45 protein-coding genes, 1 tRNA gene and 1 pseudogene (1 of these 47 running past the window's edge) are annotated in these 57,671 nt (G+C 60.2%); 24 read left to right on the forward strand and 23 right to left on the reverse strand.

Annotated elements, in window-relative coordinates:
* The 3 genes and pseudogenes from H6B30_RS12445 to H6B30_RS12455 form a co-directional block, all read left to right on the forward strand.
* Positions 1-273 (forward strand): annotated as a pseudogene (locus tag H6B30_RS12445) (TonB-dependent receptor); the annotation flags it as partial.
* Positions 274-496: 223 nt separating this feature from the next.
* Complete coding sequence (locus tag H6B30_RS12450) at positions 497-1,258, forward strand: DUF4625 domain-containing protein (protein WP_205111070.1); 762 nt, start codon at positions 497-499, stop codon at positions 1,256-1,258.
* A gap of 57 nt (positions 1,259-1,315) precedes the next feature.
* Entirely contained in the window at positions 1,316-1,798 is a 483-nt protein-coding gene (locus H6B30_RS12455; protein ID WP_205111072.1) for a DUF4625 domain-containing protein, read from the forward strand.
* Between the two features lie 127 nt (positions 1,799-1,925).
* On the opposite strand, the gene H6B30_RS12460 is transcribed toward H6B30_RS12455, so the two are convergent.
* Positions 1,926-1,999: transfer RNA gene (locus tag H6B30_RS12460), tRNA-Arg, on the reverse strand.
* A 1,237-nt stretch (positions 2,000-3,236) separates the two neighbouring features.
* Between H6B30_RS12460 and H6B30_RS12465 the strand changes: the two genes are divergently transcribed.
* The 3 genes from H6B30_RS12465 to H6B30_RS12475 all read left to right on the forward strand — a co-directional run bounded on the left by H6B30_RS12465 (position 3,237) and on the right by H6B30_RS12475 (position 8,317).
* Positions 3,237-4,466 carry a nucleoside recognition domain-containing protein gene (locus tag H6B30_RS12465; protein ID WP_205111074.1) on the forward strand — a complete coding sequence of 410 codons (1,230 nt, stop codon included), beginning with the start codon at positions 3,237-3,239 and terminating at the stop codon, positions 4,464-4,466.
* A gap of 230 nt (positions 4,467-4,696) precedes the next feature.
* Positions 4,697-6,196 carry an oligosaccharide flippase family protein gene (locus tag H6B30_RS12470; RefSeq protein WP_205111076.1) on the forward strand — a complete coding sequence of 500 codons (1,500 nt, stop codon included), beginning with the start codon at positions 4,697-4,699 and terminating at the stop codon, positions 6,194-6,196.
* Positions 6,197-6,202: 6 nt separating this feature from the next.
* On the forward strand, positions 6,203-8,317 hold the full coding sequence (locus H6B30_RS12475) for a S46 family peptidase (RefSeq protein WP_205111078.1): 2,115 nt from the start codon (positions 6,203-6,205) through the stop codon (positions 8,315-8,317).
* Between the two features lie 421 nt (positions 8,318-8,738).
* Here H6B30_RS12475 and H6B30_RS12480 read toward each other — a convergent pair whose 3' ends face one another.
* On the reverse strand, positions 8,739-8,897 hold the full coding sequence (locus H6B30_RS12480; RefSeq protein WP_205111080.1) for a hypothetical protein: 159 nt from the start codon (positions 8,895-8,897) through the stop codon (positions 8,739-8,741).
* Positions 8,898-9,424: 527 nt separating this feature from the next.
* On the opposite strand from H6B30_RS12480, the gene H6B30_RS12485 reads away from it, so the two are divergent.
* Together H6B30_RS12485 and H6B30_RS12490 are read left to right on the forward strand one after the other, a co-directional pair.
* Positions 9,425-10,597: an MFS transporter gene (locus H6B30_RS12485; protein ID WP_205111082.1), complete on the forward strand. Its 1,173-nt coding sequence runs from the start codon at positions 9,425-9,427 to the stop codon at positions 10,595-10,597.
* A gap of 576 nt (positions 10,598-11,173) precedes the next feature.
* On the forward strand, positions 11,174-11,773 hold the full coding sequence (locus tag H6B30_RS12490) for a hypothetical protein (RefSeq protein ID WP_205111084.1): 600 nt from the start codon (positions 11,174-11,176) through the stop codon (positions 11,771-11,773).
* An 86-nt stretch (positions 11,774-11,859) separates the two neighbouring features.
* Here H6B30_RS12490 and H6B30_RS12495 read toward each other — a convergent pair whose 3' ends face one another.
* From H6B30_RS12495 to H6B30_RS12555, 13 genes are all read right to left on the reverse strand, one after another.
* Positions 11,860-13,065 carry a helix-turn-helix domain-containing protein gene (locus H6B30_RS12495; RefSeq protein ID WP_205111086.1) on the reverse strand — a complete coding sequence of 402 codons (1,206 nt, stop codon included), beginning with the start codon at positions 13,063-13,065 and terminating at the stop codon, positions 11,860-11,862.
* A gap of 319 nt (positions 13,066-13,384) precedes the next feature.
* Complete coding sequence (locus tag H6B30_RS12500; protein ID WP_205111088.1) at positions 13,385-13,894, reverse strand: DUF4252 domain-containing protein; 510 nt, start codon at positions 13,892-13,894, stop codon at positions 13,385-13,387.
* Positions 13,891-14,418, reverse strand: coding sequence for a PG0215 family putative anti-sigma factor (locus tag H6B30_RS12505; protein ID WP_205111090.1), 528 nt, complete (start codon positions 14,416-14,418; stop codon positions 13,891-13,893). The genes H6B30_RS12500 and H6B30_RS12505 overlap by 4 nt, the downstream gene beginning before the upstream one ends.
* Positions 14,408-14,929: a GFO_1088 family ECF-type sigma factor gene (locus H6B30_RS12510; protein WP_205111092.1), complete on the reverse strand. Its 522-nt coding sequence runs from the start codon at positions 14,927-14,929 to the stop codon at positions 14,408-14,410. The genes H6B30_RS12505 and H6B30_RS12510 overlap by 11 nt, the downstream gene beginning before the upstream one ends.
* 710 nt (positions 14,930-15,639) lie before the next feature.
* Entirely contained in the window at positions 15,640-16,413 is a 774-nt protein-coding gene (argB, locus tag H6B30_RS12515) for an acetylglutamate kinase (protein WP_205111093.1), read from the reverse strand.
* A gap of 74 nt (positions 16,414-16,487) precedes the next feature.
* Complete coding sequence (speA, locus tag H6B30_RS12520) at positions 16,488-18,380, reverse strand: biosynthetic arginine decarboxylase (protein WP_205111095.1); 1,893 nt, start codon at positions 18,378-18,380, stop codon at positions 16,488-16,490.
* A gap of 84 nt (positions 18,381-18,464) precedes the next feature.
* Positions 18,465-18,992, reverse strand: coding sequence for a shikimate kinase (locus H6B30_RS12525; protein WP_205111097.1), 528 nt, complete (start codon positions 18,990-18,992; stop codon positions 18,465-18,467).
* Positions 18,993-19,027: 35 nt separating this feature from the next.
* Positions 19,028-21,376: a type I DNA topoisomerase gene (gene topA / locus H6B30_RS12530; RefSeq protein WP_205111099.1), complete on the reverse strand. Its 2,349-nt coding sequence runs from the start codon at positions 21,374-21,376 to the stop codon at positions 19,028-19,030.
* Between the two features lie 264 nt (positions 21,377-21,640).
* Complete coding sequence (locus H6B30_RS12535) at positions 21,641-22,165, reverse strand: NUDIX hydrolase (RefSeq protein ID WP_205111101.1); 525 nt, start codon at positions 22,163-22,165, stop codon at positions 21,641-21,643.
* A 170-nt stretch (positions 22,166-22,335) separates the two neighbouring features.
* On the reverse strand, positions 22,336-23,346 hold the full coding sequence (gene dusB, locus H6B30_RS12540; protein WP_205111103.1) for a tRNA dihydrouridine synthase DusB: 1,011 nt from the start codon (positions 23,344-23,346) through the stop codon (positions 22,336-22,338).
* Between the two features lie 27 nt (positions 23,347-23,373).
* Positions 23,374-24,501, reverse strand: coding sequence for a DNA-processing protein DprA (gene dprA / locus H6B30_RS12545; RefSeq protein ID WP_205111114.1), 1,128 nt, complete (start codon positions 24,499-24,501; stop codon positions 23,374-23,376).
* 3 nt (positions 24,502-24,504) lie between these two features.
* Positions 24,505-24,903 (reverse strand): acyl-CoA thioesterase, encoded by a 399-nt coding sequence (locus tag H6B30_RS12550; RefSeq protein ID WP_205111116.1) that lies wholly within the window; start codon positions 24,901-24,903, stop codon positions 24,505-24,507.
* A 421-nt stretch (positions 24,904-25,324) separates the two neighbouring features.
* Positions 25,325-26,632: a DUF2851 family protein gene (locus tag H6B30_RS12555; RefSeq protein WP_205111118.1), complete on the reverse strand. Its 1,308-nt coding sequence runs from the start codon at positions 26,630-26,632 to the stop codon at positions 25,325-25,327.
* A gap of 753 nt (positions 26,633-27,385) precedes the next feature.
* Between H6B30_RS12555 and H6B30_RS16690 the strand changes: the two genes are divergently transcribed.
* Genes H6B30_RS16690 through H6B30_RS12580 form a run of 5 tightly spaced genes read left to right on the forward strand, consistent with a single transcriptional unit; the run spans position 27,386 to position 31,195 of the window.
* On the forward strand, positions 27,386-27,664 hold the full coding sequence (locus H6B30_RS16690; RefSeq protein WP_338088992.1) for a hypothetical protein: 279 nt from the start codon (positions 27,386-27,388) through the stop codon (positions 27,662-27,664).
* A 26-nt stretch (positions 27,665-27,690) separates the two neighbouring features.
* Positions 27,691-28,446, forward strand: coding sequence for a 4-hydroxy-tetrahydrodipicolinate reductase (gene dapB, locus H6B30_RS12565; protein ID WP_205111120.1), 756 nt, complete (start codon positions 27,691-27,693; stop codon positions 28,444-28,446).
* A 32-nt stretch (positions 28,447-28,478) separates the two neighbouring features.
* Positions 28,479-29,909 carry a signal peptidase I gene (lepB, locus tag H6B30_RS12570; RefSeq protein ID WP_239484000.1) on the forward strand — a complete coding sequence of 477 codons (1,431 nt, stop codon included), beginning with the start codon at positions 28,479-28,481 and terminating at the stop codon, positions 29,907-29,909.
* 33 nt (positions 29,910-29,942) lie between these two features.
* Positions 29,943-30,491, forward strand: a complete 549-nt coding sequence (gene lepB / locus H6B30_RS12575) for a signal peptidase I (RefSeq protein WP_205111122.1) — start codon at positions 29,943-29,945, stop codon at positions 30,489-30,491.
* Between the two features lie 26 nt (positions 30,492-30,517).
* Positions 30,518-31,195 (forward strand): WbqC family protein, encoded by a 678-nt coding sequence (locus H6B30_RS12580; protein ID WP_205111124.1) that lies wholly within the window; start codon positions 30,518-30,520, stop codon positions 31,193-31,195.
* A gap of 189 nt (positions 31,196-31,384) precedes the next feature.
* Here the strand turns inward: H6B30_RS12580 and H6B30_RS12585 are convergent, their stop codons facing one another.
* The 5 genes from H6B30_RS12585 to H6B30_RS12605 all read right to left on the reverse strand — a co-directional run bounded on the left by H6B30_RS12585 (position 31,385) and on the right by H6B30_RS12605 (position 36,870).
* A complete protein-coding gene (locus H6B30_RS12585) occupies positions 31,385-32,080 on the reverse strand; it encodes a lipocalin family protein (protein WP_205111126.1) in 696 nt (231 codons plus the stop codon).
* Between the two features lie 78 nt (positions 32,081-32,158).
* Positions 32,159-32,920: an outer membrane beta-barrel protein gene (locus tag H6B30_RS12590; protein WP_205111128.1), complete on the reverse strand. Its 762-nt coding sequence runs from the start codon at positions 32,918-32,920 to the stop codon at positions 32,159-32,161.
* A gap of 8 nt (positions 32,921-32,928) precedes the next feature.
* Positions 32,929-33,948 carry a hypothetical protein gene (locus tag H6B30_RS12595; protein WP_239484002.1) on the reverse strand — a complete coding sequence of 340 codons (1,020 nt, stop codon included), beginning with the start codon at positions 33,946-33,948 and terminating at the stop codon, positions 32,929-32,931.
* A 277-nt stretch (positions 33,949-34,225) separates the two neighbouring features.
* Positions 34,226-34,450: an XRE family transcriptional regulator gene (locus H6B30_RS12600; RefSeq protein ID WP_205111130.1), complete on the reverse strand. Its 225-nt coding sequence runs from the start codon at positions 34,448-34,450 to the stop codon at positions 34,226-34,228.
* 404 nt (positions 34,451-34,854) lie between these two features.
* Positions 34,855-36,870: a glycoside hydrolase family 127 protein gene (locus H6B30_RS12605; RefSeq protein WP_205111132.1), complete on the reverse strand. Its 2,016-nt coding sequence runs from the start codon at positions 36,868-36,870 to the stop codon at positions 34,855-34,857.
* Between the two features lie 456 nt (positions 36,871-37,326).
* On the opposite strand from H6B30_RS12605, the gene nhaA reads away from it, so the two are divergent.
* Positions 37,327-38,691 carry a Na+/H+ antiporter NhaA gene (gene nhaA / locus H6B30_RS12610; RefSeq protein WP_239484012.1) on the forward strand — a complete coding sequence of 455 codons (1,365 nt, stop codon included), beginning with the start codon at positions 37,327-37,329 and terminating at the stop codon, positions 38,689-38,691.
* A 535-nt stretch (positions 38,692-39,226) separates the two neighbouring features.
* Here the strand turns inward: nhaA and H6B30_RS12615 are convergent.
* Positions 39,227-39,772: a DUF3332 domain-containing protein gene (locus H6B30_RS12615; protein ID WP_205111134.1), complete on the reverse strand. Its 546-nt coding sequence runs from the start codon at positions 39,770-39,772 to the stop codon at positions 39,227-39,229.
* 578 nt (positions 39,773-40,350) lie between these two features.
* On the opposite strand from H6B30_RS12615, the gene H6B30_RS12620 reads away from it, so the two are divergent.
* Both H6B30_RS12620 and H6B30_RS12625 read left to right on the forward strand, forming a co-directional pair.
* The gene (locus H6B30_RS12620) at positions 40,351-41,628 is read left to right on the forward strand and encodes an OmpA family protein (RefSeq protein WP_205111136.1); all 1,278 of its coding nucleotides are present in this window, start codon (positions 40,351-40,353) and stop codon (positions 41,626-41,628) included.
* A gap of 18 nt (positions 41,629-41,646) precedes the next feature.
* A complete protein-coding gene (locus H6B30_RS12625; protein ID WP_205111138.1) occupies positions 41,647-42,801 on the forward strand; it encodes a vWA domain-containing protein in 1,155 nt (384 codons plus the stop codon).
* A gap of 444 nt (positions 42,802-43,245) precedes the next feature.
* On the opposite strand, the gene H6B30_RS12630 is transcribed toward H6B30_RS12625, so the two are convergent.
* Positions 43,246-44,394 carry a TlpA disulfide reductase family protein gene (locus tag H6B30_RS12630; protein ID WP_205111140.1) on the reverse strand — a complete coding sequence of 383 codons (1,149 nt, stop codon included), beginning with the start codon at positions 44,392-44,394 and terminating at the stop codon, positions 43,246-43,248.
* Positions 44,395-44,997: 603 nt separating this feature from the next.
* Between H6B30_RS12630 and H6B30_RS12635 the strand changes: the two genes are divergently transcribed.
* From H6B30_RS12635 to pnp, 8 genes are all read left to right on the forward strand, one after another.
* Positions 44,998-45,561 carry a hypothetical protein gene (locus H6B30_RS12635; protein ID WP_205111142.1) on the forward strand — a complete coding sequence of 188 codons (564 nt, stop codon included), beginning with the start codon at positions 44,998-45,000 and terminating at the stop codon, positions 45,559-45,561.
* Positions 45,562-45,570: 9 nt separating this feature from the next.
* Positions 45,571-46,722: a caspase family protein gene (locus H6B30_RS12640; RefSeq protein WP_205111144.1), complete on the forward strand. Its 1,152-nt coding sequence runs from the start codon at positions 45,571-45,573 to the stop codon at positions 46,720-46,722.
* The gene (locus H6B30_RS12645) at positions 46,715-47,350 is read left to right on the forward strand and encodes a hypothetical protein (protein WP_205111146.1); all 636 of its coding nucleotides are present in this window, start codon (positions 46,715-46,717) and stop codon (positions 47,348-47,350) included. Before H6B30_RS12640 ends, H6B30_RS12645 begins: the two co-directional genes overlap by 8 nt.
* Positions 47,351-47,360: 10 nt before the next feature.
* Positions 47,361-48,143, forward strand: a complete 783-nt coding sequence (locus H6B30_RS12650; RefSeq protein WP_205111148.1) for a hypothetical protein — start codon at positions 47,361-47,363, stop codon at positions 48,141-48,143.
* 45 nt (positions 48,144-48,188) lie between these two features.
* Positions 48,189-50,747 carry a tetratricopeptide repeat protein gene (locus H6B30_RS12655; protein WP_205111150.1) on the forward strand — a complete coding sequence of 853 codons (2,559 nt, stop codon included), beginning with the start codon at positions 48,189-48,191 and terminating at the stop codon, positions 50,745-50,747.
* Between the two features lie 424 nt (positions 50,748-51,171).
* Entirely contained in the window at positions 51,172-54,540 is a 3,369-nt protein-coding gene (locus tag H6B30_RS12660; protein WP_205111152.1) for a leucine-rich repeat protein, read from the forward strand.
* 203 nt (positions 54,541-54,743) lie between these two features.
* Complete coding sequence (locus H6B30_RS12665) at positions 54,744-54,926, forward strand: hypothetical protein (protein WP_205111154.1); 183 nt, start codon at positions 54,744-54,746, stop codon at positions 54,924-54,926.
* A gap of 6 nt (positions 54,927-54,932) precedes the next feature.
* Entirely contained in the window at positions 54,933-57,221 is a 2,289-nt protein-coding gene (gene pnp / locus H6B30_RS12670; protein ID WP_205111156.1) for a polyribonucleotide nucleotidyltransferase, read from the forward strand.
* A 124-nt stretch (positions 57,222-57,345) separates the two neighbouring features.
* On the opposite strand, the gene H6B30_RS12675 is transcribed toward pnp, so the two are convergent.
* On the reverse strand, positions 57,346-57,671 hold the 3' portion of the coding sequence (locus H6B30_RS12675) for a DUF4251 domain-containing protein (protein WP_205111158.1). 154 nt of this gene lie beyond the right edge of the window; only the last 326 of its 480 coding nucleotides appear in the window; its start codon lies beyond the right edge, outside the window; its stop codon occupies positions 57,346-57,348.

Consider the following 57,671-nt stretch of genomic DNA (forward strand, 5'->3'; position numbering starts at 1 on the left):
CGCCGGGCGGGCGGGGGCCATGCCTCGGCCGAGTTTGTGGCCGTGGGCGCCCAGCGCCGGGTGGTGCCGCCCGAGGAGCCCACCGCCGGCCATTGCCTGGTCAACGTGGCCGTGGGCCAGGCTGTGGCGGTGGCGGGCCACAGCCTGCACATCACGCTGCGCTGCGACAACCTGCTGGGCAGCCGCTACTACGACCACACCAGCTACTACCGCCTGATTGGCGTGCCCGAGCCGGGGCGCAGTTTTGCGCTCATGGCCTCGTGGGCGCTGTGAGCCGCGCAAGTGGCTCGGCCACAGCCGTTTGCAAAACGGCCCCCGCGGCCTTGCCTAACGGCCCGCGCTGCACGGCCGCCGAGCCCGTTTGGCGGTGCGAAACGGCACGCCGGGAGCGGCCGGGGGCGGGCGTTGTCCGCCGCCGGGGCTGCAACGAATGCAAAAACCCTAATCAACCATAGTTATTAACCGGATGGATTGCATCCACAAAAAAAGAAAAGAGATGAAGAAAAGTTTAGTTTTCGCAGCGTCAATGCTGCTGAGCGTGTTAGTGTTTGGCCTGGCCTCGTGTGACAACGACGACGACGCAGCCAAGGTGAAAAAGCCTGTGGTGGAGCTCACCGAAGTGGGGGCGGGCAACAGCGGCGAGGTGACGGCCGGCTCCGACCTGCACCTCGAGGCCGAGGCCGAAGCCGAGGGGGGCATAGCCCGCATAGACATGACCCTGACCCCCGAGGGCGGCAAGGCGCCACGGCTGGCCGCGGCCTGGGCCGAGGGCAAGTATGTGGGTGTGCGCAACGCCGACTTCCACGAGCATGTGGACATACCGGTCGACATGCCCGCGGGCCGCTACAGGCTTGTGCTGACCGTTACCGACAAGGCAGGGCAGTCGGCTTCGGCCACGGCCGTGCTCACCGTCAGGGAACCGTCGGCAGGCAAGCTGTCGGCAAGCATAGTCGAGGTGGGCAAGGACAACTCGATGAAGGCGGTGGCCGGCGGCGAGTTGCACCTTGAGGCCGAGGTGAACGCGCCAAGCGGGATAGCGGCCATAGAGGTGGAACTGCACAACGGCGCCGCCGGATACGAAAAGACGTTTGAGTTTGCCGGCAAGTATGTGGGCAAGACAAGCGCCATGTTCCACGAGCACATTGCCGTGCCGGCCGACGCCCCGGCGGGCGAATACCACCTGCACTTCACCGTCACCGACGCTGAAGGCAACTCTGTGACCGAAGAGGCCGAGGGGCTTGTAGTGACAAGGAAATGAACCGCGGCCGGCCCGCGCCGCTGCTGGCGCGGGCCGGCGGCACAACAACAAAACGTTATGAAAACCAGGAATATATGTCGTTTAGTATGCGCTGCGCTGATGGCGGCGGCATGCTCTGCCGCCGACGAGGCCGGGGCCGACCTCGAGAAACCCGTGATTGCCAGTGGGGCGGTGGCCTCGCCGGCCGACTGCCAGGTGTACCACAGGGGCGAGACGGTGGCCGTGCGCTATGTGTTTTCCGACAATGTGGAGCTCGGCAACTACAACATCGAGGTGCACAACAACTTTGACCATCATTCGCACTCTACATCGGCGGGCGACTGCGACTTCGACCCAAAGAAGCAACCCGTGAGGCCATGGGTATACAACCGGTCGTTCGCCATACCCGACGGAAGCCGCCGCTATGAGGCGAAGGTAGACATCGACATACCCGCCGACATCGACACGGGCGACTACCACTTCATGGTGCGCGTTACCGACAAGGCCGGCTGGCAGCAGCTTAAGGCCGTGAGCATAAAGATTACAGACGGTGCCTACTGACCAGCGGGCGGCCTTTCCGGCCATGCTGCCACCAGGGCGGCGCGCCGGAGGGCCGACCCGCGCAGGCCCGTTGGGCGGAATGAAAAAAAGGAGACGCATCCTTGTGGATGCGTCTCCTTGCTTGTTGTGACTCCGATGGGATTCAAACCCGTAACCTTCTGATCCGTAGTCAGATGCTCTATTCAGTTGAGCTACGGAGCCAACGCTTTGTTTGCGCCTCATTTCTGAATTGCGGTGCAAAGGTACGCAGTTTTTTTTGAATGGCCAAACATTTTCGCAAAAAAAATGCCGCGGCACTCAAAAAAAGTGCGTTTTAGCCTGTTTTTTGCCCTCTGTGCCCGGTTTTGCATGGCTTCGTGCCTCTTTTTCCATGGCTTCGTGCTTCATTGTTTTATGTCTCCGTGCTTCATTGCTCATGGCTATGTGCCACCCTTTGCGTATTTCTTTGCTGCCGTGTGCCCGCCTCTGCGGCCTTGGTCATGATGCTTTGTGCCTACGGCCGGATTGGCCGGTGGCGCCCGGCCCGTTGTGCACCCGCATACTCTGGTGAACGCAAACAGCGTTGCAGCCCGCCTCTTGACCGTGGGCAGATTCCGTTTTTTTTGCGCCTCAGGTCAAGTCTGTGTCCATTTTTTTTGCCGTTTAGTCTTTTTGGGCTATCTTTGCAAGACGTATAAAAGTAAAAAAGTGAAAAGATAATAAATAAAAAAGGTAAAAGTGAAAATGGGCTGCGCCATGCCGCAAGTTGCCGTTGGCAATGGCTGATGCTGCCCCAGGCTAAGGGTTAAGTATTAAGAATAAAGGATTTAAGGATTAAGAAAGGGTTGCGCGGTAACAACAGAATGCCGTAGAAAGGGCAAATGTCTGCGCATCCAAGTTATTAAGAATAAAGGATTAAGGATTAAGAAAGGACTGCGCGGTGTGAGCGTAAGGCGACGGAAAAGGCAAATGTCTGCACTCCCGTACTCCGGTACTCCTGCATACAGATGCTGATGTCTGCGCCTCGGCACTCCAGCATACTGTTGCAAATGTCTGCACTCCAGTACTCCTGCACTCCTGCATGCAGTTGCAAATGTCTGCACTCCAGTACTCCTGCACTCCTGCATGCAGTTGCAAATGTCTGCACTCCAGTACTCCTGCACTCCTGCATGCAGTTGCAAATGTCTGCACTCCAGTACTCCTGCACTCCTGCATGCAGTTGCAAATGTCTGCACTCCAGTACTCCTGCACTCCTGCATACCGATGCAAATGTCTGCACTCCCGTACTCCTGCACTCCAGCATACTGTTGCAAATGTCTGCACTCCAGTACTCCTGCACTCCTGCATACTGTTGCAAATGTCTGAACTCCTGTACTCCTGAACTCCTGCATACTGTTGCAAATGTCTGAACTCCTGTACTCCTGAACTCCTGAACTCCTAATAAAAAAAGAATAGAGCAATGGTTTTAAACTATATCTGGATATCGTTCTTCGTCATAGCCTTCGCCATCGGCGTGGTGAAACTGGTTCTGATGGGCGACACCGGCGTGTTTCCCGCCATGATCGACTCCACGTTCGCCTCGTCGAAGACAGCCTTCGAGATATCTCTCGGGCTCACGGGCGTGCTCTCGCTCTGGCTCGGCATCATGAAGATAGGCGAGCGTGGCGGAGTGGTTGACGCGCTGTCGCGGTTGCTCAGCCCTGTGTTCACGCGCCTGTTTCCCGACATACCCAAGGGCCACCCGGCCACCGGCAGCATCTTCATGAACATTGCCGCCAACATGCTTGGCCTCGACAACGCCGCCACACCGCTGGGCCTGAGGGCCATGGAGCAGCTGCAGGGGCTCAACCCGCGCAAGGACACGGCCACCAACCCCATGATAATGTTCCTCGTGCTCAACACGAGCGGGCTCACCATCATACCCGTGAGCATACTCGTCTACCGCGCGCAGATGGGTGCCGGGCAGCCCACCGACGTGTTCATACCCATACTCCTGGCCACGTTCTTCTCAACCCTGGCGGGCATTGTGGCCACCAGCATCTACCAGCGCATCAACCTGCTCAACCGCACGCTGCTGCTCACGCTTGGCGGCATGTGCGTGGCCGTGGCCGCGGTGATATGGGGTTTCGGCCAGATGGACAAAGACCGGATGAACCTTGTGAGCACAAGCGTGGCCAACATACTGCTGATGACCATCATCGTGGCGTTCATACTGGCCGGCATGCGTAGGCGGGTCAACGTCTACGACGCCTTCATCGAGGGAGCCAAGGAGGGCTTTACCACCGCCGTGCGCATCATTCCCTACCTCGTGGCCATACTCGTGGGCATCGGCGTGTTCCGTGCCTCGGGGGCCATGGACATGATTGTGGGCGGCGTGAGATGGGCCGTCGAGGCCTGCGGAGGCAACAGCGACTTTGTGGGGGCACTGCCCACGGCGCTCATGAAACCCCTGTCGGGCAGCGGGGCGCGGGGCATGATGGTTGACGCCATGGCCACCTACGGCCCCGACTCGTTTGTGGGCAGGCTGAGCTGCATATTCCAGGGCTCTACCGACACCACGTTTTACATCCTCGCCGTTTACTTCGGCAGCGTTGGCATACGCTACACCCGCCATGCCGTGGCGTGCGGGCTGCTGGCCGACCTGGCCGGTGTCGTAGCCGCCATAGGTGTGTGCTACATGTTCTTTTAGAATTAAGGATTGAATTAAGTATTAAGTATTAAGAATTAAGGATTAAGAAAGGGCTGCGCGGTGTCAACAGAAGGTTGTGGGAAAGACTAATGTCTGCACTCCCGCACTCCAGGCCCCTGCATTCCGATGCAAATGTCTGCACTCCCGTACTCCTGCACTCCTGCATTCCGATGCAAATGTCTGCACTCCCGTGCTCCTGACTCCTGCATTCTCAAGAATATAGAAAAAGTATGGCAAACTTAAAGTCATTGGCCAAGGATACGGCCATCTACGGACTGTCGAGCATAGTTGGTAGGTTTCTCAACTACCTGCTCGTGCCACTCTACACAGCCAAGCTGTCGGCCGAGAGCGGCGGTTACGGTGTGATAACCAACATGTATGCCTACACGGCCCTGTTGCTTGTCATACTCACCTACGGCATGGAGACCACCTTCTTCCGCTTTGCCAACAAAGAGGGCGAAGACCCACAGCGCGTCTACTCCACCATCCTCATAAGCGTGGGAGCCACCTCGGCCGCCTTCGTGGCGCTGGTGCTGGCCTTCATCGGGCCGCTGTCGGCCTTCATGGGCTACGCCGACCATCCGTCGTACGTGTGGGTGATGGCCATGACCGTGGCCATCGACGCCTTCCAGTGCATACCGTTCGCCTACCTCAGGTACATGAAGCGCCCCGTAAAGTTTGCGGCCCTCAAGCTGCTCTTCATCGTGGTTAACATAGCCCTCAACCTGTTTTGCTTCATCGCCCTGCCCCACATCACGGGCAGGCCCACCGACGTTGGCTACGCCTTCTACATCAACCTGGCCTGCACGGCCAGCATAACGCTGTGCTTCCGCCGCGAGCTCACCGGCTTCGGCTATGTGTTCGACCGCCGCCTGATGGGCCGCATGCTGTCCTACGGATGGCCGGTGCTCGTGCTGGGCATTGCCGGCATACTCAACCAGACGGCCGACAAGATACTCTTCCCATACATCTACGACGCCCCCGACGCCCACCAGCAGCTGGGCATCTACGGCGCCGCGTCGAAGGTGGCCATGGTCATGGCCATGATAACCCAGGCCTTCCGCTATGCCTACGAGCCCTTCGTGTTCGGCAAGTCGCGCGACAGCGACAACCGCGACACCTACGCCCGGGCCATGAAGTTCTTCGTGATATTCACGCTGATGGCCTTCCTCGTGGTCGTGGGATACATAGGGCTGCTCAAGTTCATCATAGCCCGCGACTACTGGGGCGGGCTGCGCGTGGTGCCCATAGTGATGGCTGCCGAGATAATGATGGGCATTTACTTCAACCTGTCGTTCTGGTACAAGCTCACCGACCGCACCGTGTGGGGGGCCTGGTTCTCGGGGGCGGGCTGCGTGGTGCTCATCGCCGTCAACGTGGTCTTCGTGCCGCGCTACGGCTACATGGCCTGCGCGTGGGCCGGGGTGGCGGGCTACGCCACGGCCATGCTGCTCAGTTTCTTCGTAGGCCAGCGCTATTACCCCATCAGCTATCCCCTGGGCCGCATCTTCTCATACGTGGCCCTGGCGGCCGTGCTCTACGCCGGCATGGCCCAGGCCAACGCCCGGCTGCCCCTGGCGGCAGCCCTGGCGGTGAACACGGCGCTCATAGCCGTGTTCGTGGCCTACACCATTTGGCGCGACCTGCCCCTCGGGGCGCTGCCCGTGGTGGGCCGGAGGCTTGCCCGCGGCAAGGAAACCGACAACGACAATACCCAAGACAATAAATAAACAATCATGAAAAAGTCAACATTGCTTATCGCTGCGGTGCTTTCGGCCGCGGCCGTCCATGCCGACGAAGGCATGTGGACGCTCTACGACCTGCCACAGGCTGTCTACAACCAGATGCAGGGCTACGGCTTCTCCGTGCCCTACGACGGCCTCTACGCGGGCCCCGACGCCATCAAGAACGTGGTGCTCAACTTCGGGGGCTTCTGCTCCGGCGTGGTCGTATCGCCCGACGGGCTTGTGTTCACCAACCACCACTGCGGCTTCGGGGCCATCAACGCCCACTCCACAGTGGAGCACGACTACATGAAAAACGGATTCTTCGCCAAGACGTATGCCGACGAGCTGCCCAACGAAGACCTCTTCGTGAGCTTCATGGTCGAGCAGAAAGACGTCACCGACAGGCTCAGCCAGATGGGCATCTACGACATGAAGCCGTCGAGGCAGGCCGACTTTGTCGACTCGCTCGAGAACGCATGGTCGAAGGAGGTGAAGCAGAAAGACTCTACGCTGCGCCTCGAGATAAAGCCGTTCTACGAGGGCAACAAGTACTACGCCACCACATACCGCGACTTCCGCGACGTGCGCCTGGTGTTCACCGTGCCTAAGTCGATGGGCAAGTTTGGCGGAGAGACCGACAACTGGATGTGGCCCAGGCAGACGTGCGACTTCTCCGTGTTCCGCATATATGCCGACCCGAAGACCAACGGCCCCGCCGAATACAGCAAGGACAACGTGCCCTACCACCCGGCATCGTGGGCGCCGGTGTCGCTCGACGGCTACAAGGAGGGCGACTTCTCCATGACCATAGGCTACCCGGGCTCTACCAGCCGCTACCTCTCGTCGTACGGCATACGCGAGCGGCGCGATGCGCGCAACGCACCGAGGGCACAGGTGAGGGGCGTGAAGCAGGAAGTGATGATGCGCCACATGAGGCAGAGCGACGCCGTGCGCATAAAGTATGAGACGGCATACGCCTCGAGCTCCAACTACTGGAAAAACTCACTGGGCATGAACAAGTGCATCGACAGCATAGGGCTGATTGCGCAGAAGGCCGCCTTCGAGCGCAAGGTGCGCGCCTACGTCGACTCAACGGGCTACCTCAAGGGCAAGCTCGACTTCGACGAGCTGAAGCGCATCTACGACGGGTGCTTCGACCTGGTGAAGTCGCGCACGTTCTTCGGCGAGACTTTCTACGGCACGAGCGAGCTGGCGGCCCGGGCCATACGCGTGCACAACGGCATGGAGGTGAAGGGCCCGAAGAAGAGCAAGAAGAAACAGTACGTTGAGTTTGAAGACAACAGCGAGCACTGGGACGAGGCCACCGACAAGGAGATGTTTGCCGTGCTGCTCGACAACTACCGCAAGCAGGTGCCGGCCAAGTACCTGCCCGACTTCTACAAGACCATCGACGCCGACTATGCCGGCGACTGCCGCAAGTATGTGGACTACGTGTGGGCCAACTCCGTGCTGATGAAGCCCGGGCAGAAGATTTACATCAACAAGAAGTCGTTCATGAAAGATCCCGGCGTGAAGATGGGCCTCGACATAACGGCCGTGATGGGCGACCTCACCGCCCCGTTGCAAGCCATCATGGACTCCATCGACGAGCAGGAGCGCTACCTCTGCGCGGCCAAGCTGCGCATGGAGCAAGACATGCCCAACTACAGCGACGCCAACTTCACGATGCGGCTTAGCTACGGCCAGGTGGGCGGGTTCACGCTCGGAGGCAAGCCCTCGGGCTACTACACCACGGCCGAGAGCATAGTCGAGAAGATGAAGAAGAGCGCCGTGCAGCCCGACTACTTTGCCGAGCCGGTGATGCAGCAGCTCATGTCGGCCTCCGACTTCGGCCGCTACACCGACAAGGCCACGGGCAAGATGCAGCTCTGCTTCCTCACCAACAACGACATAACGGGCGGCAACAGCGGCTCGCCGATGTTCGACGGCAAGGGCCGACTCATCGGACTGGCCTTCGACGGCAACTGGGACAGCCTGTCGAGCGACATTTTCTTCGACTCCCGCCTGGCCCGCTGCATTGGCGTAGACATACGCTATGTCATCTACATGATGGACAAGTGGGGCCACGCCGACCGCCTGCTTGAGGAGATGTTCCGCAAGTGACGCGCCGACGCTGCCTATGTGTAAACATGCGGGGAGGGCCTGATGGCTCTCCCCGCTTGCGTTTCCTCCGGGCCGTTGGCAGCCCGGCGTGGCACCGAGGCCGCGGCGGCGGCTCTTGGCGGGCAAGGCTTTGGCGCCTGGCCAAGCGTCAATAGGCATGGCGGAGGCTCGCCCCCAAAGGCTGTTGCCGTGGCAAGGCGCGGCTGCAAAAGCGGCCACATGGCCAACGGTGCTGGTTTTACCTATTCTTTTTCTTTGTTTACATAATTCAATGCCATTATCGTAAGTATGGAAAATGCAAAGCTCTGCAAGGTCACTATGTCCTTGAGGCTGAGTTAATGCGGGGGTGTCAGCAGGCATTCGGCGGCATTGAACACCCAGCAGATAATCAACAAGAGCATTGTGTTTATCAAAAACTTCTTCATCGCACATCATTTTTTTTGTTATACTTAATGTCTGCGGCCTTCAGTAGGCTTGTCGCGCCGCTGCTGTGGTTGCTTGGCTTGTGCCTTGCTCCGTCGGCATCGTTTTCGCTCCTGTGCCATTCCGAGCCATGAAACAGGCCGTATTTCACTGCCATACGGCCTGTTTCATAAGCCAATACGGCACGTTTCATCGACAGGTGCATCAACCTTTCAATTTCAACATCTGCCCGGTTCGATTTGAAGATTGTCTCTTCGCAAATATACACTTTTTATAATGACAACGGAAGCGGCCGGCGGGGGAAAACGACAACGGCCCGGCGTGCCGGCCAATGAGCCGCATTACGGCACATGTAGGCAGCCTTCTGTTCGGCGACATGCCGCCCTGCGGGCAGCAGTGGCAGGCGGTTTTCACACCGATAAAATGTAATAGGTGGTGGTTGTGATGCCCCGTTTGGGATAAATGTCGTAACTTTGCAGGCCGTAACTGCCCGTGGCGGCAGCCCCGCGCCTGCCTCGTCGGGCTGTCACGGCAAAGACAATGCAAGCGAGAGCAATGCAAGTTTGCTTGCGAATTGCCGAGCGCCGCTTGTTTTATGAAAAGACAATGCAAGCCAGAGCAATGCAAGTTTGCTTGCGAATTGCCGAGCGCCGCTTATATGATGAAAAGAAAACATAACGCTACATGATAGAACTGCAGCCAGACAAAGGCATCCCCCGACGCCTTTTGTTCATGATGGCAGCCATGGCGGGGCTCACCGTGGCCAACCTGTACTACAACCAGCCGCTGCTCGAGCTGATGCGTGCCGACATTGGCATGGGCGAGGTAGAGGCCAACATGGTCACCGTGGTAACCCAGGCAGGCTATGCCATGGGCCTGTGCCTCATCATCCCGCTGGGCGACCTGTGGTCGCGGCGGCGCATCATAGTGACGTGCATGGTGGGGGCGGCGCTGATGACGGCCGCCATTGCCACCGCCACCGAGGCATGGGTGCTGTGGGCGGCGTCGCTCGTGATGGGCGCCTGCTCGGTGGTGCCGCAGCTGTTCATGCCCATGGCTGGCCAGTATTCGCGCCCGGCCGACAAGGCCCGCAACATAGGGTGCGTGCTCAGCGGACTGCTGTGCGGCATTCTGGCCTCGCGGGTGGTCAGCGGCATGGTGGGCCAATGGCTCGGGTGGCGCACCATGTTTGCCGTGGCTTCGGTGGCCATGGTGGCCTCGCTTGCGGTCATACTGGCCATGATGCCCGCCATGAAGCCCAACTTCAGCGGCTCGTGGGCCCAGCTCATGGCCAGCGTGGGGCGCATGGTGGCCGGTAGCGGGCGCATACGCGTGTGCTCGGTGCGGGCCGCCCTGGGCTTCGGGTCGATGCTGTCGGTGTGGTCGTGCATGGCTTTCAGGCTGGCGGCCGAGCCATTCTGCGCCGGTGCCGACGCCGTGGGGGCCCTCGGCCTGTGCGGCGTGGCAGGCGCCATGGTTGCCGGCGGCATGGGGCGGTTGGTAGGCCGCTTCGGCGTTCGCCGCTTCAGCGTGGCCGGGGCGGTGGTCTTGATGGGGGCGTGGGCTGTGGCCTGGGGCTTCGACGGCACCTATGCGGGCCTTGTGGTGGCCATCATTCTTATAGACATCGGGCTGCAGTGCCTGCAACTGTCAAACCAGAGCGCGTGCATGATAGAGGTGCCCGACGCGGCAAACCGCGCCAACACCATCTTCATGACCACCTATTTCGTGGGCGGGGCCATGGGCACCATGCTGTCGGCATTGGGCTGGAACATGGCCGGATGGGACGGTGTGTGTGCCGTCGGCGCCCTGCTGGCTGCTGCCTCGCTCGTGGTAACGCTCTGTTCGCGCTACTGACGGCGTGCCGATGGAATGGGGCTTTTTTGCGCCTCATGCCCCGTTTTTTACTAATTGACCTCTTCTTTTTATCCATTGACTTGTGCGCCGGGCCTCAGGGTTCGGCTTTTTCCGCATTTTGGCTTATCTTTGCATAAGTCAAGCTGCACTCGGCAATCAGTGAGCGAGCTCACAATGCCGGCTCACCAGATAAATCCAGGAGGCTTATTAGGAGTTCAGGAGTACAGGAGTTCAGGAGTTCAGACATTTGCTACAGTATGCAGGAGTGCAGGAGTACAGGAGTACAGACAATAGTTTAGGGTATATTTAGGTGGCGGTAGACAGCAGGCAGGGGTACAGACAATAGCTATGGAAACATTGGAGCTCTGGGAGCATGGGGAAAGTGTTGCGGTAAGACAGTCGAATACTATTGTCTTAACTCCTTTACTCCCTAACTCCTTAACTCCTAAAAGCCCACTATGTTTATCGGGTGTTCCACAATGCTCTCGTTTGCATTGCCTTTGCATAAGTCAAGCTGCCCATAGGGAAATGATAACTACATATTATTGAGTACGCAACCGTAAAAAGAAGAGGAAAATGAAAAGCAGGATGAAGACGCTCGCCGTGTGTGCGGCGATGGCGCTGGCCGGCAGCCAGCCGGCCTGCGCCCAGCTTGGCGACATACTGAAGAAGGCCAAGCAGGGTATTGAGGCAGTAGACAAGGTGGTGGGGCAGTTTACCGGCCAGGAGGCCGCCGAGGGCCGCGAGGTGCCCGTTGCGTCGGGCGGCACCATGATCAACCCGCTCGCTTCGGTGATGGACGTAGAGCTTGTGGGTGCCTACGGCAGAAGCACGTCTGAGAATTACGGCACGGTCTACCTTGTGTTCAAGATCAAGATGTTGGCCAACAAGGCCTCTGTGGGGCTCGGCGGGGCTGTAGACAACGTGAAGTCGATGGCCGTAGACCAAGACGGCAACCAGTATCTGACGGGCACTGACGGCCAGTTTCGCAAGCCGCTGACCGAGGGTGTGGCTGTCAGGGTGGCCCTCGACGATGCCGACGCCCACTACCGCGACGTGCCGAGGTCGGTCAGGCAGATGCAGATTATCAAGGTCGGGGCGTTCATCGACCAGCAGGCCAAGGGCATGATAACGTTCAAGAATGTGCCCGTGGTATGGGATGCCGAGCCGCAATGACGGCCGCCCCGGCTGCCGTCGGGCCCTGTGCGGCACGCCCGCGGGGGTGTGCCGCCGCCGGCAAAACCGTATGTTTGGGGCGCATTTCAGCCGTTTTCGGCCCGTTCCATCGGCGCGGCGCCACTGTCGCCGTTGTCTGTTGCCGGGCTTTCGGGGGGCGCATAGCAGCCAGGCGTGGTGCCGGTGTACTTGCGGAAGGCCCTCCTGAAGGTTGACAGCGAGTTGAAGCCGCTTTGCTGCGCCACGTAATCCAGGGTGTACTCCGGGTGCTCTTGCATCAGGGGTACGCTTTTCTTGTTTATGCGCATGGCGTTGATGTAGTCGTAAAACGTCACCCCCTTCACCTCGTTGAAGTATTGGCTGAGGTAAGTGCGGTTGGTGCCGAGCCTCTCGGCCAGTTGTCCGAGCGACAGTTTCGGGTCGAGATACAGCCTGTCGTTTTCCACCATGCTCTCCATCCGGCCTGCAAAGGTGAAGTCGCGAGGGTTTGGGGCGGCCTTGATGTCGGCCCCGTCGTCGTAGGGTTCGGGCGCCACGGGCCTCAGCCTGTCGCAGAAGTGTATGGTGAGCTGCCAGAAGGCTATGCCCGCCAGGTATATCAGCGAGTCGGCGGCGGGGTGCCTCACCACCGACACCACCACCCAGAGAAGCATGTAGGCGAAGCCCGCCACATACAGTTTCCTGAGCCACGATATGTCCATGTTGTCTATGTCAGAGAAGTTGGTGTAGAGATAGGCCGTGTAAATCTCGGCCCTTGCGTAGCCAATCCTTAGCACCGTGGCCCCGAACAGGGCCAGGAAAGCCATGTAGACGGTGGCCATGGTGTGCGACGGCATGGCCGTATAGAGGGCCGTCAGCAGGGCGAAGGGCAGTGCCGTGAGCGCCACCCTTCGGGCGTTGACCCATCCCGGCGTGGTCAGCTCGAACAGCAGGCAGGCAAAGGTGATGGCGCTCCACCCGTCGGCCACCTGTATTGCGTCGAGCATGCGCGGCGTATAGGCGTATGGCAGCAGCGCCGCCAGGTCTTTGGCCGTGGTCAGTGCCCAGTAGGCGCAGATGGCTCCGAGCAGCGTCTGCAGGCGCGTGCGCTGCCGCCTGGCCAGCAGTTGGCAGGCGTTTATTGCGAAATAGGCCGTCGACACGCCGTTGAAGAATGCGGTCAGGCTCAGTTGTGGCATGTGCTTCTGTGTTGTCTTAGGTTTGTTTCCGCCCCCGCGGCCCTTGCCTTCGGTGCTTGTGGCCCTGCGGCGCGTGGCGCGGCGTTGGGCCGTGGTTGGGGCTTTTGCCTGCAAATGTAGCCATTTTTATCCGCATTTATTGCGTCGGCTGCCTGTGTTTTTGCATTGCGCATCCATTTTTCTTGTCTCCGGCGCCATTTTGCGGGCCTGTGGCCGGCTTTCGCCGGTGGCGTGGCGCATGGGCTGTCCGGCCGCCCCCGAGGCCCGTGGCGGCGCCACAACAGACCGGGGCCGCCTTGGGATGGTTCCCAGGCGGCCCCGCGTCAACGTTAGTATGTTTGAAAAATTTGAGAGAATCGAAACTTCACAGTTTCTTTTTTTGTTTTAACTAAACATGATTATTATATGAGAAAGCATAGAAATGTCTTGTTTGTCAGGCCCGTGCCGTTCGCCCGGCGATGCTCTTTGTCAGGCTTCTTATGAAGTCGCGGTCTATGTCGCCCGTCAGGTTGACTATGACCATGCTGCCGGCCTTGGTGTCTGTGTGTATCATCACCAGCTCTACGGTGTCGCCGCTGGTTGTCTGCCTCACGTAGAACGTGCCGTAGGCGTGGGCGCTGCGGTAGTCTTGGGCGTGGCGGAAGCGCTGCGGGTTGTCCTTGAGCAGGCTCTCGGCCCTCTTGTAGTAGTCGGCCCCGTGTACGCTTGCCGTTATTATGCGTGCGCTCTTGAGCTTCTCTATGGCCTCGGCCATGGCCTCGTCGCGCGCTGCCCCGGGCTGCTTGGTGAGCTGCTCCATCATCGATGGGCTTATCGTCACGCAGTGTACGGCCGTGTCCTCGGTGCAGAGCTGCATGAACTTCGATGCGAAGTCGAGGCTGGTCTGCGCCGCTGCCGCCACTGTGGCGACCATTGCGGCTATGTAGCATAGCAGGCGTCTCATCGCTTCAGTGTTGAGTCGGCCCCGGCTGCCGGCGCGGCTTTGCTTGCGGTGTCGGCTGCCGCAGCGCTGCTGATGCCCTCGGAGACAAGCTGCAGGGCGTTTTCCATCTCGTCGTAGGCCACGGCGGGGTCGGTGTATGTGTCTTTGTAGCCGGCATAGTTGATGTCGTCCTTGGCGGCGTCGTGCCCGGCGGAGAAGCGCGCCGCGTTGCCTATGGTGACTATGATGGCCACCACGGCGGCAGCCTTGAACAGGGGCATGAGCCTGCTGCGCATGGTCACGGTGCGGGCCCTGACGGGTGCGGGCCTGTCTTCGGTCATGGCCAGAATCCTGGAGTCAAAGTCGTCGCCGGGCAACTGCTCTTGGCTGGCCGCGCGGCTGTAGGCGAACAGCGGCGCGTAGCGGCGGAGGTTCTCCGGCACTTGCTCTTGGCTGAAGAAGGCGCGCAGTATCTGCTCCTCTTCAAGAGAGGTCTGGCATTGCCAGTAGCGCTCTATCAACTGTTCGATGTACTTATAGTCCATATCTTTCTGTTTCGTTGAATCGTTGTCTTATCGCCTGCCGTGCGCGGAAGAGCGTCACCTTCACGCGGTCTTCGCTGATGCCAAGCACGGTGGCTATTTCCTTGTAGCTCTTGCCCTCTATGTCGCGTAGCTGCATCACGCTGCGCTGCGCTTCGGGCAGGCTGTCTATCAGGCGCCTCACCAGGCTCACGCTGTCGGTGAGCATGGCCTTGCGCTCGGGGTTCGAGGCGGTGGAGTCGTCGGTGGGCTCTGCGCCCGGGGTGTCGTCCATGCTGCGGCCCTGGCTTGCCATCTTCTTGTTCTTGTCGAGGGCCAGGTTGCGGCAAACGGTGAGGCAGAAGGCTTCCATCGACTCTATGGCGTGCCATTCGTCGCGGCGGTTCCACACTTTTATCATCGTTTCTTGCACAACGTCTTCTGCCTCCGCGTTATTGAGAGTAATGCGGAGAGCGAGCCGGAAGAGTTCGTTCTTCAGCGGCAAGACGTCGTTCCGAAAACTTATTTCTTTCATCCTCTCTATACTGTAGACGATTGTGCGGGGGAAATGTTACACGCCGGGGCAATTTTTTTTTATGTTGTCTTTTTGCGCGGTGTATATTTTGTTTGGGAGTTAAGGAGTTAGGAAGTAAAGGAGTTAAGACAATGGTTTTTGTGTAGAATGGAGTTAGAGGGAGGTAGAAGGAGTTATGGGGAGTTAGAGGACAATGGCGTTTGCTTGATGGAGGGTGGGAGGAAGTTAAGGAGTTAGGAAGTAAAGGAGTTAAGACGATGGTTTTGTGTACAATGGAGTTAGAGGGAGGTAGAAGGAGTTATGGGGAGTTAGAAGACAATGGCGTTTGCTTGATGGAGGGTGGGAGGGAGTTAAGGAGTTAGGAAGTAAAGGAGTTAAGGCAATGGTTTTGGAAACATGGGAGCTCTGGGAGCATGGGGAAAGTGTTGCAGGAAGAGATAGTCAAACGCCATTGTCTTCTAACTCCCCATAACTCCTTCTACCTCCCTCTAACTCCATTCTACACAAAAACTATTGTCTGTACTCCTGAACCCCTGTACTCCTGCACTCCAAAAATTACCCCCTAAAAAGCCCCCGGGTTTATCCGGTGAGCCGCCGTGGGCCTCATGGCGTTGCAAGGAGGGCTGTCTTGCAATGCGAAACGGCCCGTATCAGCGGGTGATACGGGCCGTATTGCTGTTTGGCTCGGGGCGTGGCATGGCTGTGTGCCGTCAGTGCACCACGGTGCCGGCATCTGTGCCTATGGCCGATGCCTGGGTGATGACCACCCGGCTCACGCCGGCCTCCACGGCCGCGAGGGCGTTTTCTATTTTCGGTATCATGCCGCCGGCCACGGTGCCGTCGGCCGTGAGCCGCTCGAAGTCGGCCCGGGTGATCGACGGTATCACCGACGTGGGGTCGTCGGCGTCGGCCATCACGCCGGGTTTCTCGAAGCTGTAGACGAGCGTCACGTCGTATGCCTGGGCCAGGGCCTTGGCGGCCTCCGAGGCTATGGTGTCGGCGTTGGTGTTGAGCAGCTGGCCGTTGCCGTCGTGGGTGAGCGGTGCCAGCACCGGCACGGCTCCGCCCTCGATGAGCGCCGAGAGCCGCTTGGCGTCGGCGCGGTCGACGTCGCCCACGAAGCCGAAGTCGATGCCGTCTCTCACCGGGCGGCGGTGTGAGCGCATCACGTCCATGTCGGCACCGGTGAGGCCTATGGCGCTCACGCCGCGCGAGGCCAGGGCGGCCACTATGCCCTTGTTGACAAGGCCGCCGTAGACCATGGTCACCACCTCGAGCATGGCCTCGTCGGTGATGCGGCGCCCGCCCACCATGCGGCTCTCTATGCCGAGGCGCGATGCCACCTGGGTGGCGCGGCGCCCGCCCCCGTGGACAAGGGCCTTGCGCCCGCCGATGCGGCAGAAGCCGTCGAGCAGGGCGCCGAGCTGCGCCGGGTCTTCCACCACGGCGCCGCCAACCTTGACTATTGTCAGTTTTTCTTTCATCTCAATGTATGCTGTTTGGGTGTCGGGGGCTCTGGTCGGCGCGTGGCGGCCGCAGCCCCGTGCCCTGCTGTCGTTCACTCAAGGTAAGTGTAGCCATAGAGCCCGGAGCGGTAGTTGCTCAGGAACTCCTTGCCCTCGTCGAGGGTGATGCGCCCTTCCTTCACGCTCTTGGTCACCCACATCTCCAGCTGGCGCACCAGCTTGCGCGGGTTGTACTGCACGTAGTCGAGCACCTCGGCCACCGTCTCGCCGTCTATCACCTGGTCTATGTGGTAGTGGCTGTCTCTCACGCTGATGTGCACGGCCGTGGTGTCGCCGAACAGGTTGTGCATGTCGCCCAGAATCTCCTGGTATGCCCCCACGAGGAACACCCCGAGGTAGTAGGGCTCGTTTTTCTTGAGCGCGTGCACGGGCAGTATGTGCGAGTTGTTGCGGTTGGTCACGAAGTTGGTTATCTTGCCGTCGCTGTCGCACGTTATGTCTTGCAGCGTGGCGCTGCGCGTGGGCCGCTCGTCGAGCCGCTGTATGGGCACTATCGGGAAGAGCTGGTCGATGGCCCAGGCGTCGGGCAGCGACTGGAAGAGCGAGAAGTTGCAGAAATACTTGTCGGCCAGCAGCTTGTCGAGGTTCACCAGCTCCTCGGGCGTGTGCTTGAGCTGCTTGGCCAGTATGTTGATTTCCCTGCATACGCTCCAGTACATGCTTTCAATCTCGGCGCGTGTGCGCAGGTCTACTATGCCGTGGCTGAACAGGTCGAGCGACTCCTCGCGTATCTGCTCCGCGTCGTGCCAGTCTTCGAGCATGGTGCGCGGGTTCAGGTTGTCCCAGATGTCGTACAGGTCGCGCACGAGCTGGTGGCTGTCGGCCGTGGGCTCGTATTCCTCGGGCATCTCGGGCAGCGACGCCGTCTCGAGCACGTCTATTACGAGCACCGAGTGGTGTGCCGTGAGCGAGCGGCCGCTCTCGGTTATGATGTTGGGGTGGGGCAGGCCGTTCTTGTTGGCTGCCTCGACGAAGGTGTAGATGCAGTCGTTGACATACTCCTGTATGGAGTAGTTCACGGAGCTCTCGCTGCTGGGCGAGCGTGTGCCGTCGTAGTCTACGCCGAGCCCTCCGCCGCAGTCAACGAAGTCGACGTTGTATCCCATCTTGTGCAACTGTATGTAGAACTGCGACGCTTCGCGCAGGGCGGCCTGTATGCGGCGTATCTTCGTTATCTGGCTGCCTATGTGGAAGTGTATCAGCCTGAGGCATTCGCGCATGTTCTTCTTGTCGAGCAGCTCGAGCGCCTCGAGCAGCTCGCTGCTCGTCAGTCCGAACTTGCTGGCGTCGCCGCCGCTGTCTTCCCACTTGCCGCTGCCCGACGAGGCCAGCTTTATGCGTATGCCCAGGTTGGGCTTCACGTCGAGCTTCTTGGCCACGCGGGCTATGATGTCGAGCTCGTTGAGCTTCTCGACCACTATGAATATGCGCTTGCCCATCTTCTGGGCGAGCAGGGCAAGCTCTATGTAGCTCTGGTCCTTGTATCCGTTGCAGATGATGAGCGAGTCGCTCTGGCACTGCACGGCGATGACGGCGTGGAGTTCGGGCTTGGAGCCGGCCTCGAGCCCGAGGTTGAACTTGCGCCCGTGGCTTATTATCTCCTCTACCACGGGCTGCATCTGGTTCACCTTTATGGGGTAGATTATGAAGTTCTCGCCTTTGTAGTCGTACTCCTGGGCCGCTTTCCTGAAGCAGCTGCTGGTCTTCTCGATGCGGTTGTCGAGGATGTCGGGGAAGCGGAGCAGCACCGGGGGAGTGACATCCCGCAGCGCGAGCTCGTCCATCACGTCGCGCAGGTCTATCTGCGTCTCGTCCTTGCATGGCGTGACGTAGGCGTGGCCTCGGTCGTTGACGCCGAAGTACGACGTGCCCCACCCGTTGATGTTGTACAGCTCCTTGGAGTCTTCAATGGTCCACTTTTTCATTTTCTCTCTGTGTCGTTGGGTTTCTATGATGTGTATGGTTTAGCCTTGCGCCGGCCGTGCGGGCGTTGCCGCCGGCCGCGTCGGTCAGACGCCGAGCATCTTCCTGATGCCCGCCACGGCCTGTCCCACCTTGCCGTGGCTGTCGAGCAGGTTGACGTCGTAGGTGTAGCGGGCCTTGGCGTAGTAGGGCTCGCGCTCGCCCAGCTGCCTGGCTATGAAGCCGGTGAGCTCGTCGCCCGTCTTGCCCTTGATGAGCGGGCGCTCCGTCTTGCCCATCATCAGGTGGCTGTGCAGCACCTCGGGCGTGGCCTTGAGGTAGACCACGGGCCCCCGGCTGTTCATGTAGTCGATGTTGTCGAAGAAGCACGGCGTGCCGCCGCCGCAGCTCAGCACCACGTCTTCGAACTCGGCGGCCTCGTGGAGCATGGCCCTCTCCACCTGGCGGAAGCCCTGCTCGCCCCGCTCGGCGAAGAGTTGGGGCACCGTCTTGTGCATCCGGGCCTCGATGTACCAGTCGAGGTCGTAGAACTGCAGGCCCAGCTCCCTGGCCAGCGCCTTGCCCACGGTGGTCTTGCCGGCCCCCATGTAGCCTATGATGATTATCCGGGTCATTGCTTGCGTGGTGTTGTCGCCCTGTCGGGGCGGTGTCATTTCTTCTTCTGCTCGCTCTTTTGCTCGGCGGCGTCTATCACCTCCACGCACTCCTCGAGCGTCAGGTCGGCTGCCCGGGCGTGCATGGCCTTTGGCAGGCGGTAGTTCTTGCCGCCGAAGGTGAGGTAGGGGCCGTAGCGCCCGTTGAGCACCTCTATGGGGTTGTCGCCGTTGAATGTCTTTATGTGGCGCTGCTGCTCGAGCAGCCTTTTCTTCTCTATCAGCGCCACGGCCTTGCCGAGCGTGACGGTGAGCGGGTCGTCTTCCTTGGGCAGCGACACGTATTTCTTGTTGTGCAGTATGTAGGGCCCGAACCTGCCGGCGCCCACCGTGACCTTGTGGCCCTCAAACTCGCCCAGCTCCCTGGGCAGCTTGAACAGCTCGAGGGCCTCGTCCAGCGTGATGGTCTCCATGCCCTTGTCCGACGGCAGCTGCGCGAAGCGGGGCTTGTCGTTGTCGTCGGCGGCACCTATCTGCACCACGGGGCCGTAGCGGCCTATCTTCACGAACACCGGCTTGCCCGTGGCCGGGTCGGTGCCCAGCTCGCGCTCGCCGGCCTTGTGCTCCGAGCGGGTGTTGAGGGTCTTCTCAACCACGGGCTCGAAGTCGCGGTAGAAGTCTTTCATCATGTCGGTCCACTTCTCGCTCCCCTCGGCTATCTCGTCGAACTTCTGCTCCACCTTGGCCGTGAAGTTGTAGTCCATTATCACCGGGAAGTATTTCATCAGGAAGTCGTTCACCACGATGCCTATGTCGGTGGGCAGCAGCTTGCCCTTGTCGCTGCCAGCCATCTCGGTGCGGGTCTTCTGCGTCACCACCTTGCCCTTGAGCGTGTCGACGGTGTACTGGCGCTCCTCGCCCTTGTGGTCGCCCTTGTGCACGTAGTCGCGCTGCTGTATGGTGCTTATCGTGGGGGCGTAGGTCGACGGGCGGCCTATGCCCAGCTCCTCGAGCTTGTGCACCAGGCTGGCCTCGGTGTAGCGCACGGGGCCCTGGCTGAAGCGCTCGGTGGCGGTCACCTCGCGGCGCTGCAGCTCCTGCCCCTCGGCCATGGGCGGCAGCAGGCGCGAGCCTTCGTCGGCGCCCTGGTCGTCGTCGTCGGACGACTCGCGGTACACTTTCAGGAAGCCGTCGAACTTGACCACCTCGCCGGTGGCCGTGAACTGCGGCGCGCCGGCCGCGGCCTTGCCCCCTGCGGGCTCTATGGCTATGGTCACGGTGGTCTTCTCTATCTCGGCGTCGGCCATCTGGCTGGCGGCCGTGCGCTTCCATATCAGGTCGTAGAGCCTCTTTTCCTGTGCCGTGCCGTCGATGGTGGTGGCGTCCATGTATGTGGGGCGTATGGCCTCGTGGGCCTCCTGCGCCCCCTTGGCGTGGGTGTGGTACTGGCGCGTCTTGCTGTATCTCTCGCCCCAGAGCCTCACTATCTCGTCGCGGCTGGCGGCCAGGCAGAGCGTCGACAGGTTGACCGAGTCGGTACGCATGTATGTTATCCGCCCGCTCTCATAGAGCCTCTGGGCTATCATCATCGTCTGCGACACGGTGAAGCCGAGCTTGCGCGCGGCCTCCTGCTGCAGCGTCGAGGTGGTGAACGGCGGCGCGGGCATGCGGCGCAGCGGCTTCTTCGCCACCGAGCTCACGCGGAAGGTGGCGTCCTTGCAGCTCTCGAGGAAGGCCTCGACCTCGCTGTGCGCCTTGAACCGGGTGTCGAGCTCGGCCTTCACCTCGGTGGCCGAGCCGTCGGCGGCGGTCAGGGCGAACACGGCCGCCACGCGGTAGTAGGGCTCGCTCTTGAACGCCTGTATCTCGCGCTCGCGCTCTACTATGAGCCTCACGGCCACGCTCTGCACGCGCCCGGCCGACAGGGCGGGCTTCACCTTGCGCCACAGCACGGGCGAGAGCTTGAAGCCCACGAGGCGGTCGAGCACCCGGCGCGCCTGCTGGGCGTTGACCAGGTTCATGTCGATGTGGCGCGGGTGCTTTATGGCTTCGAGTATGGCTGGCTTCGTTATCTCGTGGAACACTATGCGGTTGGTGTTCTTCTCGTCGAGCCCGAGCACCTCGCACAGGTGCCAGGATATGGCCTCTCCCTCGCGGTCTTCATCGGAGGCGAGCCATACCTGGCTTGCCTGCCCGGCGCATTGGCGCAGCTCCTTGACGAGCTTCTGCTTCTCGTCGGGCACCTCGTAGTGGGGTTCGAGCGTCTCGGTGTCTATGCTCAGCTCCTTTTTCTTGAGGTCGCGTATGTGGCCGTAGCTAGACATGACCTTGTAGTCACTGCCCAGAAACTTCTCTATCGTTTTCGCCTTGGCCGGCGACTCTACTATGACTAAATTCTTAAGCATACTCGGTATGATGGTTTGTTTGGGGTGCAAAAGTAAGCAAAAACTTCGCTACCACATTATATATAAGCCCTTTTTTCTACTTTTTTAATTGTTTTCCAGGCGGCCCGTACGCTGGCGGCCCTTGCCGCGGGGGCCGTCTGGCGTGGCGGCGGGGGCCGTTTGGCAAGCCAAGACGTGCCGTCCCGCAACCCGGGACGGCACGTCTTGCCTGCTCCCCGCCGCCGCGCGCCGCCGCCGCGTGGCCCGGGCCCGCCCCGGCGGGGCTCACAGCCCGTGCTCCTTGAGGAACATGTAGAGGGCCTGGCGTATGGAGCGAAGCCCGAACTGCTCGGTGTGTATCTCGCCCAGCGGCAGCCAGAAGCACTCGGCGGCGTCGTCGGCGGCAGCCGGGGCGGCGCCTTCGTCGACGGTGCACCTGAAGAACATGTCGAGCGTGTGGATGGTGATGCCCGAGTAGAGGTAGATGTTGGGCAGGCTGAACATATACTTGGCCGAGGTCACGGTGAGGCCCGTCTCTTCGAGTATCTCGCGCGCCACGCCTTCCTCGGCCGTCTCGTCGTTGTCGATGAAGCCCCCGGGCAGGTCGAGCGTGCCCTTGGCCGGCTCCTTGCCCCTGCGCTCCACGAGCAGCTCGCCGCGCCCGTTGGTGATGAAGGCCGCCGTGGCGGCGCTGGGGTTCATGTAGTAAGTGAAGCCGCAGTTCTCGCACTGCTTGCTCTTCGCGTTGTGTTCGGCGAAGTGTTTGCTGCCGCATACCGGGCAGTAGGTGAATTTTTCTAATGGGTGCATAGCCTATTTTGTTGAAATCTTCTGCAATATTACGAAAAAAATATCAAGCAGTGTAATGTCCCGGCTTGTTTTTTTTCGCCCGGCCGCCGGATGCCACGGCCAACACCGGCCTTGCCGCTGCCATGATGCAACAGGCCGTGATGGTGGCTATGGCGGCTGGGCGTTTCATGTCATTGCGGTGCCTGGGTGTTGTCGCGTCGGGCCAGCATTTGCCTGGCCTGCTCTATTATGGCGGTAAGCCCGGCCGTGGTCTCGGCCCGCAGCATGGCTATGCGGGTGGGCCTGAAGTCGGCTATGCCCTTGAACACGGGCGTGGCGGCCAGGTGGCGGCGTGTGTGCAGTATGCCCCGGTATTCGTCGATGCGCTCCACGTTGATGCGCAGCTGCTCCAGCAGCACGTCTATCTTCTCGTCGTTGGTCAGCGGCGGCGGAGCCCCGGGGCCGAGGTCGAGGCAGTCGCGTATCTCCTTGAATATCCACGGGCGTCCGAACGTGGCCCTGCCCACCATCACGGCGTCGACGCCGTAGAGCTCGAAGGCCCGCCGCGCCTGCTCGGGGGTGGTGATGTCGCCGTTGCCTATTATCGGTATTTTGATGCGCGGGTTGCGCCTGACGTCGGCTATGGGGCCCCAGTCGGCCTCGCCGGTGTACATCTGCGCCCTTGTGCGGCCGTGTATGGTCAGGGCGCTTATGCCGCAGTCTTGCAGCTGTTCGGCCAGTTCGGGTATGATGATGTGCGACGCGTCCCACCCGAGCCTGGTCTTCACCGTCACGGGCAGGCTCACGGCCTTTACCACCTCGCGCGTTATCTCGAGCATCAGGGGTATGTTCTGTAGCATGCCCGCCCCGGCGCCCTTGCCGGCCACCTTCTTCACGGGGCACCCGAAGTTGAGGTCGATGAGGTCGGGGCGTGCCTGTTCGACAATGCGCGCGGCCTCTACCATGGCGTCGACGGAGCGGCCGTATATCTGTATTCCCACGGGCCTCTCGTCGTCGCTGATGGCAAGTTTGCGCTCTGTGGCCTTCACCGAGCGCACCAGTGCCTCGGCGCTGACGAACTCTGTGTATACCATTGATGCCCCGAAGCGCTTGCACAGCAGCCTGAATCCAATGTCGGTGACGTCTTCCATCGGTGCGAGCAGCACCGGCCGGGGTCCTAAGTCGATGTTTGCTATTTTCATTTTCTGTAGTCGCTAAAGTCTTGTTTGTCAGTCAATCCAGTGGTAGGCCCCTCCGGCGAGCGGCCTTACGAGCCCTTTCATCTCCATCTGGAAGAGCAGGGCGGCGAGCCGTGCCACGGGCATTCGCGTCTGCGCGGCCATGGTGTTGAGCTGCATGTCGTTGGATTGTTGCAGCAGCCGGGCCACGGCCTGTTCCTCGTCGGTCAGTTCGGGGAAGAGCTGCCTAGCTATGCCGGCGCGGCGTGCGGCCTCGGCGTGGGCCTGCGTGGCCCATCCGAGCGTCTCGGCCACGTCGGCGGCCGAGGTGACGAGCACGGCGGCGTTGTCGCGTATGAGCCTGTTGCACCCTTCGGAGTAGGGCGCCCCCACGGCCCCGGGGTATGCCAGCACCTCGCGGTTGTAGCTGCGCGCTATGCCGGCTGTTATCAGTCCGCCGCCCCGGGCTGCGCTCTCCACGAGCACTGTGGCGTCGGCCATGCCTGCCACTATGCGGTTGCGCATCACGAAGTTGGCCTTGTCGGCGTTGGTGCCGCTCATGAACTCGGTGAGCAGTCCGCCCTGCTCGAGCATGGCCTTGGCCGTGTCGCGGTGGCTCGGGGGGTAGATGCGGTCGAGCCCGTGGGCCATCACGGCCACTGTGTCGAAGCCTTCGGCCAGTGCCTGCCTGTGGGCGCAGATGTCGACGCCGTAGGCCAGTCCGCTCACCACGAGCACGTCGTCGAACATGCCGCGCAGCCCTGCCATGAGCTCTTGCGCCATGTCGCGGCCGTAGGCCGTGCAGTGGCGCGTGCCTACCACGCTTATCACCCTGGCGCTGTTGAGGTTGGCCGTGCCGCGGTAGTAGAGGGCAAGTGGCGCGTCGGGGCATTCGTCGAGGCGGCGGGGGTAGTCGGGGTCGGCGGGGGTGAGCACTCTGACGGAGTGCCTGGCGGCAAACTCCATCTCGGCCTCGGCCCGCCGTAGGGCCGTGTCCCAGTTGCCGAGCTCCTTGAGCATCCTCGTGGGGCAGCCGCCGGCCAGGCGGGCTATGTCGGCGCGGTTGTCGTAGGCGGCCGTGGCGCTGCCCATGGCGCGGTAGATGGCCTGTGCCGCCGCGAAGTTGAAGCGGCAGATGCGCGCCAGGGCCATGGCGTACAGTCTTTCTTGCTCGCCCATCGGTCAGATGTATTTGGCCAGGGCGCGGTCGTAGTCGGGGCTGTTGGCCAGCCTGCCGCCCACGAGGCACACCACCTCGACGGTGCTCCTGAAGCAGAGCCTGTCGTCGGTGGCCCGGTAGATGTCGTGGTAGAAGATGTAACGCAGGCCCTCTTTCCTGAGGGCGAGGCGCGATACGAACTCGTCGTCGCACCTTAGCGGCACCTTGTATTGCAGGTTCATCCTTGCCACCACGGCGTCGGTACCGCGGCGGTGCATCTCGGCGAAGCTCAGGCCGCACTGCTTTAGGAACAGATGGCGGGTGTGCTCGGTGTAGTGCAGGTAGTTGGCGTTGTTCACTATGCCTTCGATGTCGCACTCGTAGTCGCGGACTAGCATTTTTGTCTCAAAGATATATTCCATTGGCTTTTGCTTTTGGGAGCTCTGGGAGAGCTGGGGTGGGAGAGCTGGGGATTTTTTGGGAGCTCTGGGAGGAATGGGAGAACTGGGAGGACTGACCATTCGGCCGAGGCAGACAGGATGGTTTGCCTTTTCGCCCGGTGCAGCTTGGCTTTTTGGCCGGGGTTGCTTGGGCTTTCGGCCGGTGCGGCTAGGCCTTTCGGCTTGGGCGGCTTTGCCTTTCGGCCTGTGCGGCTTGGCTTTTTGGCTTGGGCGGCTTGGCCTTTCGCCCTGTGCAGCTTGGCCTTTCGCCCTGTGCAGCTTGGCCTTTCGCCCTGTGCAGCTTGGCTTTTCGGCCGGTGTTGCTTGGGCTTTTGGCTTGTGCGGCTTGGCCTTTTGGCCGGTGCAGCTTGGGCTTTCGGCCGGGGTGGGGTTGGGCAGCGGCTTAGGTGTGGGCCTTGGCCTTTTTCAGGTATTCGTAGCCGAAGCGGCAGCGCAGGCAGTCGCGGCGGTCGCAGTATGCGTGCTTGAGCTGTATGAGGGCTTGGCTGTCGGCGGCTGTCCTGGCGTTGATTCCACACTCGCGCCATGTGCGTATGATGGCGTTGTTTTCGGGCTTCAGGCTGTCGAGCAGCTCGAAGGCCCGCTCGCACAGCGACTCGTCCATGGTGTGGCGGCCGTAGGCGAAGAGCATGGGTATGGCTGTGTTGATGGCCAGCAGGCTGAGCGACTGCCCCGACAGGCGCTTTGGGTTGCGCGCACTCTCGGCCCCGAACGTGTAGTGCGTCTCCCAGTATGGCGACACGCGGGTAGCCAGCAGCTGCCTCACGTCGTCGGCGCTGCGGCATTCGAGCAGCTGGCTGAGGCCCGTGCGGCCCTCGTGGTAGAGGGTGGCCATCTGCGATATGCGTATGTGCGGGAAGTTCTGCGGCCTGAGCCTCATGAATCGCCACAGCGTGCGGTCGATGGGCCTGAGCGAGAACTTGCGGGCCAGGTAGGCGTATTCGGCCTGCAGGCGGGCCAGGTATGCGTCGGCGGCAGTCCCCTTGTCGCGCCCCCGTCCGTCGGTTCCGTCGCCGAGCAGGCCCGCCTGCCCCATGAACAGGGCCTCCACCTGGAACGGGTCGTCGCGGTGGTGGGCTGCCGCCTGCAAGGGCACGTTCATGGCCCAGGCCTCGAAGGCGTCGCCGTTGATGCCGAAGCCGTAGTTGCGGGCCAGCGTCACGAAGTAAGCCTCTTCCCACGAGCCCGCCCTCATGGCTGCCCTGCGGCTGATGGCCCCGGTCTTCTGCTCCAGCCGCTCGGCCTGCAGCGCGGCCAGCCACGAGGTGACCGTCATCGGCGGCAGTGTCGGTATGATGCGGTAGCAGGGCGGGTAGGTGTCGGTGGCAAGCAGTTCGCGGTAGTTGTCGGCCACGTATGGCGGCACGCCCATCACCATCTGCGCCACCCGGCGCCCCCGGCTGTCGGCCGTGGCGGCGTCGGCGCAGGCCACCACGTGCAGCACCACGCTGTCGTAGGCGGCGTCGGTGTGGTGGCCGTGGGCCGTCCAGTCTGACGCCCTGTCGTGAATCTCGACGTTGCCCACCCACAGCGTGCCCCCAATCTTCACCTTGGCGTTGAAGAAGTCGGGCCCCGCGTCGGTGTTGTGCAGCCCCGGATCGATGACCTCGACCTCGCGCCCGTCGGTGGTCGAGAGCCCCGCGCCGTCATACAGCCGGTGCTTCCATACGTAGTGCAGCAGTTGTTCCATGCTTGGCTAACCGTTATTACTTGTTTGAGGCCGGCGCCCCGTTGCCTGCGTGCGGCCTGTTGCCGCCGGTGGGCGGGGCGCTTGTCTTATTGTAAAGATAATGCAAGCAAGGGCAATTTGAACTTGTTCACATTTTGCCGAGCGCAGCTTATCTTATGCAAAGATAATGCAAACGAGCGAAGACAGAGCTTGCTCTGAATCTTCCGAATGCAGCTTATCTTATGCAAAGATAATGCAAACGAGCGAAGACAGAGCTTGCCCTGAATCTTCCGAATGCAGCTTATCTTATGCAAAGATAATGCAAATAGCCGACATTATGCCCGCCCGGGGCAAGAATATGCACTGAGGAGGCAAGAAAAAGAGGCGGGGCGGGGTGGCGGCGCAGCCGGATGGCCGTGGTGCCGCCGTGGCGTTTTCGCCAGAAAATGCGCCATTGTAGCGCAAAACGGGCCGTTTCATCGGGCGGCGGAGGCCGTTTGGCGAGCCCGTCAGGCACGTTTTGCAAGCCGCGGCGCAACCATGGCCGCACGCATGGTGCATGGCGGTGCGTGGGGCTGCGCGCGCGGCTTCCGCGAAAGGGGCTGCGAAAAAAACTGCGCCGCGGGTGTAGCAAAACGGGCCCGGCGCGCGCCTAAGGAATAAAGCGGCATTTGAAAACAATACAATTGCGAAAATACGAGACCAAAAGAAAGCGAGAAAGAATTTGAGCGGCTCGTCACCGAGCACCGCGCCACGACATACACCGTGTGCTGCATGTTCTCGAAGGATGCCGACGAGGCGGCCAACCTCTTCCAGGAGGTGCCCGTCAACTTGTGGCGGGGCATGGGCGGCTTCGGGGGGCGCAGCGACGTGCGCACGTGGATTTACCGCGTGAGCCTTAAAAAACACCTGCGTGAGCCACGACCGCAAGCGGCCCCGGGCCACGGCATCGCCCGCCTGTGCCTGCCAATGCGCCCCCAAAATAGCCATGTTAGCGCCCCGACATGGCGATTTTTTGCTGAAAATCAGCATTGTATGGGCAAAATTCACTAACTTTGCAACGTTTAATACGAAATAATATGAAAATAGCATTGATCGGCTACGGCAAGATGGGCAAGATGATAGAGCAGATAGCCTTGGGCCGCGGCCACCAGATTGTAAGCATCATCGACGTGGACAACCAGCAGGACTTCGACTCGCCGGAGTTCGCATCGGCCGACGTGGCCATAGAATTCACCAACCCCACTGCCGCCTACGGCAACTACCTCAAGGCCTTTGCCAAGGGGGTGAAGGTGGTGAGCGGCTCCACCGGCTGGCTCAAAGACCACAAGGCCGACGTGGAGCGCATGTGCACCGAGGGAGGGCAGACGCTGTTCTGGGCGTCGAACTTCTCGGTAGGCGTGGCCATCTTCTCGGCCGTCAACCGATACCTGGCCACCATCATGAACTCGTTTCCCGAGTATGACGTGGCCATGGAGGAGACCCACCACGTGCACAAGCTCGACGCGCCCAGCGGCACGGCCATCACCCTGGCCGAAGAGATAGTAGACCGCCTCGACCGCAAGCAGCGCTGGGTGAAGGGCACCGTGCAGGCCGCCGACGGCACCGTAAGCGGCACCGAGGCATGCGCCCCCGGCGAGCTGCGCATCGACGCCGTGCGCCGCGGCGAGGTGCCCGGCATACACACGGTGAAGTATGACAGCCCGGCCGACAGCATCACCATAACCCACGACGCCCACTCGCGCCAGGGGTTCGCCCTGGGGGCGGTGCTCGCCGCCGAATACACCGCCGGCCACACCGGGCTGCTCACCATCGGCGACATGTTCAAGTTCTGACATCACACAACCAACAGTAAAGCGCAACCGAAATGGCTATCGAAAAAAAGAGAAACATGCGCCGCCAGTGGATCAAGTGCGGCGTGGTCATGGCCCTCTACCTGCTGTTCCTGATATGGGTGAAGAGCTGGTGGGGGCTCATAGTGGTGCCCTTCATCTACGACGTGTACATCACCAAGAAGATACGCTGGCAGTGGTGGAAAGACTCCGAGCCGCCCGTGAGGTTCGTGATGTCGTGGGTCGACGCCATCGTCTTCGCCCTCGTGGCAGTGTATTTCATCAACCTGTTCTTCTTCCAGAACTACGTCATACCGTCGTCGTCGCTCGAGAAGTCGCTCCTCACCGGCGACTACCTCTTCGTGAGCAAGGTGAGCTACGGCCCGCGAATACCCCAGACGCCGCTCACCATGCCGCTCACGCAGCACACGCTGCCCGTGGTTGAGTGCAAGTCGTACATAGAGTGGCCCCACTGGGACTACCGCCGCGTAAAGGGCCTCGGCCACGTTGAGCTCAACGACATAGTGGTGTTCAACTACCCCTCGGGCGACACGCTGTGCTCCGCGCCGCAGTACCAGGCCATGGACTTCTACTCGCTGTGCTACGCGCTGGGCTACCAGATAACGGGCCAGGGCCCCGCCCCCGACTCGCTCACGGCCGAGCAGCGCATGGGATACTACAACGCCGTGTACAGCGCAGGCCGGAAGTACATAGCCGACAACCCCGGCGAGTATGGCGAGGTGATAACGCGCCCGGCCGACCGCCGCGAGAACTACGTCAAGCGGTGCGTGGGACTGCCCGGCCAGACGCTGCAGATAAAGAATCGCATAGTGTACCTTGACGGCAAGCCAAACAAGGAGCCCGACAACGTGCAGTACACATACTACGTCAAGCTGCGCCAGTCGCTGCCCGAAGACATAGTGCGCGAGCTCGGCATTTCCAACGAAGACATCATGAGCCTGAACACCATGGGCTACATGCCGCTCACAAAGCGGGCCGTGGCCGTGCTCTCGCAGCGCCGCGACCTGGTGGAGAGCATAGAGCTGAACACCGACGCCACCGACATGGACATCTACCCCCTCGACGGCAACAAGCACTGGACGCGCGACAACTACGGCCCCGTGTGGATACCGGCCAAGGGCAAGAGCATCGACCTCACGCTCGACAACCTGCCCGTCTACGAGCGCCCCATACGCACATACGAGGGCAACGACCTGCAGGTGCGCAACGGCAAGATATACATCAACGGCCGCGAGGCCAGCTCGTACACCTTCAAGATGGACTACTACTGGATGATGGGCGACAACCGCCACAACTCGGCCGACTCGCGCTACTGGGGATTCGTGCCCGAAGACCACATAGTGGGCAAGCCCATCTTCATCTGGTGGTCGAGCGACCCCGACCGCAAAGGCCTGGCAGGCGTGCGCTGGAACAGGCTGTTCAAGTTTGTCGACAACATCAAGTGACGCCCCACGGGGCACCAACACACCGACCGGCAGATGAGGGCATGGCTGAAAACCATATTGGCACTGGCAGCCGCGGCACTGGCCGTGGCTCTGTTCCGTGCTCTCTTCTTCACCCTCTACACCGTGGGCGGCGACCGCTTTGAGCCAGTGTTCAAGGCGGGCGACCGCGTGCTGGTGAACCGGTGGAGCTACGGGCTGCGCACAGGCGGCATGAACGGCCTGTTTGGCTACGGCCGCGTCTTCGCCGACAGCGTCGGCGTGGGCGACATAGTGGCCTTCGACAGCCCTGCGCCCGGCGGCGAGGGGGTGTATGTGTGCCGCTGCGCCGCGCTGCCCGGCGACACCGTGGCCACGCCCGAGGGCACCATCGTAGTGCCGGGCCGGGCAGCCACCTGCGCCCCCGAAGACTACTACTGGATGCAGGCCCTGGGCGAGGCCGACACCATAGACAGCCGACTGTTCGGCCCCGTGCCCGAGAGCCTCATACTGGGCCGCGTCTGCCTCATAGTCTACAGCCACGACGACAGCCGCCCCTTCTACACCGGCTACCGCCGCGGGCGAACGCTGCTCATGCCTTACTGAGCCGCACGCCAACCACAACCAACGATATGCAAGCACTACTCTCCACAACCTACTTCGGCCCCGTGCAGTGGTACCAGAAGCTGTGCCGCTACGACAGCGTGCTCATAGAGCGCTGCGACACCTACCGCAAGCAGACCTACCGCAACCGATGCGTCATAGCCACGGCCAACGGCCTGCAGGCGCTGACGGTGCCTGTGGAGCGCACCGACGACGGGCGGCGCCTGCTCACGCGCGACGTGCGCATCAGCGACCACGGCAACTGGCGCCACCTGCACTGGCACGCCCTGATGTCGGCCTACAGCGAGTCGCCCTTCTTCGAGTATTATGCCGACGACCTGCGCCCCTTCTTCGAGCGCCGCTGGCAATACCTGTGCGACTTCAACCAGGCCATCTGCGAAACGGTGTGCGGCCTGCTCGACATACACCCCGCCATCGGCCACACCTCGGCCTACAGCCCCGCCGTGACGCCATGCGCGGCCCCGGTCGACGGCGCCGCGCCCCCGCTGCCCCGTGCCGAGGCCGGCGGCGCGATGGCCGACGACTACCGCGACGCCATCGACCCCAAGCACCCGCTGCCCGACCCGGCCTTCGAGCCGCGACCCTACTACCAGGTCTTTGCCCGCCGCCATGGCTTCAGGCCCAACCTCAGCGTGCTCGACCTGCTGTTCAACATGGGCCCCGAGGCCATCTTCTGGCTCGTCTGACCGCACCGGGTGAGGCCGCGTCGCGGCCGGGGCGCCACCGGTGGCCGCGGCAGATGGATGGAGCAATACGCATCGAGGCGCGCCATGTGGCGCGCCTCGATGCTTGTCGTTTGTTTGTTGTGACGGCCCGTAGGAGCCCCCGGGGCGGCCACGGCAGCGGCGTCGGGCCGGCTTGCCGTGAGCCTGCGGTCATTGCCTTGTCATGGCCATTGTGTCTCCGTAGTCGCCATCGTTGAGGTCGCGCAGGCAAAGCCTGTTCTTGGTTATCTCCGTCACCTCATACCGTTCGGTCTCGTCGCCGATGTAGATTGTTATCAGTCTTGTTTCGCTGTCGATTGCGTAGCTGAAGTATTCTGTGTCGTGCCTGCTGCCGTCTGCCCGGTCATACTCCGTCCATGAACCGTGCCCGTCGGGCTCAAACTCAATCTGTATGTACCCGGTGCTGAATGTATGCCGCCACGTGCCGCATATCAGCGAGCCCAGCCCGTCGTCCTGTCCGTCGCCCTGCCCCTGGCCGGGCCTTTTGCGGCTGAATGTGCCCAGCCCTTCAATCTCGAACCGTCCGCCGTCCAGCCATGCGTAGCAGTCGTAGGCCCCGTTGTCGGTGTAGAATGTTATCGTCTCGCCATCGCTGTCGTAGCGGTACACACCCTCTTCAATTGTTGTCGTTTGGCCTTCATAGTGGTAGCCGACCTCATATTGGCCGTCGGCCGTGAGCCTCAGCACCATGTAGATGCCGTATTCATCGGCCTCGCCATACCAAGTGCCGGTGATGCCTTTGCCGTTGTCGCCATCTCCGTCGTCGTCCGACGAGCATCCCGCCGTGGCCAGTGCCATGGCCAGTGCCATCAGCAGCGTGGCCAGGTGCATAGTCTTTGCCTTCATGTTGCTTCCTTTGGTTGTTTGTGGCGGAAGGGCAGCCTGGCGCCCGTGGCCGTGCCCGCCCGCCGCCGTGTCATGTTGTCAGAAACTGTAGCCGAGCGTTATCGACGTGGTTTTCATCTTTGTTTTCTTGCATAGCTCGGTGAAGTCGGTGCCGTATGCCACGCCTATCATCAGCCCCTTGTTGAACCGTGCGTTGAGGCCCACGTGCCATCCCATCTGGAATCTCTTCCATGTGAGGTCCTTGTCGCCCATGTCGTCCTTGTCGAACAGGTTCTGGTCGGCCGGCATTTCGTACAAGTCCTCGTATTCCTCCTTCTCGTCTCCGTCGAACTCGCTGCCCAGTTCAAACTGCTTTTTCAGCTTGCCCACGAGGTTTATGCGGAAGTCTACGCCCACGAATGGTATCAGGTCGACGCTGCTGTTGGGCAGGCTCCAGCAGTAGGCCAGGCTCACGGGCACCTTGGCCGAGAGCATGCTGTACTTGTCGCCGCTCACCTGCCAGTCGTAGTCGCCCACCTCGTCTAGGTCTTCATACGGCTCCTCGTTGGTCTTGAACATGTACGACAGCCCTATGCCGGCCTCGACGAAGAGCGGGGTGCCCTTTGCAATGCCGAAAGCCTTGTTGTATCCGATGGTGAACGCGTTGGCCGAGATGTCGTCTTCGCCTTTCTTGTCGACGGCTATGGTCACGGGGTTCCACTGCACGTAGACCGTTCCCCATCCCTGCACCTGGGTCTGCGTAGCCTTGGCGGCAGTGGCTGTGGTGTTTGTGAACTGCGCCTTTGCGGCGGTGCTTGCAGCGAGCAAGGCCACTGCAACGATTAGCTTGTTTTTTCTCATGACTTTGTTTATCTGTTGTTTATGATGTTGCCTTCGCCCTTCCACAGCGTGAATGCCATGCGCCACACGTTGGCCGTGGCCGTGGCGCTCCCGCGCTGCGATATGAAGTAGATGTGCCTGCCGTCGCGGCCCCACGCCGGGCTCAGGTCGTCGGCGGCGTGGTATGTCAGCTGTGTCAGCTGCGTTCCATCGGTGCGGCACACGAATATGTCGGTGTTTGCATAGCGTTGCGCCCCGTTCATGAGCACACTGCTGCCCACGGCGAGTATCCACTGGCCGTCGGGCGACACCGACGGCGTGGTGAAGCTGTGTGCGGGGTCGGCCATGAGGCATTCCTCCACGCCCGTCTCGTAGTCAACCCTCCATATCTCGCTGCGCCCCGAGGCGTCGGTGCGTGCGCAGAGCAGCGCCTTCCGCCCCTTGATTGGGCACGGGTTCATGCCCCGCGTGTAGTTGGCCAGGAAGTTGTTGGCCACGTTGTAGCTCCACACGCTCACGCCGGTGTTCTCCTGGCGGGCGAACACGATGTCTTTCATGTCGTCCGTGTATACGGGCGAGTAGTCGGTGTTGCCCGATGTTATCTGCCGGCACACATAGCTGCCCTCGGCTGCCGTCTGGAATATCTGGTTGCAGTCGCCGCTCCGTTCGGAGAAGCACAGGTATCGCCCGTCGTGCGAATAGGAGAAGTCGATTACTGCCCGTCGGTTGGTGCGCTGCACTGAGCTTCCCTGCCGTGCAACGTCTTTTATGAATATGTTGGTGGTGTTGTTGCGTGCCGAGAGGTAGGCCAGCCTCTGCCCGTCGGTGGATATGTCGATGATGCGGTTTGAGAGCCAGTTGAGGTTGCCCGCGTTGCGCCTCACCTCGGGCATGCACACATAGTCGTTGTCTTGGGTGATGCGCGTCAGTTCGAGCCCGGTTTCCTCGTTGACGGCCACCACAGAGTAGTCTACCTGTGCCCAAGCTGCCTCCGTGGCAGCCGCCAGTGCGAGCGTCAGGACAGCCTTCGCCATGATTTTGTTTGCCATTTGTCGCCTTTTTCTTGTGTTTCCTTCAGTCGGCAGCCGTGCCGGTTCCGTGCCGCTTTTGCGGTTTCTTTACGTGAGTGCGTGGTTGCCGGCTGCAAAGGTATGGCTTTTTGGCAAACGTACTTTGCAAAGCGTGTATCTCAAAGGTGTTGGAAGTGTTTCTCAAACAAGACAGAAGTGTATCGAAGGCGATACATCCATTGGGCTGGCCCGGCATTCGTGGCCCGTTCGCCGTTGGTCTTTGCGGGCCGCGTCACAGGGCTGTTGTGTTGTCGTTTCAGGCTCGTTTGTTTAGCCTCATGCCCATTTCGTCTGACAGTTCGATGAAGAAGTTGCGTTCGAGCACTATCGATATCCGTGAAAGCATGGCCGTGTCGATGCTGTTTTTGCCCATTATGCGGTATACCACGGCGCGTGTGCATCCCAGTTTCTTGGCGAGCCAGCTCACCGTGCGTTCCTGTCGTGCAAGTTCTTCCTTGATGTTTTGTCCGATATTTATCATTTATAGGTGTTTGTTGCCTTTGTGCGTGGCGTTGTTTGCCTTGCTGCCTGCCGTCGTGCGGGCAGCGGTGCGTGGTGTCGGCAAGCGCCCTTTTTGCCCCGCCCAGCCTGTCGCTACGGTGTCTGCTTGTTTTGCGGGGTGCCCTGTTGTGTGTCGATGATAATGCAAGCGAGTGCAATGTGAGCTTGCTCACAGATTGCCGAGTGCAGCTTATCTTATGCAAAGATAATGCAAGCGAGTGCAATGTGGGGTTGCTCACAGATTGCCGAGCGCAGCTTATCTTATGCAAAGATACAAAAAAATGAGGAACAAACGCCTCAATTTGCATGTTTTTGTCATTTTCCCATCATATCCGGCCCTCTCGCCATGCCGTGGGGCACGGTGAGAGGGACGGCTGGTGAGCCCTACTTCCGCTCGTCCATCACCTCGGGGCCAGCGGCCATCCACACCTGCATGCGGCCCGGTCCGCGGTGGCACCAGGCGTAGTAGGGTATGAGGGTGATGCGCGTGGGCGTGGCCGTGAGCTTGCCGTCGGCGGCCGTGGCGAGCACGGTGCCCGTGGCGGTGAGCTTCTTCACGCCTCCGGCCAGCGTGGGTGCGTCGGCGATGGCGAATTTGGGGTTGCGGTCGATGACAAAGTGGAACACGTCGAACGAGTTGTCGGCCCACTCGGCGCAGTACACCAGCGGTCCGCGCTCAACGGCCAGCCTCCCCCGGTCGGCAGCCACTCGCCCGTCGGCCTTGACGAGCCTCGGCGTCATGTCCATGTGCAGGCTCACGGCGTCGCCCTTCTTCCACTCGCGGGTGATGGCCATGTAGCCCTTTTGCAGGGGCGCGTCGATGCGCTCGCCGTTGACGGTGACCCAGTAGTCCTGGCGTGCCGAGTCGGCATACTGGTAGAGGCCGCCGGGCGTCACCTCGCCGCGCACCCATCCCGGCACGCGCACCATCATGGTGAAGCGGCCGCCCTTGGCCGACTCCACCTTCAGCTCCACGTTGCCGTTCCATGGGTATTGCGTCAGCTGGCTCAGCGTCACGCTGCGCCCGCCCACGTCGACGGTGGCCCTGCCTGCCGCGAACAGGTTGACATAGAGGCTGTCGCCGCGCGTGGCGTAGACGTAGCCGGGCACCGAGGGTATGAACCGGCACAGGTTGCTCGGGCAGCACGCGCAGCCGAACCACGGCTGCCGCTCGCGCGAGCCGTCGTGGTTGAAGCCGTAGCTGCCGTCGGCTGCCAGCGGGTTGGGGTAGAAGAAGCGCCCGCCGTCGGCGCTCATGCCGCTGATTACGCCGTTGTAGAGCGTGCGCTCCAGGCAGTCGATGTACTTGGCGTCGCCGTGCAGCAGGAACATGCGCTGGTTGAGGTACACCATCGAGATGGCGGCGCACGTCTCGTTGTATGCCGTGAGGTTGGGCAGCTCATAGTTTGCTCCGAAGGCCTCGCCCGCGTGGCGTGCGCCCACGCCCCCGGTGAGGTAGTATTTCTTCTCGGTGATGTTGCGCCAGATGGCGTCGATGGCCCTGATGTATGCCGAGTCGCCGGTGAGGGCGGCCACGTCGGCCATGCCCGCATACATGTATCCGGCCCTCACGGCGTGGCCCACGGCCTCGTCTTGCTCGGTGACGGGCTTGTGGCTCTGGCTGTATTCGCGCTTGGTGGCTGTCTTGCCGCGGTAGTCGAGGAAGAACTTGGCCTCGTCGAGGTATTTCCTCTCGCCCGTGAGCACGTAGAGGCGTGCCAGCGCCATCTCGGCTATCTGGTGTCCGGGCACCACGCACGCCTGCCCCTTGTCGGGCCCCACCTCGCGCACCACGCAGTCGGCGTAGCGGCGGGCGATGTCGAGGAACTTGCGCGAGCCGGTGGCCTGGTAGTGGGCGCAGGCCGCGTCGACCATGTGTCCCAGGTTGTAGAGCTCGTGGCTCAGGTTCTCCTCGCTCGTCCAGCGCTGCTTGCCGGCCCAGCGGTGGGGCTTGTCGGGGTTGATGGTGCGCGCGGTGTATAGGTAGCCGTCTGCCTCCTGTGCGGCTGCCACTATGTCGAGCACGCTGTCGATGTATGCCTCGAGGCGCTTGTCGGGATAGGTCTGCAGCACGTAGCTCGCCCCCTCTATGGTCTTGTATACGTCGGTGTCGTCGAACGAGTAGCCCATGAACGACGTCACGTCGTAGTCGGCCGACGGGTGGGCGGCCTTGACGAAGTTGTCGTAGCGGCCCTCCGACTGGCACTTGCTGAAGGCCAGGGGTATCGTGACGTTGCGTGCGGCCTTGATGCGCTGCCCCCAGAACGTGCCCTCGGCTATCTTGACCGAGGTGAAAGGCACTTGCGTGATGGGGTAGCCGGCCGTGGGCTGGTGTTTCTTTGCTGTGGCCCCCGTGGCTGTGAGCGCGGCAAGGGCCAGAGTGATGATGGTTGTTTTCATTGTAAGCAGGTTGTGGTTGAATTCAGTTATTGATGTTGCCTGGTAGTGGTTGCTACGGCTGCCGCCGGGGGCAGCGGTTGTAAAGTTACCCTTTTTATGTGTGCCCGTTACACTACAACGGGCCATTTTAACCTCGGTTACGAACGTTTTGCATTGCTTAACGCCTTCGGGTGCCTCCGGCCCTTTGCCGCCTTTGCCGCCGAGGGTGTGGGGCCGCCGGGCCGCCGGGTCGGTTTTGCCCTGCCGGACGGGCCGTTTGGGGTTGCCGCAGGGCCCGTTTCGGCCCCCGGCGGCGGCGCCTCGCCTTTGTTCGCAGGCTGCGGGACGGGGCGGCAGCGGCCCGCGCGGTTGTTCCGGGCGCCATTTGTTTTGTTCTGCCGCGCACGTTTGATGGCCCCCTTCCTTTGCCGTGTGCGCCAAAAAGGCTACCTTTGCAGTCAAATAACATATAAAAGGATGCAAAAGGATATTACAGAAGAGAAAGGCATGCAAGCCGAGAGCCGCCGCATAGACCGCATTGTGGCTCCGCTGCACCAGTTCATGGGCCGCGAGCGCTCGGCCGGCATAGTGCTCGGGGTGAGCATAGTGGTGGCCATGGCGCTGGCCAACTCGCCGCTGGCGGCCGACTATTTCCGCCTGTTCGGGCTCAAGGTGGGCTTCGTGTTCGACGGCGAGCCCTACCTGTACCACTCGCTGCACCACTGGATAAACGACGGGCTGATGTCGCTGTTCTTCTTTGTGGTGGGCCTGGAGCTCAAGCGCGAGTTCATCGGCGGCGAGCTGTCGCACGTGCGCAACGTGCTGCTGCCGGCCGGTGCTGCCGTGGGCGGCATGGTGGTGCCGGCGCTGGTATACCTGGCCCTCAACGGCGGCAGCGGCTCGGCCCACGGCTGGGGCATACCCATGGCCACCGACATAGCCTTCTCGCTGGCCATACTCTACGCTCTGGGCAACCGTGTGCCGCTGGCGGCCAAGGTGTTCCTTACCACGCTGGCCATCGTCGACGACCTCGGGGCGGTGGTGGTGATAGCCCTGTTCTACACGTCGGAGATATCTATTGAGAGCGTGGGCGTGGGCGTGGCCTTCCTCGGCCTGATGGTGGCGGCCAACCGCATGGGCGTGAAAAACGTGGCCTTCTATTCCATCGTGGCCGTGGCTGGCGTGTGGACGGCCTTCCTCATGTCGGGCATCCACGCCACCATAGCCGCCGTGCTGGCCGCCTTTGCCATCCCGTCCGACGCGCTGCTGCCCGAGACGGCCTATGTGAGGCGTGCCGCCGTCCACCTGATACACTTCCGCCACCTGCCGCCCAACGGCGTGGCCACGCTCACCGGCGAGCAGCTCGACGCCGTGACGGCCATGCGCTCCGACGCGCGCGACGCCATGCCCCCGCTGCAGCGGCTGGAGCACTCCATGCATCCCTTCGTGTCGTTTGTGGTCATGCCGGTGTTCGCGCTGGCCAACGCCGGCGTGTCGTTTGCCGGCCTGCAGCCGTCGGACGTGTTCTCCACGGCCGTGGCCCCTGGCGTTTTCCTGGGCCTGCTCTTGGGCAAGCCGCTGGGCGTTTGCCTGTCTGTTTGGCTGATGGTGCGCCTGCGCGTGGCCTCGCTGCCCCGCGGCGTGGGCATGGGCGGCATGGTTGGGCTGGGCTTCCTGGCCTCGATAGGCTTCACCATGTCGATGTTCATATCCACGCTCGCCTTTTCCGACGATACTATGCTCATGCAGGCCAAGCTCGGCATCTTTGCCGCGTCGCTGGCGGGCGGGGCCATCGGCTACGTGATGCTGCGCCGCTGCTACAGCCCCGGGGCCGGAGAGTGAGCCCGGGGGCTGGCCTTTGGGCCTGTTGCGCCATTGCCGCATACGGCAGCCTGCTGTATGCGGCAATGGCGTTTGTCGTTGTTTGGTGTTGCCGATGCCATGCCCGCGGCCGTTGGCCGTGGCCGTGCTGCCCGTGGGCCGGTAGGCCCGGCCCGCCCGTTGGCAGCCGCCGGTTGCGGCCATGAGGGCCGCTGCGGCCGCCGGCAGCAGCATTGTTGTCAGTTTGCTCAGAAGCTGTTTTGAATTTATAGTGCGATGATTTGGGATGAGTCTTTGGGGCAGTTTTGCTTCCGTGATGAGGAAGATGGCGGGCTATCTGACGAAGCACAGAAGCGGAAATGGCAAAAAATCACCCAAGGTACGCACGAAAACGGACACACAAAGCCAAGAAAAACTTTTTGTAGAAATTCAAAACAGCTTCTCATGTTGATGTAGTCGTCAGTCTGGTTGTGTGGCACGGCATGGCCCGGGCCGCCCGCGGGCAGTGGCGCCCTGCCCCTGCCCCGGCGGCCCTTGGCGGACGGCGGCGCCTGCCTCAGCGCGCAGCGAAGAACAGGCCGTCGCCCATGGCCAGGCGCAGCGAGCCTATGCCCTCGTCGGACAGTGCCACGTTTTTCTTCTCGCCGCTGGGCAGCGTGGCCTCAACGGTGCCGTCGCCGTTGAAGCGGAAGAGCTCGCGCTCCTGCCCCTCGGCCTGCATCGACCAGCTGCGGTGCTTCACGTCGTAGGTGAAGAGCACCTTCTCGCCCGTGGGCTTGGTCACCTCGTAGCCGTCCTTGAGCGTCTTGACGGCATACTGGCGGCCGTCGCTGCCCCATACGTTCTCTACATGGCCCACCTTGGCCACGGGGTTGGAGCCGCTCCAGAACTCCACGGTGTTGAGCACGAGCAGGTCGACCACGCCGCAGACGGCATAGGCCGGCGATATGAGTATGAACACCACTTCGTTGACAAACTTGTTGCTGATGCCCTTGTTCCAGTCGAGCACCTTGTTGAACAGCCCGAACGAGCCTATGCACGAGCTGAACGCCACTGTGGCTGCCATGAGGCAGGCAGCTGCCTTGATTGTTGCTTTCTTCATCTTGATATGTTTTTAGTGGTTAGCCGGCAACACCCGCGCGGCCCGTGCCGGCCCCGGGGCTGCCGTGGCCCGCGGGTTGCTGCATTGCAAATATACATAAAACCTGCGAACGGGCAAAGCCGCGGCCCGCTTTTTTGCCTTTGTCGGCCCCCGGCGGGCGCTTTTTTGCCGCCGGCGGGTGGCGTGGCGCCGGGCGGGTGGCTGCCTGGGGCGTGCCTCAGGGGCGTGGCCCTTGGCGTCTCCGCAGCTGCTCTGTGTAAGGAAAAGCGCCCTTGGCGTAGGCCGGGCAAGGCCACTTTTGGCGGCGCCTCGCCGGTTTTTAAGCTGCCAAACGGCTGCTGCCGTCGGCCAAACGGCTGTCGGGGCCAGATATTTTTTGCCGGATGGTCACGATTTTTGTCAGCTTGCTCACGCCGCGGCAACGTTTGCTCCCGCTCCGCCCGGCGGCCGCCCTGCGGGTGTCATAGTTTTTTGTAACTTTGCAAGGCGTGGGTCACGTGGCGCAAGCCGCCGCGGCCGCGCGGCCGATGCCGTGACACAGGGTTTTGCACATTACTAATTAAAATACAAGTGGAAATATGGAGAAAAGGAAAATGAAATCAATCATCGCCACGATGGCCCTGGCGGCCCTGCCCCTTGCGGGGGCGTGGGCGCAGGACGCGCCCCGGGGCAAGTGGTATTTCGGGCTTGGCGGCGCCTACCGTTCGTCGCACATGAGCTTCTCTGACATCGACGAGGAGCTCTTCCCCGAGAGCAAGAACCGCGGCAGCGGCGTCTTCTCGGTGTTCGCCCAGGGCGAGTTTGGCCGCGAGGGCCGCTTTGCCGTGCGCCCGCAGCTGTCGCTGCTCACGCGCGGGGGCAAGCTCACCGACATAGCCAACGTGGGCGACGCCTACGAGCAGGGGGGCGTCAGCGACATCTACTATGCCCTGCGCTCGCGATACATCGACATACGCGTGCCGCTAATCTACCAGTTTGGCAAGGCCTCGGCCAAGGTGAGGCCCTATGCCTACGTGGCCCCGGTGCTGGGCTTTGCCACGGCCGGCGACATACAGCTCATGGCCGAGTACGACGACTGCAGCGTGGCGGGCTACAAGACTGACCTGTCCGACGCCAACATGGCGTCGACCTACTTTGCCGGGCAGGTGGGCGTGGGCGTGAAGTTTGCCATACCCGTGGCCTCCGACCGCTGCTGGCTGGGCATCGAGGCCAGCTACGAGCTGGGGTTCACCGACACCTATGGCGGCAAGGAGAAGGACGGCGAGGCCAACGACGTGGCGCAGCTCTTCAACCGCAACTACCGCATCGACGGCACGCGCAAGCTCAGCGGGTTTGAGATAGGGGCCGTGCTCGCCGTGCCGTTCAGCATATTCTCCGGGAAAGGGCAGCCCGCCCCCGAGCCGGAGCCCGAGCCAGTGGTGGCGGCGCCCGAGCCCGAGCCGGCCGACAAGCCGTGCTACACGCTCGACGAGATAATAGACCTCATGGCCAAGAACGAGAGCATAGAGGGCAAGACCATCTGCGCCGTCGACGCCATCACGTTCGACTTCGCCAAGAGCACCATACGCCCCGAGTCGCACGAATACCTCGACAAGCTGGCCACCACGCTCATACGCTCCAACCGACGCATCGAGGTGAAGGGCCACACCGACAACGTGGGCTCGGCCGAGTTTAACATGGACCTGTCGAGGCAGAGGGCCGAGGCCGTGGTGGACTACCTCGTGAAGAAGGGCGTCGACCGCAACAAGCTCACTTACAGCTTCTACGGCATGTCGCGCCCGCTGTCGACCAACGACACCGACGAGGGCCGGGCCATGAACCGCAGGGTGGAGTTCACCATACTCAACAATTTCTAAACAACAAAGACAACAGCTATGAAACGTTACATATCATCAGTGGGCACGCTGCTCATGGCGGCTGCCCTGTCGCTGACATCATGTCTGAGCGACGGCGACGACACCATTGTGCTCGAGGAGGGCAACCGCAGCGGCATTCCGAGCGACGAGCTCGCAGGCCCCAACCCCGACATCGACGGGTCGACAACCACCATACCCAACATACAGTACACCGTTGAGAACGACGGGGGCGACGCCATCGTGCGCATCGACATGACCGGCGTGCAGAACGCCGACGACTACGGGTGGATGAGGCTTCTGGGCACCGGGGAGCCCGGCCAGAACGTATGGGTCGAGGTGGACGGCAAGCCAAAGGGAATACTCGTTACCAACAACGCCGACAACCAGGGCGAGCAAGCCTCGGTGGTAGACCTTGTGTTCTGCGTGGACAACTCCGGGAGCATGTCGGAGGAGGCCAACGCCATTGCGCGCGACATCATCTCGTGGGCGCAGTTGCTCGAAAGCTCTAACATCGACATACGCTTCGGCTGCGTGGGATATTCTGAAAACGGCTACGTCAATGGGGCGCTCAACCTCACCGACGCCGACGCCCTGGGCGACTACCTCAACCGCAGCACCGGCACCAACCGCACCATGGGCTTCGGCGGCACCGACGCCAGGGCTCTGCAGTCGGCGGCGTCAACCTTCGGCAGCGTCGACGACGAGTGCGGCGCCATGGCCATCCTCTTCGGCGACAAGCACATGGACTTCCGCACGGGCTCCAACAGGATATACGTCAACTTTACCGACGAGCCCAACCAGCCGTCGGGCTACTCGGCATGGTCGACGGAGTACTTCAGCTCGCAGGAAAACTGGAGCACCGTGCAGGGCACCGTCCACACCGTGTTCAGCGGCAGCAGCTCGTTCGCAGAGTCAATCCGCTACAAGGAGCGCCCGTGGCGGATATCCGAGTACACCGGCGGCACGGTGCTCTACGCCTCGTCCGACTTCTCGGGCGTGACGCTCACGTCGCTGCCCGTCACCGGGGCCATGCAGAACTCCTATGTGATACGCTTCACCAACGTGGGCGAGTTCATGGACGGCCAAGCCCACGAGGTGCGCATCACCATCCTGTCGGCCGACGGCAGGACAAGGGCCGAGCGCACGTTCTACATCGTTTTCGGGGAGCCATGATTGCGGTCTGGGCCGGGGGCGCTGCCTCCGGCCCGCGTTGACAAATGAATGTCCGCAAGTTGCCAATGGCAATGGGGAGACATAGGAGTGATAGGAAATTATAGGATATTGTAGGATATTGTAGGATGATATAGGATGTTATAGGATGATATAGGATATCATAGGAGTGATAGGGCTGATAGGGCGTTGGCGGGCAGCAGCTTTGGTGGGTAATGTCTTCTAACTCCTCCTAACTCCTCCTAACTCCCCTAACTCCTCCCTAACTCCTTATAACTAACTCCTTCTGCCCTTCCCGTTTTGCAGGATGCGGATATCCGTATTTTGATAAATATAGAGTTGAACATAAAAAGAGAGAGGCGGCGCCCCCCGCGATGGGGATGTGCCGCCTCGTTGCGTGCCGCCCCGGCCGGGGCGGCCACGTGCTGCGCCAGGCCGCCCGTGCGGTCAGAGCAGCGCCTCGATGGCCTTCTCCAGGTCGGGCATCTGCGACGAGCGGCTCACAAGGTTGTTGCCCCTGTCGATGAGGAAATACTCGGGCAGCCCCGTCACGTTGTACGTGGCCAGGCGCTGCGAGCCCACCCCGTCGGCGTCGCGCACGCTAATCCACGGCAGCTGGGCCGTCTGCTGCTTCCAGAAGTGCTCGTCGCCGTCCACCGATACCTGGTATATCTCCAGCCCGCGGCCGTGGTACTTGTTGTACAGCTCGCGCAGCATCAGTATGCGCTGCGGCGAGTCCTTCAGCGCAAAGAGGTGGAAGTCGAGCAGCACCACCTGGCCCTTCAGCTCGCTCAGCGAGCGCCTGCGGCCGTGGTTGTCGGTCAGCGAGATGTCTATTATGCCCGTGGTGGTCACCTTGGCCGGGTCTACCGAGGCGCTGCTCTTGGCCTCGATGATGCGCTCGTTCTTCATCCCCTCGATGGCAATGTTGTGCAGGTTCTCGCCGCGCAGGCTGCCGGGGTAGAACGTGTCCCACGCCGTGGCCACGGCGGCAAACACCCTTATGTCGCCGTCGGCCCCTCCGGGGTTGAATATCAGCGTGTTGCCCAGCGCCTGGAACAGCGCGAAGTACGACGACGAGGCCTTGGGGTCCTTGAATATGTAGTCGCGCGTCACTCTGTCCTTGTGCGTCTTCAGTAGCGCCCTGATGCTGTCGGCTGCCTCCTGCTGCCCGAGCGCCGTGTTGCGGGTCAGGGCCAGCGCCTTCTGCTGCAGGGCTATCTGCATGAGCGCCAGCTCCCTGATGCGCCTGTTGTCGTCGGAGCCCTCCACCTCGTAGCCGGTGGCCATGGTGGGGTAGTCGGCCCTTACGGTTATCGTCTCGGTCGAGTCGGCGGCCAGGTTCACAATCTGCCCGGCAATGCGCAGGCGGTAGAACTCGGGCGCGTCGGAGCGCGCCGCGCTGAAGCTGAAGCCGCCGTCGGCCCCCAGCCTCACGGAGTCAAGGGCCACCGGGCCCTGCAGTGTCATCTGCTCGAAGTACAGCAGCGAGTCCTCGGCCGAGCCGATGCTGCCCTCTACGCGGAACTTGTCCTCGCCGCACGAAGCCAGCGCGAGGGCGGCCGCCATGGTGGCGGCAAGCGTTAGTTGTCTCATATCTGTAGGTTTTCTTTTTGTTGCATGGTGCGGGCGGGCGCCCGGGGCCGCCGGGCCCCTCCGGCCGCGCCCCCGCGAAAGCGGTGGTAAAATTACGAAAAATAATCGAGACGTTGGCAGCCGCCGCCAAGAAAATGGCCCGCGCCCCCCTTTTTGCACCGCCGCGCGATGACGGGCGCTTTTGTCCGCAAGATGGTTGCAAGATGGTTGCTGAATATTTGTTTGGCCGGTTAGATGGCAGGTTCATGTATTTGAATCTGCTTGGCTGTTAAAGAATTGTGATTGTTGTTCATGGGAAACCTCAGGTGCAATTGTTGTTCGTTATTGTTGTTTAGGCCGCTTTTGTGTGTTGATTGTTTGCTTTTGTATCTGTTTGAAGCCTTTTGTCGGTAATGCTGTCTTGTATTTTGCAATTTTACACATAAGATTAACATTATTTTCTTTGCTCCAGGCTGTCTTTTCTTGTTTTATGAGTATATTTGTACCTCAAAAGGCGTGTACGTCTTGCTAATAGGAAAATAAGTTGAAATTACTATGTGTGCAATGTTTCAGAGAATGATAAATATTCTTTTTGCGTTGTCCTTAGGTATTAAAGTTTAGTTTATGAAATCAAAGCGAAAGAAGGGAGCCGTTTTGTTCATGCTTGTGGCTAATGTTGTACTGTTTTGCGGTTGCGGTTGCGTTAGGCGTAGTGCCAGTACCGGTGGTATAAACAGTTCTCCCGTTATGTTCAGGCATTGGGATTCGGCCTTTGTGAATGGCCTGGATGGTTCAAAGAGAGTTGTTGTTTACAAGTTGAATCCGTTGGCCGATTCTGTCGCAAGCGGTAAGGGTCGCAGTATAGTCGGTTTCAGTGTCGTAGGTAGAGCCCAATCCTTGACTGTGGAACAGTTGGCCGTGTTGCGTTTTATTTTGGGCAACGAGAAGTCTTATGTATATGACGCCCCTGTTGTGAAAACATTGTTTGCTCCATATTTTGCGATAGAAGTAAATGGAGAAGACGGTGATATGTATTTGTTGCTTGCTTTCAATACCAGTGAGTTGGCATTTGCCAAAGAGGGCAAGATAGTGAAAAAGGTGGCTTGGGGGTGCAAAGACTTGTTGGTTCAATTCGGCCTGGAACTGTTCCCCGGCGATGAATACTTGAGTTCGATAACCATGTATTAACAGATAGATATGAAAAAGTTCTTAGTTTGTTATTTCCCTTTGCTTGCTTTATGCATGCTTCATGCGGGGGAGGCTTTTTCCCAGTCGCTTCATGCAATAGTCTTCGCAGATACCAACGACCCTTCGATAGGGAGTGGGGATAAGCAAGATTTTGTGAACATGACCATGGAGATGAGCACCATCGCCTCTGCAACGGGTCTGCATTTGGAAAAATACTTCTATTCCGGATCCAATTGCTCCAAGTCAAACTTGATGGGTGTGCTTGACCGTTTGCAAACATCTTCAGGTGATGTGGTAATGTTTTATTATTCTGGCCATGGCACCAGGTCGGTGCAAGACGAGTCGGATTACCCCCAGATGTGTCTTGGAAGTCATTATGATAATGAGTTCGTTCCGTTGGAATATGTTTTGCGAAGGTTGGAAGATATGCCTGCGCGGCTTAAGATAGTCTTTGGCGATTGTTGTAACTCAGTGGCTCCCGGGGTGACAAGCAAGGAGCAGGCGTCAAAGGGATTCACTGTGCTCAGCAAGAGTCCGGTCAATGCCTACACCAATCTTTTTATGAATTACAAAGGCACCATAATAGCTTCGGGTAGCCAGAAGGGCGAGAACTCTGTCACGTTGAATTATAACGACGGTTCGCCTGCTGGTGGTGCGTTTACCATTTTCTTCTTGAGGTCGCTTCAGTTTGTCGTGTCAAATGGTATGGATGCCGATTGGGATATTGTATTGAGCAATGCGCGGGAGGCTACGAAGAATGCTGTTAAGCACACTCCCGTATACTCAGTTGATGTTGAAACCACTGTCGACAGGCATGAGGGTCATGCGCCGGAGAATGCGGCCACGCCCGATGATACAGACGGTCTGCAAGCACCTATCGACCTGCTGACCGCAATCGGCAACGATAAATATGACATTGACTTGAGGATAGAGGTCATGGAGCGCACATTGCCTGTTGTCTTTGCCTCTCCTGATGTCAAGGTTGAGTCTGTAGGTCGCAATGGAACAACCGTGGTTTCTACCGAGAGGGCTAAAGATTTCATGTTGCGATTGTGTACATTGAGAAATCTTGTTAATCTTGTAGAGGTCGATTTTAAAAGGGATTCTAATGGGAAATATACATATTTGAAAGTGCATGAAATATATAAGGATTATGAATAGAATAATGATGAAGAGAGTATTGTTTCTGCTATTGTTGAGCTTGTCTTTTTCTGTATCGAAAGTAAATGCACAAGTAAGCGACTTGTCCGAGAGTGATATACAGGCATTCAAGGACCGTGTTGGCGAGGTAATAGACATGTTCCAGAACAATCTGTCAATATTGGGAGGAAAAAAGTATTCGCAGAGGGTGAAGCAGACCTACAAGAAAAGTGTCTTGAAGTTGTTTATAGGTGAGGGGCAGGCATACACCGATCCCAACGGGCAGTATCGTGAAGGTGTGTCGATGCAGGTCTCGTCAGTACGCAATGGCAAGGAGGTGAAGCGCAAAACGCCTTTGGTTACTTATCTTGATAATCTCATAAAATTACCTTATGCAGAAGTGAGGTTGTCCAAGGCCGACACATATAGGATAAGTAACATTTATAAAGTTGGCGACCACTATGAGGCTACTGCCACTATATTCCAACGTTTTGAGGGCTTTGTGGGCAAGGAAATGCGTAAGGTCTATAGGGATGTTACGCAAAAGAACATTAAGGTCTATATAATTCCTGAGAATGACTATGTGCTTGGTCAGCATTGGAGTGTTAGGCTTGGCGACATAGAGGTGATGGAGACTATGGCTTATTGAGTTTGTGTTTATGTGTAGGTTTATCACCATTCTTTCCTTTGCCCTTGCCTGTCGCTTGTTGGTGTCGGCTCAGGCATTGATGCCAGTTCCTTCTGCTTACGAGAGCCTCCTGAAGGGCAGGGTGAAGCAGATAGATGAGTTCATGGCTCGTTTCAATGCAACAGAGACATGGGATGGACAGAAGATAACCGAGCGTAACGACACGTCATACCGCAAGAAGTATCTTTTCACATTGTTCGATTATTCTAGGTTTCGTGATGTAAATGGCGTGTTCGATAGCATGGCGGTCAGCTTTGTCAACGATGTTGTGGGCCACGACTATCAGTTGCGTTACGAAGACTCTACGTGGACGGCCGAAGTGCAGTGCTCTGTGAGAGTTGGCGGACGGTTGGGCAAGTTGAAACTCTACTTGCACACTCTCAAGGTTGGCAAGAGCGAGTATCGGTGGGTGATAAGCAATGCTTATGGTGACATGTTCGAGGTGGCGGCAACCGATGCCGCAGGCGGGGTGTCCATATCGCCCGTAGAACACGAAGTTGGTTTTGTCGGGCTGCTGTCCATGGGTGGCCGACGCCGCAACGTATCCGGCCTTATGGACAGGCGCGTGTATTCTCCGGACAGGTTGTCAATGCTTGCCGTGCTGCTTGGCAATGGCCTGCTCGACATTGTATCTGTAGATTGTGTGCGGTTCCATTTCCATTCTGTTCCGGGCTATAGCTTCACTGTCGAGGTTGTAGAAAAACGCGGTGAGTACAACACAGGTTGGCTGATAACTCAGCTTGAAAAGTTTTGATGTCATATTAGGTGTAGTGTTAATAATAACATGTGTAGATTATTTTTGATTATAGGTTTTGTGTTAGGCATTGGTGCTCCTGTTATGTCGCAAACGGTCAGGCTGTCTGCCGATGAGCGCGGTGCCGTAGAGGAGCGTGTCAAGAAATATTGTGGCTTTATGGAGTTGTTTGCCGGGAATTTGGAGCAGATAGACAAGATGGATTCCATATTTGCTATGTGTGAGAATGACAAGGTGCAGACTTTCGATGACATCTCGCCGAGAGCCAAGTCGGGCGATATAGAGTACAATTCTTTGCCGCTGTTCCAGTATCTTCAGAATATCACGTCAAAGTTCGATAATTCTCTTCAGGTGGAATATTCAGGCTTCAGATGCGAGAAAGTGGTTTCCGAACCGAAGATGAACAGCCTCGGCCTTGGCGGAAGTGGAATGCCGGGCGGCGTTTCTCTTACCAATGCTTATGCCTCGGTGCGGGTGGTGAAAAAGATTAAGGGTAGTGGCATCGACAAGTCGGTGCCGCTGCGAATCATGGTCAACCTGTCGTCATTTAAGATTGGCGGTACCGTCTCGGAAGAGTACGAAGACCCGTATTCTCTCTATCTTGAAGGGGTTGAGATGCTTGAAAACGGTGATGAACGTAAGGGAATGGAGCTTCTTGAGAAATGTTCGGGCTACAAGACTTACCCGGGGCGTTTTAGGGCAATGACGATTATGGGAGTGCATTTGTTTCGCAAAGCCAAGTGGGCCGAAGCTGAACGCATGCTTACCATGGCTTCCGAACAAGATCCTGTGGGCGGTGTCATGCTGGCACAAATGTACGTAATGTCGTCGCAAACCGTGGATTTAAGGATTCCTGCCCATTACTATAATCCCACTAAGGCCATGCAGCTGCTTGAGCGGTATGCTTCGGTAGAAGACAAAGATTGCCCTGAAGCATCGCTTGTGGCGAGTTACGATCTTGCTGCTTTTTATATACAGGGTAACATTGTTCCACGCAACCTGGACAAAGCCGGGATGTATTTGGAAAAGATAGACAAGTATGTAGAAGGAAACAATGTTCATGATGGCAATTTCTTAGTGTTGCCATACTCGTTGAGGATTGGCATTGCGTCGGTGCGTGGCGATTTGTTTGAGTTGAAGTCCAATCTCATTATATTGGAAAATCTGTTTCCGGTTTTAACTCTTGGTGCTGATTACAAGCTAATACTTTACAGTTGTGTATACGGTGGCTTGCTCGGGATATACAAAAAGGAAAAGAACACGGCTAAATATGAAGAATATTTGGGCAAGTTGAAAACGTTGAATACACCTGTATGCAATAAGTTACTTGCATGCGAATATCGTGAAGCAAATAAGTATGAAGAAGCCTTGAAATATTATAGGTTGGCTGCCGATGGCGGAGAACCCGACGCTGCTTACGTGATGAGCTTATATTATATTCCTTCATCGGGCATTGACATTTCTCAGGTTGCCGACGGGTTTGACCGCTTCTTGTATTCTCCACGGCCTGACAAAGATGCGGCCAAAAGCCTGTCGTTTGCAAAGATGGCGGCCGAGCAGGGTCACGCAGATGCTGAATTTCGCATGGTGCAGATGTGTTTTGACGGACCCTCTATCGGGTTGCCTCTCGATGTTGGGTCCGGCGTGGAGTGGGTTTGCCGTTTTGCAAACTCTGCAGGCTATTCACATGCCCGTTTGGTTGGGGCTGGCATTGGCTGGATAGTTAACTTTTATCTTCAGAACAAGGATAAGGACATACTGTCTGCTTTTGAGCGCAAGGCGGCTCAGGGAGACCCTGCGGCCGCTTATGTCTGCTATCAATTATATTGCTATGTGGAGCGCGATACTGTCATGGGGTTCGACTATTTGCGCAAAAGTGCCGAGGGCGGTTTCTATCAGGGATTATTCGATATTGCAGCCTCTTACAGTTCTGGCGTTAATGTTGCAAGGGACTATGGGCAAGTGCCATATTGGGCAAATCAGTTGGTGGAAAGGAACTTCCCTATAGGTTATGTGTTGTTGGCTGAATACGAGGCAGAGGTAAACCATGATTACAAGAAAGAAATGGATTTGTATCTCAAGGCAATCGACATGAAAGAAGCTTCGGCGGCATTGGAAGTCGGAAAGATATACCTTGAAGGGAGGCATGGACATGTAAAAGACTTAGAAAAGGCAAAGTTCTATTTGAGCATGGTGGAAGAATTCTTGCAGGTGCAGTTTTCGCCATCGGGCGCAGACTTGATTGCCGAGGCAAAACTTCGCCTTGGGCAGATAGAGGCAGCTTCGGTTAATGGAACTCTTGCCGATTCGCCAGAGCCGTCCACAAGCTATATGACACAGCTTGACGTGCTGTCCGACCAGGTATTGTCGCCCGATGAGAGGATAGCGGAGTCGGAAAGGCTTTTGCCACTGTTGTTTGCGTCGTCTGATGCGGTGGTTAAGATAATCGGCAGTAACGGCACAACAATAGTGGCGACAGAGACTGCAGCTGATTTCCTTATGCGCCTGAGCACGGCCCCTGCTAGGGTCAAGGTGGTGCGTGTAAGCTCGGAACTCAACGCGGAAGGCAAGATAATTGAACTTATTGTCAGGGAGGAAAAATAGTGCTGTAGCATTGGATTGTTTTCTGTTTGCCATTCATTCAGTTTTCCGGCTTCCATGAAAACAGGCGGGCCACAATTTGCTTGGATGGACAGTGCAGTGGCTGCATGGCCTGTGTCCTGATGGGTTTGCAGCAGAGCGCGGGCAGGCTTCCGGGCCCGCCCGCGCAATTTCATTGTTAATTAATATTAACGGAAAGTAGGGGCAAGGAAAATATATTTACCTTTGTATCATATACTAGTTTCGCCCCGGCATTTCGGGCAGGCCCGCCTGATGAACGCCTGCATTGCCTTTGGATAGTACGGTCTGCGCGTGACGGTTGGGGCATGGGCCCCATGCCTTTGTCCGTGGGATTGCGCCGCGCGCCGCACACCTCTTAATGCCATTTTTATTGTGTAGCAACTTACCATTAACTGAGACATAAAACATGAGAATTCGTAAAACCACAACCTGCATCCGTAAGTGTGTGCTTGCGGTTTGCGTCACAGCACTATCCTTTGTAGCGGCAGCCGCCGACGTAGTGACGGTCAGCAGCCCCGGCCCCGGCCAGTTGCAGCTAACGCCCGAAGCCCTCATAGCCACGCACCTGAAGGTGACGGGTTATGTCGACGCGCGCGACTTCGGGACGCTGAAGGCCGCCACGATGACCGCCACGCAGGAGCTCGACCTCTCGGAGGCCACCATCTGCGAGTACCACGGCACCGACGGCAGCTACTCGCCCATCACCCCCGACTGGATAGTGGGCGACGAGCGGCCGCGCCTCTACCCGGCCGGCGAGATGCCCATACATGCTTTCACCAAGGTGGGCGACAACTCGCTCACCAAGTGGCACTATGGCGCCTCCATCACCAAGATAATACTCCCCGCAGGCCTCCGCTCGGTAAGCCCCGAGGCGTTCTGGAAGATGGGCTACCTCGCCGAGATAGAAGTGCCAGAGGGGTCGGCCACGGCGCGGAGCATAGGCGGAGCCGTGTACGACCGTGGCCTCACCCGCCTGCTGGCCGTTGCCCCGAGGCACACGGGCTGCCTCACGCTGCCCGCCACGGTCACCTCGGTGGCCGACAGCGCCCTGCACGGCGCCACCCTGTGCGGCATCGAGATAAAGGGCGCGGCCACGGTCAGCTTCGGCGAGCAGGGCGAATTTAGATGCCCCTACGTCATAGCCCCAAATACGGCTGACTACGCCGAGGCGTTCCCCGGCGTCGACGTCACCGATAAGATAGACGAGATTGTGGTAAGCAACGCGGCCGAGGGCCAGCTGGCCCGCACCGTGGGCGGCATGGGGCTGCGCGCTGCCGACGTGCGCAGCCTCACCGTAAGCGGCACCATAGGCCAGGCCGACGTGGAGTGGCTGGCGCAGTTGCCCAACCTCCACTTCCTCAACCTCGCCGGAGCCACGTTCACCGGCAGCGAGGTGGCGTTTGCGGACAACGCCCTCTGCTCGCTCTCGCTGCCACAAGGCCGGTATGCTCTTGCCATCACCGACTGCCCCTTCCTCGGCGGCAGCCTCACCGTGCCCGAGGGCGTGACCTGCCTCAGCTGCACGGGCGCGCCCATGCTCACCGCCGTGCGCCTGCCATCCACGCTCACCGACCTGGAGCCCAATTCATTCAATTCTTCGCTCGTGGCCGAGGCCGACCTCTCGGCCTGCACCGGCCTTGCCAGCCTCAGTGGCTTCGGCTCGTGCCACCGCCTGCGCACGCTGCTGCTGCCCGCCGGCCTGCAGGTGCTCAGTGGGGCATACGGCCCCGTGGAGACCGTGACGCTGCCCGAGGGGCTGCGCGAGCTCAGCGTGGGTGGCTGGAACGTGGAGACGCTGCGCCTGCCCGCCTCGCTCGAAAGGCTCGACATAAACTATATGCTGCGCCTGCGCACGCTCGACGCCTCGGCCGCCACGCAGCTGCGCGAGGCTGCCGGGCCGAGCTACTGCCCGCTGTTGGAGGAGGTAGACTTCTCGGCCTCGCCCCTGCAGCAGCACTACGGCCTCTGCTTCGACCTGTTGCCAGAGGGCATGCCGGACAATGACACGGCAGTTCCCGCCACGCGCGTGGTGATGACAGGCGGCATCCACGATGGCTGCATACACTCATCGCTCACCACGCTGCGCCTGCCATCCACGCTGCGTAGCATATCGGGCGACGGCATAGTGGGCTGCGCCAAGCTCACTGAGCTTGACCTGCAGGGCTGCGCCGCCCTTGAAGGCATATCCTCGCTCCGTGGCCTCACCTCGCTCACCACGCTGCGCCTGCCCGCCGACCTTCGCAGCATTGAAGTGTACGACTGCCCCGCGCTCACCGACATATATTTGGCCGCCGACACAGCCGCCCCCGGCTACGGCGATGCTTTCGGCGAAGGCGTGCTCGAGGCCGCCACGCTCCACGTGCCCATAGGCAGCCGCGGCCTTTACTTTGCCGACGCAGACTGGAGCCGCTGCCCGCAGATAGAGGAGTATGGCTACACGGTGCGCACCAAGTCGGCCGTGGAGGGCGCGGTGCTAAAGGGTGCCGGGCTTTACGCCCCGGGCCAGGAGGTGCGCCTCGAAGCCTCCGCCACGGCTGAGACCCAGGGCGGCAAGGAGTGCGCGTTCGATGGTTGGAGCGTGGGCGGGCAGGACTACGGCGCGCCCGTGGCCGAGTTCGCCGCCGGTGCCAACGTTACCGCTACCGCTTCATACGCCGTGGGCAAGGCCTACCTCGACGCCGCGCACATGAGCTTCGACCTCACCGCCGACAAGCCGTGCCAGGTGCTCCTGGATGTGCGCAGCAGCTACGGCTTCGAGATTTACGACGGCCAAGGGCGCGTGATGTTGGATGGGGGCGCCAACGGCGCAACGCCCTACAGCCTGCCCGCCGGCACCACGCGCCATGCCATGGCAATAGACGGGCCGTCGCGGGTGACCATAAGAGCGGCCGACGCCTATGGCAGCGTAAGTATGTCGGGCCTGCGCACGCAGCCCATGCCCGGCCTGCTCTACCTTGAGATAGACGGGATGCAGCTCGACCGCATAGACCTTTCCACCATGCCGGGGCTTTACGAGCTTAGCCTCGGTGCCAACGCGCTCACCTCGCTCGACGTGTCGCCGTGCCTCTGGCTGCGCACACTGTCGTGCAACATGAACCAGCTCACGGAGCTTGACCTCACCGAAAACATGGACCTGAAGTATCTCTACTGCGAGTACAACCGCATAAGGCGGCTGGCCTTCGCACCGGAGGCCAAGCTCTTCGAGCTGGGCTGCACAGGCAACTCGTTCGGCTTTTCGCAGATACCCGACCGTATGCAGGCCGCCGTGGTGAACGGCTCCATCGGTGACGACACACCCGTCAGCCTGTGGTATCAGCCGCCGTTCGACCCCGGCACGGGCGACTTGCTCGACCTCAGCGGCGAGCTGTTCTCCGCCGACGGCCACCCCGTGGTCGTCTCGCTTGCCCGCGACGGCACCGAGATGCCGCCGCTGGGAGGTTTGTACGCCATCACGGAGACTGGCTGGTACAGCGTTGAGATGACTTGCACCGACATGCCGTTGTTCACGTTCTGGGGCGAGTTCTACGTAAGCGGGCCGTCGGCTGCCGGGCGGTTGCCGCTCGACGGCGTGGAGATTGGCATCAGCGGGCTGCGCGTGAATGTCGGCGGACTGCCCGAAGGCAGCCGGGCCGCGCTCTTCTCCGCCGCCGGGGCGCATGTGGACGTGGCCGTGGGTAGCACGCCCAGCCTCGCTGCCCGCCAGCCTGGCGTGTACATCCTGCGGCTCACCGACGGCGCGGGGCGCACGCAGGCCGTGAAGCTCCGGCTCGAATGACCCTGCGGCGGCCCGGCGCACACGGTGCGTACAGCGTGCGCCGGGCTGCCGCAACCATGGTGGCTGTCCGCAACAGCACCATCGCAATGAGGAAGAAATCATGGCTCGCGGCCTGCCTCATGGCCCCCATGCTCCCGGCCTGCGGGTGGAAGGTGGACCTCGTGGGGCCGGGCCGATGATGAACATCCAAAAGACGTAACGACATGAAACACTCATTTGCAGCCGCACTGGCGGCACGACGGTTTGCCCAGCGCCTGCAACCTCCGAACCACATTGCTGCATATTTTCATAATAAGTGCAAATTAATTGCGCCATCCTTCGTCGGTTACACTTATTTTACTTACCTTTGTGGCGATTTAGATGTTAAAGAAACAATAAAGTTTTAGTTTTAGATGAACGTTATTACGAAGACCGTATCGCTGCCTGATGGGCGCACCATCAGCATCGAGACCGGGAAGGTGGCAAAACAGTGCGACGGGTCGTGCATGCTCCGTATGGGCAACACCGTGCTACTGGCCACTGTTTGTGCCGCAAAAGATGCAGTTCCCGGAACAGATTTCATGCCTTTGCAAGTGGATTACAGAGAACAGTACTCGGCCGCAGGGCGCTTCCCCGGCGGGTTTACCAAGCGCGAAGGCAAGCCGGGCGACAACGAGATACTCACCTCGAGGCTCGTTGACCGCGTGCTCCGCCCGCTATTCCCGTCGAACTACCACGCAGAGGTGTTTGTGAACATAATACTCTTCTCGGCCGACGGGGTCGACCAGCCCGACGCCCTGGCAGGCTTCGCCGCCTCGACGGCCCTGGCCTGCTCCGACATACCGTTCGAGTGCCCCATCAGCGAGGTGCGCGTGGCCCGCATAGGCGGCGAGTATGTCATCAACCCCACGTTCCAGCAGATGGCAGAGGCCGACATGGACATCATGGTGGGCGCCTCGGCAGAGAACATCATGATGGTGGAGGGCGAGATGAAAGAGGTGTCTGAGCAAGACATGATAGGCGCCCTCAAGGCCGCCATGGCAGCCATCAAGCCCATGTGCGAGCTGCAGGCCGAGCTCTCAAGGGAGCTGGGCAAGGACACCAAGCGCGAATACTGCCACGAGGTGAACGACGACGACCTGCGCAAGCAGATGGCCGACGAGCTCTACCAGAAGGCTTACGACGTGACCAAGCAGGCCCTCGACAAGCATGCCCGCGAGGAGGCCTTCGACAAGATACTGGCCGACTTCAAGGAGGCTTACGCCGCCGCCCACGCCGACCTCGGCGAGGACGAGATGGAGGAGAAGCAGGCCATGATGGACCGCTACTACCACGACGTGATGCGCGACGCCATGCGCCGCTGCATACTCGACGAGGGCATACGCCTCGACGGCCGCAAGTGCGACGAGATACGCCCTATATGGTGTGAGGTGGGCCCGCTGCCCATGCCCCACGGAAGCTCAATCTTCACCCGCGGCGAGACGCAGAGCCTCACCACCTGCACACTCGGCACCAAGCTCGACGAGAAGCTCGTCGACGACGTGCTCGACAAGAGCTACATGCGATTCCTGCTGCACTACAACTTCCCGCCGTTCTGCACCGGCGAGGCAAAGGCGCAGCGCGGGGTAGGCCGCCGCGAGATAGGCCACGGCCACCTGGCATGGCGCGCCCTGAAGGGCCAGATACCCGAGGACTTCCCCTACACCGTCCGCCTGGTGAGCCAGATATTGGAGAGCAACGGCTCGTCGTCGATGGCCACCGTATGCGCCGGCACGCTGGCGCTGATGGACGCCGGGGTGCCCATGAAGAAGCCCGTCAGCGGCATAGCCATGGGCCTGATAAAGAACCCGGGCGAAGACAAGTATGCCGTGCTTAGCGACATCCTGGGCGACGAAGACCACCTGGGCGACATGGATTTCAAGACCACCGGCACCAAGGACGGCCTCACGGCCACCCAGATGGACATCAAGTGCGACGGACTGAGCTTCGACATTCTCGAGAAGGCCCTCATGCAGGCCAAGGCCGGCCGCGAATACATCCTGGGCAAGCTTACCGAGACCATAGCCGAGCCGCGCGCCGAGCTCAAGCCCCAGGTGCCGCGCATAGTGCAGATAGAGATACCCAAGGAGTTCATCGGCGCCGTGATAGGCCCGGGCGGGAAGATCATCCAGCAGATGCAGGAGGAGACCGGCACCACCATAGCCATCGACGAGACCGACGGCGTGGGCAAGGTGCAGATAAGCGGCCCCGGCAAGGACAGCATCGACGCCGCCCTGGCAAAGATACGCGCCATTGTGGCCATACCCGAGGTGGGCGAGGTCTACGACGGCACCGTGCGCTCGATAATGCCCTACGGCTGCTTCGTCGAGATACTGCCCGGCAAGGACGGACTGCTGCACATCAGCGAGATTGACTGGAAGCGCCTCGAGACCGTCGAGGAAGCCGGCATCAAGGAGGGCGACAAGATCAAGGTGAAGCTCATGGAGATAGACCCCAAGACGGGCAAGTACAAGCTGTCGCACCGCGTGCTCATACCCAAGCCCGAGGGCTACGTTGAGCGCCCCACGCGCCGTGAGCGCGGCGAGCGCAGGCCCAGGCCCGAGCGCAAGCCCCGCGGCGACCACCGCCAGGACGGCGCCTTCCGCGACGAGGAGCGCGAGCCGCGCGACTTCAACGACTCGCTCGACAAGATGGGATATTAAGTAAACAACACATACCATTGTTTTAGGCAAAAATAGACTGATATCGGGACACCCGGCCGTGAGGCCGGGTGTCTTTTTTTTTACCCCTTTGTGCCTAAGGGCGAGCGGCGGCCTTAGGTGTGTGTCAGCGGCTGCCGTCGACGTCGCAGTCGAAGCTAATCTGGTCGCGCCGCTGCGGCCTCACGTCGACGGTGGCCCTGTCGCCGTCGTACACCCTCACCCTGAACCTGAAGCTGTCTTCCGTGGTGCGTGCCGAAAACTCTATGCTCAGCGCCCCGTCGGCCGTGCGCCCCTTGCTCAGCCCCGTGGCCCTCGCCTCGAAGTCGAGCACGCTGCCCGTGCCCAGCGTGGGCGTGTAGGCCCGGCCGAAGTAGGGCAGCCGCGACACCACGCTGTCGCCCCTAAGCTCCAGGAAGAAACCGTCGGTGAGCGAAACGCTGCGCCCGCGCT

The sequence above is a fragment of the Marseilla massiliensis genome (assembly GCF_016899955.1).
Lineage (GTDB): Bacteria > Bacteroidota > Bacteroidia > Bacteroidales > Bacteroidaceae > Prevotella > Prevotella intestinigallinarum.

Excerpts from the sequence above, each read along its gene's own strand:
- H6B30_RS12635 (WP_205111142.1), top strand. The coding sequence starts at position 44,998 with ATGAAATCAAAGCGAAAGAAGGGAGCCGTTTTGTTCATGCTTGTGGCT.
- H6B30_RS12595 (WP_239484002.1), bottom strand. The coding sequence starts at position 33,948 with ATGGCAAACAAAATCATGGCGAAGGCTGTCCTGACGCTCGCACTGGCG.
- nhaA (WP_239484012.1), top strand. The coding sequence starts at position 37,327 with ATGCAAAAGGATATTACAGAAGAGAAAGGCATGCAAGCCGAGAGCCGC.
- H6B30_RS12600 (WP_205111130.1), bottom strand. The coding sequence starts at position 34,450 with ATGATAAATATCGGACAAAACATCAAGGAAGAACTTGCACGACAGGAA.
- pnp (WP_205111156.1), top strand. The coding sequence starts at position 54,933 with ATGAACGTTATTACGAAGACCGTATCGCTGCCTGATGGGCGCACCATC.
- H6B30_RS12640 (WP_205111144.1), top strand. The coding sequence starts at position 45,571 with ATGAAAAAGTTCTTAGTTTGTTATTTCCCTTTGCTTGCTTTATGCATG.
- H6B30_RS12620 (WP_205111136.1), top strand. The coding sequence starts at position 40,351 with ATGGAGAAAAGGAAAATGAAATCAATCATCGCCACGATGGCCCTGGCG.
- H6B30_RS12450 (WP_205111070.1), top strand. The coding sequence starts at position 497 with ATGAAGAAAAGTTTAGTTTTCGCAGCGTCAATGCTGCTGAGCGTGTTA.
- H6B30_RS12535 (WP_205111101.1), bottom strand. The coding sequence starts at position 22,165 with ATGCACCCATTAGAAAAATTCACCTACTGCCCGGTATGCGGCAGCAAA.
- topA (WP_205111099.1), bottom strand. The coding sequence starts at position 21,376 with ATGCTTAAGAATTTAGTCATAGTAGAGTCGCCGGCCAAGGCGAAAACG.
- argB (WP_205111093.1), bottom strand. The coding sequence starts at position 16,413 with ATGAAAGAAAAACTGACAATAGTCAAGGTTGGCGGCGCCGTGGTGGAA.
- H6B30_RS12505 (WP_205111090.1), bottom strand. The coding sequence starts at position 14,418 with ATGGACTATAAGTACATCGAACAGTTGATAGAGCGCTACTGGCAATGC.
- H6B30_RS12475 (WP_205111078.1), top strand. The coding sequence starts at position 6,203 with ATGAAAAAGTCAACATTGCTTATCGCTGCGGTGCTTTCGGCCGCGGCC.
- H6B30_RS12590 (WP_205111128.1), bottom strand. The coding sequence starts at position 32,920 with ATGAGAAAAAACAAGCTAATCGTTGCAGTGGCCTTGCTCGCTGCAAGC.
- H6B30_RS12580 (WP_205111124.1), top strand. The coding sequence starts at position 30,518 with ATGCAAGCACTACTCTCCACAACCTACTTCGGCCCCGTGCAGTGGTAC.
- H6B30_RS12525 (WP_205111097.1), bottom strand. The coding sequence starts at position 18,992 with ATGACCCGGATAATCATCATAGGCTACATGGGGGCCGGCAAGACCACC.
- H6B30_RS12490 (WP_205111084.1), top strand. The coding sequence starts at position 11,174 with ATGAAAAGCAGGATGAAGACGCTCGCCGTGTGTGCGGCGATGGCGCTG.
- H6B30_RS12625 (WP_205111138.1), top strand. The coding sequence starts at position 41,647 with ATGAAACGTTACATATCATCAGTGGGCACGCTGCTCATGGCGGCTGCC.
- lepB (WP_205111122.1), top strand. The coding sequence starts at position 29,943 with ATGAGGGCATGGCTGAAAACCATATTGGCACTGGCAGCCGCGGCACTG.
- H6B30_RS12645 (WP_205111146.1), top strand. The coding sequence starts at position 46,715 with ATGAATAGAATAATGATGAAGAGAGTATTGTTTCTGCTATTGTTGAGC.
- H6B30_RS12665 (WP_205111154.1), top strand. The coding sequence starts at position 54,744 with ATGAAACACTCATTTGCAGCCGCACTGGCGGCACGACGGTTTGCCCAG.
- H6B30_RS12555 (WP_205111118.1), bottom strand. The coding sequence starts at position 26,632 with ATGGAACAACTGCTGCACTACGTATGGAAGCACCGGCTGTATGACGGC.
- H6B30_RS12630 (WP_205111140.1), bottom strand. The coding sequence starts at position 44,394 with ATGAGACAACTAACGCTTGCCGCCACCATGGCGGCCGCCCTCGCGCTG.
- H6B30_RS12585 (WP_205111126.1), bottom strand. The coding sequence starts at position 32,080 with ATGAAGGCAAAGACTATGCACCTGGCCACGCTGCTGATGGCACTGGCC.
- H6B30_RS12470 (WP_205111076.1), top strand. The coding sequence starts at position 4,697 with ATGGCAAACTTAAAGTCATTGGCCAAGGATACGGCCATCTACGGACTG.
- H6B30_RS12485 (WP_205111082.1), top strand. The coding sequence starts at position 9,425 with ATGATAGAACTGCAGCCAGACAAAGGCATCCCCCGACGCCTTTTGTTC.
- dapB (WP_205111120.1), top strand. The coding sequence starts at position 27,691 with ATGAAAATAGCATTGATCGGCTACGGCAAGATGGGCAAGATGATAGAG.
- H6B30_RS12500 (WP_205111088.1), bottom strand. The coding sequence starts at position 13,894 with ATGAGACGCCTGCTATGCTACATAGCCGCAATGGTCGCCACAGTGGCG.
- H6B30_RS12480 (WP_205111080.1), bottom strand. The coding sequence starts at position 8,897 with ATGGCAGTGAAATACGGCCTGTTTCATGGCTCGGAATGGCACAGGAGC.
- dprA (WP_205111114.1), bottom strand. The coding sequence starts at position 24,501 with ATGGGCGAGCAAGAAAGACTGTACGCCATGGCCCTGGCGCGCATCTGC.
- H6B30_RS12605 (WP_205111132.1), bottom strand. The coding sequence starts at position 36,870 with ATGAAAACAACCATCATCACTCTGGCCCTTGCCGCGCTCACAGCCACG.
- speA (WP_205111095.1), bottom strand. The coding sequence starts at position 18,380 with ATGAAAAAGTGGACCATTGAAGACTCCAAGGAGCTGTACAACATCAAC.
- H6B30_RS12660 (WP_205111152.1), top strand. The coding sequence starts at position 51,172 with ATGAGAATTCGTAAAACCACAACCTGCATCCGTAAGTGTGTGCTTGCG.
- lepB (WP_239484000.1), top strand. The coding sequence starts at position 28,479 with ATGGCTATCGAAAAAAAGAGAAACATGCGCCGCCAGTGGATCAAGTGC.
- H6B30_RS12455 (WP_205111072.1), top strand. The coding sequence starts at position 1,316 with ATGAAAACCAGGAATATATGTCGTTTAGTATGCGCTGCGCTGATGGCG.
- H6B30_RS12615 (WP_205111134.1), bottom strand. The coding sequence starts at position 39,772 with ATGAAGAAAGCAACAATCAAGGCAGCTGCCTGCCTCATGGCAGCCACA.
- H6B30_RS12650 (WP_205111148.1), top strand. The coding sequence starts at position 47,361 with ATGTGTAGGTTTATCACCATTCTTTCCTTTGCCCTTGCCTGTCGCTTG.
- H6B30_RS12465 (WP_205111074.1), top strand. The coding sequence starts at position 3,237 with ATGGTTTTAAACTATATCTGGATATCGTTCTTCGTCATAGCCTTCGCC.
- H6B30_RS12550 (WP_205111116.1), bottom strand. The coding sequence starts at position 24,903 with ATGGAATATATCTTTGAGACAAAAATGCTAGTCCGCGACTACGAGTGC.
- dusB (WP_205111103.1), bottom strand. The coding sequence starts at position 23,346 with ATGAAAATAGCAAACATCGACTTAGGACCCCGGCCGGTGCTGCTCGCA.
- H6B30_RS12510 (WP_205111092.1), bottom strand. The coding sequence starts at position 14,929 with ATGAAAGAAATAAGTTTTCGGAACGACGTCTTGCCGCTGAAGAACGAA.
- H6B30_RS16690 (WP_338088992.1), top strand. The coding sequence starts at position 27,386 with ATGTTCTCGAAGGATGCCGACGAGGCGGCCAACCTCTTCCAGGAGGTG.